This window comes from Mycolicibacterium novocastrense (genome assembly GCF_001499835.1).
GTDB lineage: Bacteria > Actinomycetota > Actinomycetes > Mycobacteriales > Mycobacteriaceae > Mycobacterium > Mycobacterium novocastrense.
This window is the reverse complement of record NZ_LQIH01000021.1, coordinates 1-57671: the sequence shown is the minus strand read 5'-3', so window position 1 is coordinate 57671 and position 57671 is coordinate 1. Positions and strand designations below refer to the sequence as shown.

Sequence of the window (57671 nt, the reverse complement as noted above, 5' to 3'; positions counted from 1 at the left end):
GCCGGTCGGACAGCACCCGCATCGCGGCGCCGAGCAGCTTCGCGGTGGTCTCCTGGCCGGCGGCGAACAGGAAGGTCGCTGTACGCACCACATCGACGACCTCGGGCGTGGAGCCGTCCGGATACTTCGCGATGGCGATCGAGGTGAGCACATCGTCGCGTGGGTTCTCACGACGTTCCTCGATGTAGCGCGCGAACTTCTCATCCGCCCACTCGAGCGGATTGGTCGCGATCACCTCGTGGTCGAGTCCGCCGATGTTCGTACCCGGGCGCTCGGCGCCGAATGCCTCGCGGAAGTCGTCGTGGTCCTCCTCGGGAACGCCGAGCAGGTCGGCAACCACCAACAGCGAGAACGGCTTTGCGTACGCGGCGAGGAACTCACACTTGCCGTCGGCGATGAATTCGTCGATGTGGCGGTCGGCCAGCCGCCACATGAAGTCCTCGTTCTCCTTGAGGCGCTTGGGGGTCAGCAGCCGGGCCAGGATCGAGCGCGCATCGGTGTGCTGCGGCGGGTCCATCGTGACCATGTGCTCGAACAACGGAATCTCGGTGCGGTGCTTCTCGAGTTGTTCGCAGATGTCGTCGCCCTCGGGCGTGAACGGTATCGGCGTGAACGGACCCATGACCGCGACGCAGGACGAATAGTTCTCGCTGTCCTTGTAGACGCTGTTCGCGGCCTCCCAACCGGTGACGGCGAGCACGCCGTTGTTGATCGGACAACAGACGGGATCCTTCGAGCGGATGTGGTCGTAGTACGGGTGCGGGTCAGGGATGAGGGAGGGATCGGTGAAGTAGTCAACCGAATCGAAATCTGTGGTCATGGTGTGTGAGCCCTCCAGGGGTCGACGCTGTCCCGCGTGATGGAGAGCGGACGCTGCCGCTCGTGAATCTGGCTGAATATGCTGAGCACTTGCTTAGCATGGGGTTAAGGTCGTGGTCAAGATCGGACGGCGGGGCGCCACTACGATCGGCGTGTCGGAAGGGCGGGAAGAGAAGTGATCGAATGACTGGCGTTTCTGGGCCCACGCGGCGTATCGGGGCCCCAGACGCGAAAAACCGGGGCGTGCTGCTGGATGCCGCCGAGCAATTGCTGCTCGAGGAGGGCTACGCCGCGGTGACATCGCGACGCGTCGCCGACAAGGCGGGGCTCAAGCCGCAGCTCGTGCACTACTACTTCCGGACAATGGAGGACCTCTTCCTCGCCGTCTTCCGGCGCATGGCCGAGGCGGGTCTGAAGGCGCTCACCGAGGCACTCGCGTCGCCCCAGCCGCTGTGGGCGCTGTGGCGGTTCAGCACGCAACCGGAGGCCACCCGGCTCACGATGGAGTTCATGGGCCTGGCCAATCACCGCAAGGCGCTACGGGCCGAGATCATCTACTACGCCGAACGTTTCCGCGAGGAGCAGAACAAGGCCATCGCGTCGGTCCTCGAACGCTACGGCGCCGACGCCGAGGAGGTTCCGCCGGTGGTGTGGACGGTGTTCGCGACGAGCGTGTCCCAAGCGCTGGTGGTCGAGCGGGCACTCGGCATGACCACCGGGCACGCGGAGACATTCGCCTTCTGCGAGAAGTGGATTCGCCGCCTGGAGGGCGAACCGCTCACGGCGGGGTGAGAACGAGGCTCACCAGTTCCGGATCGAGCAGAGCGCACCCTTGGGTCCTTGATGGGTGGCGACCACCACGCCGTCCACCGCGAGCACGCAGTGGACGTTCGGCCTCGCCTCGCCGGCACCGCTGGTCGCTGCGACCATCGCCCACCGGTCGGGATCGGCGAGCTGGACGTCGAGGTTCCACTGCTGGTCCGGGCCGACCTGCGCCTCGACCTTCGGGCTGAACTGGTACGGGTTGTGGCTGTAGGCGGCCCAGTTCGGCGGATCGACGTCGCGGTAGTAGATGTCGACGTAGAACGGCTGCTCGGAGAACACCGAGTACTTGACGTTGTGCAGCACCGGCGGTGGGGGATCCTGCGCCACCGCGGGCGCGCTGACCGACAGCACGCCACCGGCGGTCACCACGGTTGCCGCCACGAGGGCCGGCAAAGCGATACGGGCCGAGCGACCGAAGATCATTTCCGGATCTTAGAACGATGAGCGCGACCCAGGTCGCGAATCGCCAACCGCATCAGACCGACAGGATCGTCGCCGATGCGGTGCCCGGTGCGCCATACACCTGCGCCAGGCCCACTTTCGGCTCGCCGGGGACCTGACGGTCGCCGGCCTCGCCGCGCAACTGCCGGACCAGTTCATGCACCTGCCGCAACCCGGAGGCCCCGATCGGCTCACCGTTGGCGATGAGCCCGCCGTCGGTGTTGATCGGTATCGAACCGTGGATCTCGGTGGCGCCGTCGGCGAGCAGCTTCTCCTGCTCGCCGTCGGCGCACAGGCCGGTCTCGGCCATGTGGATGACCTCGGCACCCGCGTCGGTGTCCTGAAGCTGTGCGACGTCGACGTCCTCCGGTCCCAGGCCCGCCGCCTCATACGCCGCCTTGGCGGCATAAACGGTCGGGGAGGCATCCTCGTCGAGCGGCGCCGACGTCGCGTGAACCTCGTAGGCGCCGAAGCGTCGGGTGCGAATCTCGGTGGCGCGCACGTAGACCGGCTTCTTGGTGAAGCGGTGCGCGATGTCGCCGCGGCACATGATCACCGCCGCGGCGCCCTCGTCGGGCGCACAGAACATGTATTGCGTCAGCGGATAGTTCAGCACCGTCGAGCTGAGGATCTCCTCTTCGGGGATCGGCTTGCGTCGGAACGCGTTCGGGTTCAACGCGCCGTTGCGGAAGTTCTTGGCCGCGACCTTGGCCAGGGTGGCCTGCGAGATGCCGTGCTTGTGAAGGTAGTGGTTGGCCTTCATCCCGAAGAACTTGGTGGTGACGAACTGGCCGTTCTCGGCATACCACTGCGGCAGCGCGAGTTTCGCGGGATCGTCGGTGAACGCACCGCGCGGGTGCTTGTCCAGGCCGATCGCGATCCCGATGTCGTACTTGCCGAGGCGAATGGTGTCCGCGGTCTGCTGGATCGCACTGGCGGCGGTGGCGCACGCGTTGAAGACGTTGGTGAAGGTGATGCCCGTCAGCCCGACGAGCCGGGTCACCGCGTCGGGGTTGGACACCTCGTAACTGCCGCCGAAGCCGAACTGGATGTCCTTCCATTCCACGCCGGCGTCGGTGAGTGCGGACTGGATCGCCTCAGCGCCCATCTCCATCGCGGTCTTCGGGAATCGGCCGAACGGGTGCAGTCCCACGCCGATGATCGCCACGTCGTTTGTCATTCCGGTGCTCCTGTGTCTAGACGGGCTTGAAGGCGAAGGTGACGACCTCGTTGCCGTCGTCGTCGGTGGTGAACGGCACCATCGTCAGCTCGACCTCCATGCCGAACTCGAGCTTGGCGGGGTCGTTCTCGGTGAGACGGCCCTCGACGCGGATGACGTCCTCGAGCTGGACCAACCCGACGCCGAACGGCACGAAGTCGTTGCCCGTGGGGCCCTTGTACGGCGCGCCGGGCGGGAACCCCTGCGTCGTCCACGCGACGAGCGTGCCGCGCCGGGGCAGCTTGAGCTCGGACATGTCGCCGGCACTGCACCTGGGGCAGCGCTGCTGAACCGGGAAGGCGGTGGCGCCGCACGCGCCGCACCGGCTTCCGATCAGCTGCGGGTTGTCATCGGGCCAGGTCGAGATTTCGGGCGCGAGCGCCACTTGCTGTGTCGGCACGCGCCGACGATAACTGGAAATGACGTTCTCGTCTAGAGAGAACCGGGGTCGTCAAGCGGTCAACTCGCTGCTAGCCTCCCCGATGTGGACGCCGACAAAGCGCAGATCGCCGAGATCCTGATTCGTTACGCCACCGGAATCGACTTCAAAGACTGGAAGCTGTTCCGCACGTGCTGGGCCGATGAGGTCAACATCGACTACGGCGATCTGGGGACTTTCACCGACGCCGACGCCTTCACCACGCTGATGGAGCAGATCCACGGCGGCATGGGGCAGACGTATCACCGCATCTCCAACATCGTCGTCGACATCAAGGCCGACCGGGCCACGGCGCGGTCCTATGTGCACGCCGTGCTCAAGGCCGTGCCCGACGACGACGGGAGTTGGATAGACGCGCTCGGTCACTACGACGACGAGCTCGTTCAGACTCCGGACGGTTGGCGGATCGTGAAGCGGACCACCAACATCGCGCGAGTGATGAGCGCGGCCGGCGTGGCGCAGTGAGCACCGGGTTCGCCGCGCGGTATGGGCCGTGGGCGGTGATCGCGGGGGCGTCGGAGGGCATCGGCGCCGAGATGGCGGACCAATTGGCTTCGCGCGGGCTCGATCTCGTCGTGATCGCGCGCAACGGGGCTCTGCTCGACCAGGTCGCCGCGGCGACGCGTGATCGGCACGGCGTCCAGGTGCATGTTCTCGTGCAGGATCTGACCGCCCCCGACATGGTGGCCAAGGTCGCCACCGCAACCGCTGGCCTCGAGGTGGGGCTGGTCGTCTACAACGCCGGCGCCTCGGACCGCACGACGACGTTCCTGGAGAACGACCTCGAGTACTCGCTCAAACAGGTCGCGCTGGACTGCGTCGGGCCGATGGCGCTGGCCCGCCACTTCGGACCCGCCATGACCGAGCGCGGCCGCGGCGGCATCGTGATCGTCGCGTCACTGGCCTGCCTGGCCGGATCGGCGACGCTGGCCGTGTATTCGGCGGTGAAGGCGTTCCAACACACCTTCGCCGAGGGGCTGTGGGCGGAGCTGCGGCCGCACGGCGTGGACGTCTGCTGCACGCCGCTCGGCATGACCTACACCCCGGCGCTGGCCCGGATGGGTGTCGAGTACGACCCGCAGACGCAGATGCGCTCGCAGGACGTCGCCGCCGAGATCATCGCGAACATCGGCAACGGGCCCACCTACGTCGTCGGCGAGAACAACCGCGCCATGGCATCTCAGGTCTGGACGGTCGACCGGCGCACTCTGGTCGAGATGATCAGTGCGGCCTCAACCGATTTCGCCGCCAAGAGAAAGGACTGAGATGCGAGCGGTGGTGTTGCGCGACGGAAAGCTCGACGTCCGCGAGACGGCCGATCCCGAACCCGGGCCTGGGGAGCTGCTGATCAAACCGCTGGCGGCGGCGATCTGCGCTTCGGATGTGCACTACATGGACCATCCGAATTCGTCGCCCCGGTTCCTATGGGATGCGGACCGCGACACCGTGATGGGCCACGAATTCGTCGGTGAAGTGGTGGGTCACGGACCCGACTGCTCGGGCGACTTCCCGGTCGGAACACGGGTCACCAGCATGCCGATCCTGATCCGCGCGGGCCAGGAGCCACTGGTGATCGGTCACCATCCCGACGCCCACGGCGCGTTCGGAGAGCTGATGGTGGTGTCGGAGATGATGTCGCGACGGGTGCCCGACGGCGCGCCGAACGACGCGGTCGCGCTGGTGGACGCGTTCGCGGTGGGGGAGTACTACGTACGGTGCTCGGGTGTGGGGCCGGGTGATCTTCCCCTGGTTATCGGCGCGGGCGCCATCGGCCTGTCCACGGTTGCCGCGCTCAAGGCGCGCGGCGTGGCCCCGATCGTGGTGTCGGACTACAGCGACGACCGTCTGCGCTACGCCGCCGAATTCGGCGCCGACGTGCTCGTCAACCCGGCGCAGCGCGACCCCTACGAGGTGTGGCGGGAGACGTTTCGCGCCAACAGTTTTCAGACCACGCAGGTGATCTTCGAGTGTGTGGGCGCCCACGGGTTGATGCAGACCATTGTCGACAACTGCGAATTCCTGGCGCGAGTGCACGCCGCGGGCGGATGGTACGACGCGGGCACCATCGACTGCACCGCTGCCACGCACAAGGGCGTGACGATCCAGTTCGGCGGGGGACCTCACCCGCAGGACTGGTACGGCACGCTCGACGCGGTCGTCGACGGCCGCCTCGACCCATCGCCGAGCATCGGGGCGACGATCGGTCTCGACGAGGTGCCCGAGGCCATCGATCAGGTGCGCAAAGGGCTTGGGCCGCCGCGCATTGTGGTTCATCCGGAGGTGTGATGAGGATTCTTCCCGGTTCGATCCGTCAGATCGGTTATGTCGTCACCGATATCGACCGAGCGATCGCGAGTTGGCTCGAGCTCGGTGTCGGGCCCTGGTTCGTCATGCGGGATCTCACGCTCTCCGCGCAGTATCGTGGCGAGCCGTGTGAGATCACCCAGTCGCTGGCGCTGAGCAACAGTGGCGACATGCAGGTGGAATTGATCCAGCAGCACAGCGCGGCGCCGAGCGTCTTCACCGAGTTTCTCGACGCCCACGGCGAGGGCTTCCACCAGTTCGCTTACTGGGCAAGCGATTTCGATGCCACCATGCGCAGTGTGGCTGACGCGGGATGGCCGGTCGTGTGGTCGGGCGGCGAGGACGTCGGGACCCGCTTCGCCTACGTCGAACCACCAGCCGGCCCCGCCCATGTCGCACAGATCATCGAGATCATGGAACTGACCGAGATCACCAGCGGTATGGCGGACTTCGTCCGCGACGCCGCCGCGAACTGGGACGGCAGCGACCCGATCCGCGTGCTGGGCGGGTAGTCGCGACGGGCGCCGGACTACTTGGCGCGGTTCATCGCCTTGTCGGCGGCTGCCCAGTGCTCGTCGGACACCCACAGCCGCGCGAATGCGTCGACGGCCTCGTCGGTCGAGGCGCCCTTCATCACCCGCTTGATCTCGCCGGCCGCCCGGTGGGCGAGCTTGCGGGCGATCGCGCGCCAGTCGTCGTCGAACGACTCCCGCGCCAGCACCTGATCGACCAGACCGACGCGCTGGGCCTCCTCGGCAGTGAGGATGGTGCCGGTGCCGGCCAGCAGCAGTGCCTTGCTGTATCCGACGATTTCGACCAACCGCTCAGCGCCGCCCCAGGCGGGCATGATCTCGAGCGCCACCTGATTGAAGCCGATCTTGATGTCCGAGGCGGCCAGCCGGATGTCGGCCGCGGTCGCGAACTCCGCGCCGCCGCCGAGCGCGTGACCGTTGAGCACCGCGATGGTGACGCCGGGAAACGTGACGATGCGATCGCACACGGCGCGCATCTGCCTGGCCATCGCGGCCGCGTCAGCCTCGGTGCGCAATGCGGCGAGCTGTTTGAGGTCCCCGCCCGATACGAACGCCCGGTCGCCGGCACCCCTGATCACCAGCGCGGTCGCACCCTGCGCTCCGTCGAGCGCGGCGTCGAGTTGCTCCATGGTCTCGGGCGCGATCGCGTTGCGGGCCTCCGGCCGGTCGATGGTGATGACCGCCAAGCCGTCGTCGAACTCGAGGTCCACCATCAGACGTTCTCCATTTGCGATATTGGCATTCTCGGTTTCAGAGAATAGCATCGCCTCGAGTCGGAGCAGCCGCCTGAGTGTGGGGAGTCCATGCGCAACATCCCGGTCGAGCTGACCAAACGCTACGAGGAGAAAGGCTGGTGGACCCGGGACACGCTCGGTGAACTGTTGGCCCGCCACCTGGCGGCCAATCCGGATACCGGTTTCTGGGTGCACTCAGATGTGCGTCCGTTCGCGGGCACATTCGCCGAAGTGGAACTGCAGGCCCGTCGCCTCGCGGCCGGCCTGCACAAGCGCGGGGTCGGTCCCGGGGACGTCGTCGCGCTGCAGCTGCCGAATTGGATGGAGGCCGCGGTCGCGTTCTGGGCCTCCACCTTCCTGGGTGCGGTCGTGGTGCCGATCGTGCACTTCTATGGTCGCAAGGAACTCGCCCACATCCTGCCCACCGCGCGGCCGAAGGTCTTCATCACCACGCGCGAATTCGGCCGGATGAAATTCCAGCCCGACCTGGCCGCCGACGTCCCGATCGTGGCGCTGGTGGGGGCCGACGAGCGCTTGCGCGAGGAGCATGTCCACAGCTTCGAGGAACTTCTCGACGACGACCCGATGACGGGCACGTTGGCCACCGATCCGGCGGGTCCGGCGTTGATCGCGTTCACCTCGGGTACCACGAGCAAGCCGAAAGGCGTTGTGCACAGCCATCAGACGCTGGGCTTCGAAACCCGCCAGCTGTTGGAGAACTATCCCAAGGACCGCGGGAGACAACTCACGGCGACGCCGATCGGTCACTTCATCGGAATGCTGGGTGCGTTCCTCATCCCGGTGCTCGAGGGCGCCCCGATCGATCTGTGCGACGTATGGGATCCCGGCAAGGTGCTCAAACTCATGGAGACGCAGGGTTTGTCGATCGGCGGCGGGCCACCGTACTTCGTCACCAGCCTGCTCGACCATCCGGACTGCACCGACGCGCACCGTTCCCGGTTCACCACCGTCGGCCTCGGGGGGTCCACGGTCCCCGCTGCGGTGACGCGCCGACTGGCCGACCTGGGGTTCTTCGTGTTCCGTTCGTACGGCAGCACCGAGCATCCGTCCATCACCGGCTCGCGGCCGACCGCGCCCGAGAACAAACGGCTCTACACCGACGGCGACCCGCGTCCCGGTGTGGAGATCAAACTCACCGAGGACGGCGAAATCCTCTCGCGCGGACCGGATCTGTGTCTGGGCTACACCGACGACGAGATGACTGAGCGGGCGTTCGACGACGAGGGTTGGTACCACACCGGCGACGTCGGAGTGCTCGACGAGGACGGCTATCTGACCATCACGGACCGCAAGGCCGACGTGATCATCCGTGGGGGAGAGAACATCTCCGCACTCGAGGTCGAGGAGGTGCTGCTCGGTATGCCCGGTGTGGCCGAAGCCGTCGTGGTCGCCGCGCCCGACAACCGGCTCGGTGAGCGGACCGCAGCGGTGCTTCGCATCCGCTCGGGCGGCAGCATGCCGACGCTCGAGGAGGTGCGCGCCCACTTCAAGCGTGCGGGTGTCGCGGTCCAGAAGTGGCCCGAGGAACTGCACGAGGTGCCCGAGGGCGAGGACTATCCGCGCACGGCCAGCGGAAAGGTCCAGAAGTTCGTCTTACGGGAGCAGGTGCGAGCCAGCAGCGCCGCGACCCTCGCGAGGCGTACAACAGGGTCGTGATCCGGGCCGATCAACCGCCCTGGTGTAGCTCTCGCGAGGCGTACAACGGGGTCGTGATCGGGGCCGATCTACCGCCCTGGTGTAGCTCTCGCGAGGCGTACAACGGGGTCGTGATCGGGGCCGATCCACAGCCCTGGTGTAACTCTCGCGAACGAATTCGGGGACTCTCGCGAACGAATTCGGACCGCGATCAGACCGTCAGCACGTTGCGTACCCGACACCAATGAGAATAGGATTCTCCAGAGAAGAAAAGGAGTGTTCCATGGGACAACTTTCACACCGGGTCGACATCCCGTTTCCGCTGTTCGATGCGGACAACCATCTCTACGAGCCGCCCGAGGCGATGACGAAGTACCTCCCCAAGGAGTACAAGGACATCGTCCAGTACGTCGAGGTCAACGGGCGAACCAAGATCGCCATCAAGGGCCAGATCAGCAACTACATCCCCAACCCGACCTTCTCGCATGTCGCCAAGCCCGGCGCGTGGGAGGAGTACTTCAAGTTCGGCAATCCCGACGGCAAGAGCAAGCGCGAACTGTTCGGTGAGCCGATGCGGTCCATCCCGGCGTTCTTCGAACCGGCGCCGCGGCTGGAGCTGATGAATGAACTCGGCGTCGACCGCTCGCTGATGTTCCCGACGCTGGCCAGCCTCATCGAGGAGCGGCTACGCGACGATCCGGTCGCCATCCACGTCATCATCCACTCGCTGAACCAGTGGCTCGACGAGGTCTGGGGCTTCAACTACCAGAACCGCATCTTCGTCACCCCGGTCATCACGCTGCCGATCGTCGAGAAGGCGATCGAGGAGCTGGACTGGGCGGTCAAGCGCGGCGCCCGAGCGATCCTGGTCCGTCCCGCGCCGGTGCCCGGATTCCGCGGTCCGCGCTCGTTCGCCCTGCCGGAATTCGATCCGTTCTGGGAGAAGTGCGTCGAGTACGACATCTTTGTCGGCATGCACTCCTCGGACAGCGGCTACTCCCGCTACACCTCCGAATGGGACGGTGTCGCGCAGGAGATGCTGCCGTTCCAGACCAATGCGATGTCCATCCTCAACGAGTGGCGCCCGATCCAGGACGCGGTGGCCTCGTGGGTGATCCACGGTGCGCTGTTCCGGCACCCGAAGCTGAAGGTCGGCATCGTCGAGGCCGGTTCGAAGTGGATGTTCCCGCTGCTGGACTCGATGGCCGAGGTCTACAAGAAGGCGCCCGAGGCGTTCTTGGGCAACCCGATCGAGGAGATCAAGAACCGCATCTTCGTCAGCCCGTTCTACGAGGAGGGCATCGACGACCTGATCAACCTGATCGGCGTGGACCAGGTGCTCTACGGTTCGGACTGGCCGCATCCGGAGGGTCTGGCCGAACCGACGCACTACGTCACCGCGCTCGAACACCTCTCGGTCGAGGATCAGGCGAAGATCATGGGCGGCAACCTGGGTCGCCTCGTCACCGTGTGACGTCAAGCCCCTGGGAGACCATCCCCGAGATGGTCTTGAGCGCAGCGGACCGCTTCGGCGACGCGGAAGCGGTCGTCGACGGTCCGTTGCGCTTGTCCTTCTCCGAGCTGACCGAGCGGATACGTTGCGCGGCAGGCGCTTTCGCTGATCTCGGGATCGCCAAAGGCGATCGGCTGGCGATCTGGGCGCCGAACTCCGCCGACTGGATCGTCGCGGCGTTCGGTCTGCTGGTCGCCGGTGGGGTGCTCGTCCCGGTCAACACCCGGTTCAAACCGGAGGAGGCGGCCGATGTCATCGGCCGCAGCGGCGCCAAGGCCGTGCTGGTGCAGAAGGACTTCCTCGGCCTGGACTATTCGGTGAGCACGGATGTGCCGGTGATCGACCTCGGTTCGGGGTTCCTGTCGACCGGCGCACCGTTCGACGACCGCGTCGCCGACCTGACGGGTACCGACATCGCAGACGTCATCTTCACCTCGGGCACCACGGGCCGGCCCAAGGGCGCGATGATGAATCACCTCCAGACGCTGCGCGCGTACGAGGAGTGGGCGACGCTGGCTGATCTGCGCCAGGGCGATCGCTACCTGATGATCAACCCGTACTTCCACACGTTCGGGCTCAAGGCCGGACTCGTCGCCTCGTTCTTACGAGGCGCCACGATGCTGCCGGTGCCCGCGTTCGACGTCGACCGGGTGGTTGATCTGATCGAGCGCGAGCGCATCACGATGCTCCCCGGCCCGCCGACGCTGTATCACTCCTTGCTGACCGTGGCCGACAAGGGACGGCTCGTATCCCTGCGGGCGGGCGTGACCGGCGCGGCCGACATCCCGGTGGAGCTGATCCGCCGGATTCGTGACGAGTTGCCGTTCGAAAGCCTGATGACCGGCTACGGGCTCACTGAAGCCGGCAATGTGACGCTGTCCCGCCCGGGCGACACCCCCGAGGACGTCGCGACGACCGCGGGCCTACCGTGCGAGGACGTCGAGGTCCGCATCGCCGACGACGGCGAGGTGTTGGTGCGCGGCTACAACGTGATGCAGGGCTATCTGGACGACCCCGCTGCGACGGCCGAGGCGATCGACTCCGATGGCTTCCTGCACACCGGCGATCTCGGCGAGTTCACCGAGTCGGGTCGGCTGCGAATCGTCGGGCGCAAGAAGGACATGTTCATCGTCGGTGGATTCAACGCCTATCCCGCCGAGATCGAAGGCTTTCTCCTCGAGCACCCCGCGGTGGCTCAGGCCGCGGTCATCGGGGTCCCGGATGACAGGTTGGGGCAGGTCGGGAAGGCGTTCGTCGTGCTCAGCACGGGTCACGGCCACGTTACGGGTGAGGACCTCATTTCGTGGAGCCGGGAACGAATGGCCGGTTTCAAGGTGCCACGCTCTGTAGAGTTCCTCGACAGCCTGCCGTTGAACGCCACCGGCAAGGTGATGAAGGACCGCCTTCTGGACAAACGCCGCTGAGCGTATGCATAGCACGTAAATAGCATTTCCGCAGGAAGACGGTTGTTTGCCGGGCGGTGCCTACGCAGGTATCGTCGCGGCGATACTCAAAAATTGATAATGGCATTCTCGCAAGTGGTGAAGCAGACAAGGAGGGCGCTTGTGCCGTCATTCAGGCGCCGCGAGTCGGTGATCGACGCGGATCGCGTCGAAAAGCCGCCGCAGGAGGACCCTGCGCAGCGGTCGGCAGACTCGGACGAGGCACTTCGCCTCGCCGAGGAGGCGGAGGCCGAAGCGGCCGAGGCGGAGGCGATGGCCGCCGCCGCGCGTGCTCGCGCCAAGGCGATCCGGTTGCGCAGGCAGGCTGCTGAGGGCAAGGGCTCGACGGTTGGGGACGAGTCGGGCTCGGAGCCGGCCGAAGAGCCGCTGCCTGAGACGACCACCGCCGAGGTCGCGGAAGAGGACATCGAAGTAGGCCGTGAAGAAGGCCGTGAAGACGGCGAGGTCCAGCCGAAGGCCCCTGAGGCGGCGGCAACCGAGGCCGACGAACCGGTCGACGCCGACGTCGACACCGGTGCCGACGACTCGGCCGAGCCCGACAACGCCGAGTCACCGAAACGATCCCGTCGTCTGCGGATGCCGCGGATCAGGTGGAAGATCGTTGCCGCGGTGGTGGCCGTCGTCCTCATCGTGGCCTTCGGCGCAGCGAGCGCATTCATGGTGTGGCAGCACCGGCAGGCGCAGGAGGAGCAGCAGCGAACCGCCGAATTCACCGCGGCGGCGCGGCAGAGCGTCGTGACCCTGATGTCGTTGGACTTCAACAGGGCCCAGGAAGACGTGCAGCGCATCATCGACAACTCGACGGGTCAGTTCAGGGATGACTTCGAGGCCCAGGCCGAGGACTTCACCCGGGTCGCCAAGGAATCCAAGGTGGTCACTGAGGTCACCGTCAACACCGCCGCGGTGACGTCGATGACCGACACCAACGCCACCGCGCTGGTGTCGGCCACCTCGAGGGTCACCAACACCGCAGGTGCCAATCAGGAGCCTCGCTCATGGCGCCTGAAGGTGGATCTCGTTCGCGAGGGCGACCAGATCAAGATGTCGAAAGTCGAGTTCGTACCGTGAGCGCCGAAACCAAACCCGACGAGGCCGACGTGAAGACCGCGGCCTCCGACGAACCGGAATCGACTGCCGTCGAAGCGGAGTCGACGGCGGCCGAGGAGACGGGAGCGGCCGAGACGAGCCGCCCGAAACCCCTGACAGGGGTGCGGAGGCATCTCGGTGCGATCCTGCTGACGCTGCTGTTGGTGGTTTCGGCAGGTGTGGCCGCATGGCTCTACTTCTTCCAATTCCGAGCCGATCAGCAGACCGATCCCGACGCTCAGAGAGTGGCCCTGGAGGCGGCGAAGGCGGGCACGGTGGCGCTGTTGTCGTATGCCCCGGACTCGATGGAGCAGGACTTCACGAACGCGAAGTCGCACCTGACGGGGGACTTCCTCAACTACTACACGCAGTTCACCGAGCAGATCGTGACCCCGGCGGTCAAGGAGAAGCAGGTCAAAACCAGCGCTGCTGTCGTGGAAGCCGGCGTGGCCGAGATGCATCCCGACACCGCGGTGGTGTTGGTCTTCGTCAATCAGACGACGGTCAGCAAGGAGAACCCGGATGGCGCCTTCGCCGCGAGCGCGGTCAAGGTCGGACTGACCAAGTCCGACGGCCGCTGGCTGATCAACAAGTTCGACCCCGTGTAGCGTCACCGCCGTGACGGCGCTTCCCGGCCAATCCCTCGCGGCGGTGGCGACGGTGCCGGCCGCCGACAACGCTGCCGCATCGCTCGAACCGGTGTCGGGCCGATCGCCCCTGTCGCGCGTCGTGCACGACTGTCGGGCAGCGGTCGCCGGTCCCGCCGCGGTCGTGGTTGCGGTCGCCGAGCAGCTCGCCGACGAGGTGCGCGCACAACTCGCCGGCGACGGATCCGATGACATCGGCCTCGTGGTGGTCACCGGCGCCGCCACCCGCGCGCGGTGCCTGGCCGCCGCGCTCGAAAGGGCTGTGGCCGAGCCGGTTTCGGCGTCGCACGTGCTCGTCTACGACGTCCGGCAACCCCTGACCCCAACGGAGCTGCGGGATCGGGTCGTCGAGCATATACGGCTGGGGGCTTCCGCCGTGCTGCCGGTGCTGCCGGTCACCGACAGTGTGAAGGCGATCGACGAGCACGGTGTCGTCACCGGCTCATTGGATCGCTCGACGCTTCAGACCGTCCAATTTCCCCGGGGTTTCGCCGCCGAGCACCTCGGCCGGCTGATCGCCGGATCGGTCGGGGAGTTCGACGAGGCCGTCGAGGCGATCCGATCTGCCGTGCCGGTTGTCACGGTCGACGGTGACGCTGAGGCCGTCACGGTCGACCTCCCGCACGAGGGTCCCCTCCTCGAGGCCGTCATCGCCGGCCGCGGCGCACGTTGAGTGTCGTCAAAAGATGTTCGGCGGTCGCGATGTCGCGGGCGTAGGTCACCTTGATGTTGTGCGGCTCGCCCGGAAACGTCTGCACCGCAACGTCGGTGAACGCCTCGACGCATGACGACGTATCGGTGCCCTCGAACCGGTGACGTTCTGAGCTGCGGTACGCGGCGAGCAGCGGTGCGGCCCGAAAGGCCTGCGGTGTCTGCACCCGAACAAGCGTGGACCCGTCGGCCGGCTGCCGCAGCGCGGTGGTCACGACGTCCCGGAGTGGCAACGCCGGTATCGCACCACCGGATCGGCGCGCGACCGCGAGCGCGCGGGTGAACATCTCGACGCCGGCCATCGGCCGCGCGGCGTCGTGGATGAGCACGACGCCGATGCGACCGGACTCGATGTCGGTTTGCAGATGACGTAGGACGTTGAGTTCCGAACCATGCCGGGTGTCGCCGCCCTCGACGAATTCCACATCGGCGGTGGGCAGTTCGCGTGCGACCATGTCCCGTGCGAGCGTGAGCTCGCCCTTCCGGTGCACCAGCACGATGCGATCGACATCCGGAACTTTCGTCAGCGTTTCGAGCGACCACGCGGCCATCGGTCGACCCGCGACAGGGAGATAGGCCTTGTTGCCGTCGGCGCCGACCCTGGTTCCCAGGCCGGCCGCGAGCACGACTGCCACGGCGGACGGCGTCGCTTCGGGCTCCCGCACAGTCACCTGTGTATCTTGGCACCGATCGTTTCGGCACGTCACAGCCCGGGTAGCCCTTTCGCATGCCCAAGACGACCAAGAGTGGCAGCGCCCGCAAGAACGAGCTGCCCAGCACCCTGCAGAAGTCTGAGGCCAAGGCCCAGCGGACCTTCGCCAAGGCCCATGACGCCGCTGCCGAAGAGTACGGCGAGGGCGAACGCGCGCACCGCGTCGCCTACAGCGCGCTCAAACACAGCTACGAGAAGGTGGGCGACCACTGGGAGGCCAAGTCCGAGAAGGGCCCGTCCGATCAGCGCGCGCGCAGCGGCGGCCCGAACGCCAAGGGCGACACCGCCGAGGGCGTCAACGCCAACGCCTCCAAGAAGCACCTCATGGAAATCGCACGGCGCCTTGATGTTTCGGGCCGCTCATCGATGAACAAGGACGAGCTGGTCTCAGCGATCAAGAAGGCCAACCGGCGCGAGACCGCTCGCGGCCGCTGACGGACCGTTCGACTCAGTCGCCTCCGCCGCTGCGGGTGTCCAGCCCCTCCAGCAGCATCCGCTCCTGCTCGATCCTCATCACCCGGCGTGCTTTGCCCCGGGTGATGAGGATTCCGACGACGGCGAACGTCCAGATCGCGTACTGCACGGTCCAGGCCAGCCGGAACGCGTCAGAGGAGAAACCGCCCGTCGCGTCGAGGATGGCGCCCATCGCCTGCATCACCAGCAGCGAGGCGATGAAGCCGCCCATGTTGACCAGGCCGGAAGCGGTGCCCAGCGTGGCACTGGGGTTGAAGGTGCGCGCGAAGTCGAAGCCGACCATCGAGCCGGGTCCGCCCACCGAGATCACGACGATCAGCAACACGAGCAGCCACAGCGGCGCCCTGCCGGGCAACGCCAGCACGACTGTCCAGATCAGCGCGTTGCTGGCGATGATCGCCAGAACCAGACGGGAGCGCCGGTGTGGTCGGCGCCCGGTGAAGATGCCGATCAGCACCCCCGCCGAAATGGCGGCCACGACCGAGACCGTCAACATCAGCCCGGCCACGCCGGCCGACAGGCCCTGCGCATTGGTCAGGTACGGAACGCCCCACATCAGCGCGAACACGGTCACCGAGAACTGGGTGCCCATATGGGTGAAGAACCCCAGACGGGTGCCCGGCCGCAACCAGACGGTCTTGACGCTGGCCAGCGTCTCCCGCACGGAGACGGCGTGGATCGCCACCGCGTTGCCGTGCGGGGTGTTCTTCACCAGCGCCGCGGTCAGGGCCATCGACAGGACACCGACCGCGGCCACCGACACGTAGGCCGTCGTCCAGCCCCAGGCGTCCAGGACGGCGAAGAACGGCACCGCCGACAACACCTGGCCGAGCTGACCGCAGATCCCGGTCAGCTGCGTGACCAGCGGAACCCGGCGGGGAGTGAACCAGTGCGGCACGAGTCGCAGGACCGAGATGAACGTGAAGGCATCGCCGAGACCCACCACCGCGCGTGCCCCGATGGCGGTGGGCAGCGATTCGGTGAACGCGAGAGTGAGTTGACCGCCCGACATCAGCGCGGCGCCCACCAGGATGAGCGTCTTGGAACCGAAGCGGTCCAGCAGTATTCCGGCAGGCACTTGCGCCGCGGCGTAGACGATGACCTGCAGCACGACGAACGTCGAAAGCACGCTCGGGCTGGCATGAAACCGCTCTGCGGCATCGAGGCCGGACACGCCCAGCGTCGTGCGGTCGAGAACCGCGACGATGTAGGCCAGCAGGCCGGTCGCCCAGACGATCCAGGGACGCACACCGAACCTTTCTCGCCGGCGATTGATAAGTCTGACTTTTCCATGGTTCCGCACGGTCGTGCGACAACGCCAATCCCGCCGCGGTGAATTCGCTCACCGGTGCGCCCGCCGTGCCGAAGGTAGTTGGCTGGGAACACGGCTCATTCGCATGTTTTTTCCCCTGCGACAATAATCAGACCTGATAGAGGCGGTGTGCGTGGCCCGTTGACCGACTGCGGTCAACGGGACAGTAGTTCGCTGGCAAACCCCGGAGCCGTTACAGTGATCGCATGAAGCGTGGCGTGGTTCAGCCGGCTCGAGCTGCCGCCGGGGTTCGCGACGTTGGCTGAGTATCGCCTCAACGAGCTGGCGCAGATCTCCGGCGTCAGCGCCCGCAACATTCGTGCGTACCGTGAGCGTGGATTGCTGGACCCGCCTCGGCGGGTCGGCCGGTCGGCGTTCTACGACGACTACCACCTGTCGCAGTTGCGCACGATCAATCAGCTGCATCGTCGCGGCTTCAACACCGCTCATATCGCCGAGTTCTTCGCCAGCCTGCGTGAGGGCGCAGATCTCGCCGACATCCTCGGAATCCAGCGGACCGTGCTGGGTCCGACATCCGGAGCCGACACCCGCGACACACCCGCGGGCGCAGAGGCGATCGGCGCCGACAGCGAGGAGGCGCGCCGACTGGTCGAGTACGGCTTGGCGGAGGTGGTCGACGGCGTCGTCGCTCTGACCGATACCGCGGTGCGAACGGCGGTGGCGCAGACGGCGGATCCACTCGGGTCGGTCCGCGCGCTGCTGCACATCGTCGAGGCCACTGGCGGTGCGGTCGACGCCTTGGCGGCTCAGTTCGTCGCAGCCCTCGACGACTTCGTCGCGGCACGGCTCGGCGCGGACTACGCGCCGACGCCGAATAGCGGCGATGATTTCGCGCGGACGGTGCGCGAGTACCGCGACCTGTGGACCAGCGTCGTGTCCAGACGGCTGGACGAGGCGCTACACCGCCAGATGTCGGCCACCGACACGAAACACGGTGTGGCCGGCCTGCTTGGACCGCATCAGCGCGGCCCGCTCACCCGGTGATCTGCCGCCATCTCTGGACCCATTCGTCGTAGTCGGTGCAGTCGTCACCGCGGCCGTCGACGCACTTGCGCTGCGGTGTGGTCCAGTAGTGGATCTTGGCGGCGAATCTCGCATCGGTGGCGTGGTAGATGTCGCAGAAGTCGGGCTCGGTCGTGTACTCGCACGCCCGCGCGTTGGCGGGCGCCTCCCCGAAGAACTCGGCGGCCTCGGCGTTGACCTGCGGTGAGGAGATCCAGTCCAGCCACTTGTACATGCAGTTCGGGTGTGCCGCCTTCGACGAGATCATCCAGGTGTCCGACCAGCCGGTGGAACCCTCGACGGGTAACACCGTGTTGACCGGAACCCGGTTGCGCGCACCGATCGTGTTGGCGATCACCTGCCAGGCGGTGCCGATGACGGAGGCGCCGGACTCGAACGCCTCCACCTCCTTGAGATAGTCCGACCAGTACAAGCCGATGTTCTCGCGTTGCTCGACGAGCAGCTGCACCGCGGCGTCGAGCTGCCGGTCATCGAGCGAATACGGGTCTTCGATACCCAGTTCGGGTCTCGTCTTCGACAGATACAGCGCCGCGTCGGCGATGTAGATGGGCGAGTCGTATGCGGTGACCTTGCCGCGGTACTTGTCGGCATCGTCGAAGACGGCCGCCCAGGAGTTCGGCGCGTCCTGCACGACCGCGATGTTGTACATCAGAAGGTTTGCGCCCCACCCGTGCGGAATGCCGTACATCTGACCGTCGACCGAATTCCACGGTTGGTCCTTGAGAAACGGAGAGATCGATTCGTAGTGGGGGACCAGTGCGGTGTTCACCGGAGCCACGTCGCCCGCGTAGATGAGGCGAAGGGTCGCGTCTCCGGAGGCCGACACCCCGTCGTATCGCCCACTGCGCATCAACTGGACCATCTCGTCGGAGGTATGGCCGAGCGTCACCTCGGTCTGACATCCGGTCTGCCGTTCGAACGGCGTGACCCAGTCGGCTTGCCCGTCGTTCGAGCCGTCTTCGGCGTATCCGGCCCAGGCGATCAGGTTCAGCCGGCCCTCACCCTCGCCGACCGAGCTGAGCGGTTCCATGTTCGGCGGCTCCTGGCCGCCGGGCGTGCGTTGCGCGCGCGAACATCCGGACGTCAGCGCGAAGACCAGAACGGCACAGGTGATGACGGCCAGACCCGTTCGCACGGCGGTGGCCGGCCTGCGCGCCATGGGTGTCACTCCTCCATCGATCGGCGAATCGTCGAACCGTGCCACCCGATGATTTCCTGTTTCGGCGTAGCTCGGCAACGCCGCGCCGCGACGCCGCAGTGATACCTCTGTTGCCGGTGATATTGGAGTGCTTGTTGTGACAGCTGTCGTATCCTGTGGCACGTGTCAGTACCACGGCGGATACCGCGGCGAACCGTCCTCAAGGGCGCCGTGGTTGCACCGGCGGCGCTCGTCGCCGGCGCCGGTGTGCAGGCCGTCGCCGCCGCTCCCGTGTCAGCGGCACCGCTCGGGATTCTTCTCGACTACGCCGCGGGTGTGCTCAAGGCCAGCGACATTCGGGCCGCGGGTGCCTTAGGGGCGATTCGCTATGTCTCCGACCGGCGACCCGGCGGGGCCTGGATGCTGGGGAAGCCGATCCAACTGGCAGAGGCGCGCGACCTTTATCAAGCCGGTCTCAAGATCGTGTCCTGCTATCAGTACGGCAAGAAGGACACCGCCGACTGGCTCGGCGGGCAGAACGCCGGTGTGGTCCACGCGAAACGCGGATGGGAGCTGCACGTCGCCGCCGGCGGCCCCCAGGGCGCGCCGATCTATGCATCGATCGATGACAATCCGACCTACGAGCAGTACAAACAGCAGGTAGCGCCGTACCTGCGGGGCTGGGAAGCCGTGTTGGGCAAGCAGCGCGTGGGCGTCTACGCCAACTCGAAGACGATCGAGTGGGCGCTGCAGGACGGCATCGGCACCTACTTCTGGCAGCACAACTGGGGGTCGCCGGGAAAGGTCGCGCATGCGGCCGCCCACCTGCATCAGGTCGAGATCGACAGCCGGTCGATCGCAGGCGTCGGCGTGGACATCAACCACATCCTTAAGCCCCATTTTGGGCAGTGGGACTAAACCTTACCGATCAGTAAGTACCTTCAGCAAACTTTCTTCGGTGGCCGACGGCGCCGAGAAGACAGATCACACCCGGGTGTCTCGTCTGAGCGCGGCGATGCCGCTGGTGAGACGCGTCGCAAAATTCTTTATAACGATTTGATAACAAAACTGCCTTGATCAGGGCACTTCTGCCTACTCGACCGTAACCACCTTCATGCAGGACGTTTGTCCCGAATGCCTTCGGCAGGTGTCGAACCGCACGTTATCCAACGGCTGGTTACCCGAGCGTAGACCCGTCAGTAACCATTTCGGGCGCGAAATCAAGCGCCCTTCTTATGACACTCTTAGTACGGCTGGAGTGCACGGAAGGCGGTTCGGCGGGGTCACGAAAAACCTCGGAAGACCTCAGGGCCGCCCGACCGGACCAGTCGGATTCGACGCCGAATCGCGTGGCGCCGCGGCAGGAAGCCGGGAGCCATCGGAGCTTCTGAGACGACAGCCGACGACGAGCATGACGCGGACAGAGGGAGATAACAAGACGTGACGATCAACGAGCAGCACCGGGTGACCACCGACCGCACCGCGGGAGCGACCCATGCCGGTAATGAGGCCCTCGTCGATCGACTGAACTCCGGTGAGCCCTACGCCGTGGCCTTCGGTGGCCAGGGCGGCTCGTGGCTGGAGAACCTCGAGGAGTTGGTCAGCTCGGCCGGCATCGAGTCAGAGCTCAGCGAGGTGGTCGGGGAGGCCGCGCTTCTCCTCGAGCCCGTGGCACGCGAACTGGTCGTGGTGCGCCCGATCGGTTTCGAGCCGCTGCAGTGGGTGCGTGCGCTGGCCGCCGACGAGCCGCTGCCCGCGACCAAGCAACTCATCACCGCGGCCATCTCCGGACCGGGCATCCTGCTGGCGCAGATGGCCGCGATCCGCGCCGCCGTCCGCCAGGGCCTCGATCTGCACGGCGCCCCGCCGGTCGCGATGGCCGGGCATTCGCAGGGGATCATGGCCTGCGAATCCTTGCGGTCGCGAGGCGCCAACGACGCCGAACTTCTGGCGCTGCTGCAGCTGATCGGCGCGGCCGGGTCGCTGGTGTCCCGTCGGCGCGGCATGGTGGGGCGCGGCGACAAGTCGCCGATGGTGTCGGTGACCAACGTCGATCCGGACCGCATCGCCGAGCTGCTCGAAGAGTTCTCCCAAGATGTGCGCACAGTGCTGCCGCCGGTTCTGTCGATCCGCAACGGCAGGCGTTCGGTCGTCATCACCGGCACCCCCGAGCAGCTCGGGCGGTTCGAGCTCTACTGCTCCAAGATCACCGAGAAGGAAGAAGCCGAGCGCAAGAACAAGGTTCGCGGTGGCGCGATCTTCAGCCCGGTCTTCCACGGCGTGCAGGTCGAGGTCGGCTTCCATACGCCGCGGCTGGCAGACGGCGTCGAGGTGGTCGACGGCTGGGCCGCCCAGTGCGGCATCGACCCCGATCTCGCCCACGAGATGACCGAGGCGATCTTCGTGCGCCCGATCGACTGGGTCGCCGAGGTGGAGCGGCTGCACGAGGCGGGCGCGAAGTGGATCGTCGACCTCGGCCCCAGCGACACCGTGACGCGGTTGACCGCCCCGATCATCCGGGGACTGGGCGTGGGCATCGTGCCTGCGGCCACCCGGGTGGGACAGCGCAACCTGTTCACGATCGGGGCCGAACCCGAGGTCCCGCCGGCGTGGTCGAGCTACGCGCCGACGACCGTGGCGCTGCCCGACGGTTCGGTGAAGCTGTCGACGAAGTTCACCCGCCTCACCGGGCGTTCGCCGATTCTGCTTGCGGGCATGACCCCCACGACCGTCGACGCCAAGATCGTCGCGGCCGCAGCCAATGCCGGGCACTGGGCCGAACTCGCCGGCGGCGGGCAGGTCACCGAGGAGATCTTCGAAGACCGCATCGCCGAGCTCACCACGTTGCTCGAGCCGGGCCGCGCCGTCCAGTTCAACTCGCTGTTCCTCGACCCCTACCTGTGGAAGCTGCAGCTGGGCGGCAAGCGCCTGGTACAGCGGGCCCGCCAGTCGGGTGCGCCCATCGACGGTGTCGTTGTCTCGGCGGGCATTCCCGAGCTGGAGGAAGCCGTCGAGCTCATCGACGAGCTGAACACCGTCGGCATCAAGCACGTGGTGTTCAAGCCCGGCACGGTCGACCAGATCAAGTCGGTCATCAAGATCGCCGCCGAGGTGCCGAGCAAGGACGTCATCGTGCACATCGAGGGAGGTCGCGCCGGTGGCCACCACTCGTGGGAAGACCTCGACGACCTGCTCCTGAGTACTTACGGCGAGCTGCGCAAGCTGTCGAACATCACCGTCTGCGTCGGGGGCGGGATCGGCACCCCGGAGCGCGCGGCCGAGTACCTGTCCGGACGCTGGGCCACCGAATACGGTTTCCCGGCCATGCCGGTCGACGGCATCCTCGTCGGCACCGCGGCGATGGCGACCCTGGAGGCCACCACGTCTGCGGCCGTCAAGCAGATGCTGGTCGAGACCACCGGGACCGACCACTGGATCAGCGCCGGAAAAGCCCAGGGCGGCATGGCTTCCAGCCGCAGCCAGCTCGGTGCGGACATCCACGAGATCGACAACGCCGCCTCGCGGTGCGGCCGGCTACTCGACGAGGTCGCCGGTGACGCCGAAGCGGTGGCCGAGCGGCGCGACGAGATCATCGCGGCGATGGCCACCACCTGCAAGCCGTACTTCGGCGACATCGGGGAGATGACCTACCTGCAGTGGCTGCAGCGCTACGTCGAGTTGGCCATCGGCGACGACGACAGCACCGCCGACACCAAACTGCCCGGAAGTCCCTGGCTGGCCGACACCTGGCGCGAGCGGTTCTCCGATATGTTGCACCGTGCCGAAGCCCGCCTGCACCCGCAGGACTCGGGCCCGATCCCGACGCTGTTCAATGACGATGCGCTGCTGGATGATCCGGCCCGCGCGATCGAGATCCTGGTGGCGCGTTACCCGGAGGCCGAAGCCCTGCGCCTGCATCCGGCCGACGTGCCGTGGTTCGTCACGCTGTGCAAGAAGCCGGGTAAGCCGGTCAACTTCGTCCCGGTGATCGACAAGGACGTGCGGCGGTGGTGGCGCAGCGACTCGTTGTGGCAGGCCCACGACGCCCGTTACACCGCCGACCAGGTGTGCATCATCCCCGGTACCCAGGCCGTCGCAGGAATCACCCGCGTCGACGAGCCGGTCGGTGAACTGCTCGACCGCTTCGAGCAGGCCGCCATCGACGAGGCGGTGGCCGTCAACGGGCAACCCGTGCCGGTGGTGTCGCGCCGGCAGGCACGCGCCGACGTCACCGGTCCGCTTGCGGTGGTGCTGGATTCGCCCGACGTGTTGTGGGCCGGCCGCGTCGCGATCAACCCGGTGCATCGGATCGGCGCTCCCGACGAGTGGCAGGCCAACGAGAATCGCAACGCAACGCATCCGTCCACTGGTGCCCGCCTCGAGCTCAGCGGTGAGCGCGTGACGCTGAGCGTCCCGCTCTCCGACATCTGGATCGACATCCCGTTCACGCTGCCCTCATGCACCGTAAACGGCGGCATGCCGGTCGTCACCGTCGAAGATGCCTCGGCGGCAATGCGTTCCGTGCTCGCCATCGCCGCCGGTGTGGACGGACCCGACGCCCTGCCCCCGGTGCACGACAACACCGCGACGGTGACCGCGGACTGGGATCCCGAACGGGTCGCCGACCACACCGGGGTCACCGCCACATTCGGCGCACCGCTGGCGCCCGGCCTGACCCTGGTGCCCGACGCGCTCGTCGGCTACTGCTGGCCCGCGGTGTTCGCGGCGATCGGCTCGGCGATCACCGACGACGGTTTCCCCGTCGTCGAGGGCCTGCTGAGCCTGGTCCACCTCGACCACGCGGCGCATCTCCTAACGCAGATGCCTAAGGACCGGACCGAATTGACCATCACCGCAACGGCTTCGGCGGCCAGCGACACCGAATACGGCCGCGTCGTACCCGTGTCGGTGCAGATCCGTGATGCAGAGGGCACGCTGCTGGCCGAGCTCGAGGAACGGTTCGCGATCCGCGGACGCACCGGCGCCGCCGAACTGGGCGACCCGCCGCGCGCCGGCGGTGTGATCACCGACAATGCGACCGACACCCAGCGTCGTCGCCGTCGTGACGTCACGGTCACCGCACCGTCGGACATGAGCGCGTTCGCCGTCGTGTCGGGGGATCACAACCCCATTCACACCGACCGCGCCGCCGCCCTGCTCGCGGGGCTCAAATCGCCCATCGTGCACGGCATGTGGCTGTCGGCCGCCGCCCAGCACGTCGTGGCCGCGACCGACGGCAGGCCCGCCCCGCCGGCGAGGGTGGTCGGCTGGACGTCGCGGTTCCTCGGCATGGTGCTGCCGGGTGACGACATCGAATTCCGCGTCGACCGCGTCGGAATCGACCGCGGTGCCGAGATTCTCGAGATCAGCGCCAAGGTCGCCGGTGAGCTCGTGATGTCGGCGACCGCGCAGCTGGCCGCGCCGAAGACCGTCTACGCCTTCCCCGGCCAGGGTATCCAGCACAAGGGCATGGGCATGGAGGTGCGGGCCCGGTCGAAGGCGGCCCGCAAGGTGTGGGACAGCGCCGACAAGTTCACCCGCGAGACGCTGGGCTTCTCGGTGCTGCACGTGGTGCGTGACAACCCGACCAGCCTGATCGCCAGCGGTGTGCACTACCACCATCCCGACGGTGTGCTGTTCCTGACGCAGTTCACCCAGGTTGCGATGGCGACCGTGGCGGCCGCTCAGGTCGCCGAGATGCGGGAGCAGGGCGCGTTCGTCGAGGGCGCGATCGCCTGCGGTCACTCCGTCGGCGAGTACACCGCGCTCGCGTGTGTCAGCGGCGTCTACGAGCTCGAGGCGCTGCTCGAGGTGGTGTTCCACCGCGGCAGCAAGATGCACGACATCGTGCCGCGCGACCACCTCGGCCGGTCGAACTACCGGCTGGCCGCGATCCGGCCGTCGCAGATCGACCTGGACGACGCCGACGTCAAGGCGTTCGTCGCCGAGATCTCCGAGCGCACCGGCGAGTTCTTGGAGATCGTGAACTTCAACCTGCGCGGTTCGCAGTACGCGATCGCCGGCACGGTGCGCGGCCTCGAGGCGCTGGAGGAGGAGGTCGAGCGGCGTCGCGAGATCAGCGGCGGCAAGCGTTCGTTCATCCTGGTGCCCGGTATCGACGTGCCGTTCCACTCCTCGGTGCTGCGGGTCGGCGTCGCCGACTTCCGCCGCTCCCTGGAGCGGGTGATGCCGCGCGATCAGGATCCGGATCTGATCGTCGGCAAGTACATCCCGAACCTGGTGCCGCGGCCCTTCACGCTCGATCGCGACTTCATTCAGGAGATCCGGGATCTGGTGCCGGCCGAGCCGCTCGACGAGATTCTCGCCGACTACGACACGTGGCGAAACGAGAAGCCGCGCGAGCTGTGCCGCAAGATCGTCATCGAACTGCTGGCATGGCAGTTCGCCAGCCCGGTGCGCTGGATCGAGACCCAGGATCTGCTGTTCATCGAGGAGGCCGCGGGCGGTCTGGGGATCGAGCGTTTCGTCGAGATCGGCGTGAAGTCCGCGCCGACGGTCGCGGGACTGGCCGCCAACACATTGAAGCTGCCCGAATATTCGCACAGCACAACCGAAGTGCTGAACTCGGAACGGGATGCGGCGGTGCTGTTCGCCACCGACACCGATCCCGAGCCCGAACTCGAGGACGCACCGGCACCCGCGGCCGAGGCCGCCGCACCCGTCGAGGCGGCCGCACCGGCCGCCCCGGCGCCGGCGCCGGCAGCACCCGCCGGTGGGCCCCGTCCGGACGACCTGACCTTCGATGCCGCCGACGCCACCATGGCGCTGATCGCGCTGTCGGCCAAGATGCGCATCGACCAGATCGAGCCGCTGGACTCCATCGAGTCGATCACCGACGGTGCGTCGTCGCGGCGTAACCAGCTGCTGGTCGACCTCGGCTCCGAGCTCAATCTCGGTGCGATCGACGGGGCGGGCGAAGCCGACCTGGCCGCGTTGAAGGGACAGGTCACCAAGCTGGCCAGGACCTACAAGCCGTTCGGTCCCGTGCTGTCCGACGCGGTCAACGACCAGCTGCGCACGGTCTTCGGGCCGTCCGGTAAGCGTCCGGCCTACATCGGCGAGCGGGTCACCAAGACCTGGGAGCTGGGCCCGGGCTGGATCAAGCACGTGACCGTCGAGGTGGCGCTGGGGACCCGCGAAGGGACCAGCGTGCGCGGTGGCGAGCTGGGCGGCCTGCACGAGGGTGCGCTGGCCGACGCGGGGACCGTCGACAAGGTCATCGACAGCGCGGTCGCCTCGGTGGCGGCCCGCCGCGGTGTGGCGGTGTCGCTGCCGTCGGCCGCGGGAAGCAGTGGGGGCGTGGTGGACTCCGCCGCGCTGACCGAGTTCGCCGAACGGGTCACCGGCCGCGACGGTGTGCTGGCTTCGGCGGCGCGGATGATCCTGGGTCAGCTCGGACTCGACACCCCCGTCCCGGTGCCGGAGGCCACCGACGCCGAGCTCATCGATCTGGTCACCGCCGAACTGGGTTCGGACTGGCCGCGTCTGGTGGCGCCGGTGTTCGACGGCCGCAAGGCGGTGCTCTTCGACGACCGCTGGGCCAGCGCCCGCGAGGATCTGGCCCGGTTGTGGTTGTCCGACGAGGACGAGATCGACAGGGACTGGCAGCGACTCTCGGAACGCTTCGAGGGCGCCGGCCACGTGGTCGGAACGCAGGCCACCTGGTGGCAGGGCAAGGCGCTGGCGGCGGGTCGCAACATCCACGCCTCGCTGTACGGTCGCGCGGCCGCGGGTGCCGAGAATCCGGGCACCGGCCGCTACCACGACGAGGTCGCCGTCGTCACGGGCGCGTCCAAGGGCTCGATCGCCGCGTCGGTGGTCGCACAGTTGCTCGACGGCGGTGCCACCGTCGTCGCGACCACGTCCAAACTGGACGACGACCGGCTGGCGTTCTACCGCACCCTCTACCGCGACCACGCCCGCTGGAACGCCAAGTTGTGGGTGGTGCCAGCCAACATGGCCTCCTACACCGACATCGACGCGCTGGTTCAGTGGGTCGGCACCGAGCAGACCGAAAGCCTTGGGCCGCAGTCGATCCACATCAAGGATGCTCAGACGCCGACGCTGCTGTTCCCGTTCGCCGCGCCGCGGGTGGCGGGCGACCTGTCCGATGCCGGGTCGCGCGCCGAGATGGAGATGAAGGTGCTGTTGTGGGCCGTGCAGCGGCTGATCGCCGGCCTGTCCCACATCGGCGCCGAGCGCGACATCGCCGCACGCTTGCACGTCGTGCTGCCCGGTTCACCGAACCGCGGCATGTTCGGTGGCGACGGCGCCTACGGCGAGGCGAAGTCCTCGCTCGACGCGCTGGTCTCGCGGTGGAAGGCCGAATCGTCGTGGGCGCAGCGGGTCTCGCTTGCGCACGCGCTGATCGGCTGGACCAAGGGCACGGGCCTGATGGGCCACAACGACGCGATCGTCGGTGCGGTCGAAGAGGCCGGTGTGCGCACGTTCACCACCGACGAGATGGCGAGCATGCTGCTCGGGTTGTGCGACATCGAGGCCAAGGTCGCCGCGGCGCGTGAGCCGCTGCAGGCGGACTTCACCGGCGGGCTGGCCGATGTCGACATCGACATGGCCGAGCTGGCCGCCAAGGCCCGCGAAGAGATGGTGACCGAAAGCCACACCGAGGAAACCGATCCCGAGGGCACCGTGCGTGCCCTGCCGTCGCCGCCACGCGGTTACAAGTCCGCGCCGGCGCCCGACTGGGCCGACCTCGACATCGATCCCGCCGACTTGGTGGTGATCGTCGGCGGCGCCGAACTCGGGCCGTACGGTTCCTCGCGCACCCGTTTCGAGATGGAGGTCGAGAACGAGTTGTCGGCCGCCGGCGTTCTCGAGCTGGCGTGGACGACCGGACTGGTCAAGTGGGAGGACGATCCCACACCGGGCTGGTACGACACCGAAACCGGTGAGCTGGTCGACGAGGGCGAGTTGGTGGAGCGTTACCACGACGCCGTGGTCGATCGGGTCGGCATCCGCGAATGGGTCGACGACGGAGCGATCGACCCGGATCACGCGTCGCCGCTTCTGGTTTCGGTCTTCCTCGACAAGGACTTCACCTTCGTCGTGTCGTCGGAGGCCGAGGCCCGCGGATTCCTGACGTTCGATCCGGAGCACACCGTGATCGCCCCGGTGCCCGACAGCGGCGACTGGCAGGTGACCCGAAAGGCGGGCACCGAGGTTCGGGTTCCGCGCAAGGTCAAGCTGTCCCGCACCGTCGGCGCGCAGATCCCGACCGGATTCGACCCGATGGTGTACGGCGTCAGCCAGGAGATGATGAACTCCATTGACCGGCTGGCGATCTGGAACCTCGTCACCACGGTAGACGCGTTCCTGTCGGCGGGCTTCAGCCCGAGCGAGCTGATGCGCTGGGTGCATCCGAGCCTGGTGGCCAGCACGCAGGGCACCGGCATGGGCGGTATGACGTCGATGCAGACCATGTATCACGGCAACCTGTTGGGCCGTAACAAGCCGAACGACATCCTGCAGGAGGTCCTGCCCAACGTCATCGCCGGACACGTCGTGCAGAGCTATGTCGGCAGCTACGGGGCGATGATCCACCCGGTCGGTGCCTGCGCGACGGCGGCCATCTCGGTCGAGGAGGGCGTCGACAAGATCAAGCTGGGCAAGGCCGAGTTCGTGGTCGCGGGCGGATACGACGACACGACCCTCGAGGCGGTCATCGGGTTCGGCGACATGGCCGCGACCGCGGACACCGCGATGATGCGGGCGCGTGGCATCAGCGACTCGAAGTTCTCCCGCGCCAACGATCGTCGCCGGCTCGGCTTCGTCGAGGGGCAGGGCGGTGGGACCATCCTGCTGGCCCGCGGTGATCTCGCGCTCAAGATGGGGTTGCCCGTGCTGGCCGTGGTGGGTTACGTGTCGTCGTTCGCCGACGGTGTGCACACCTCGATCCCGGCGCCCGGCCTCGGTGCACTGGCCGCCGGCCGCGGCGGTCGCAAGTCGCAGCTGGCGAATTCGCTGGCCGAGCTCGGCGTCGGACCCGACGACATCGCGGTGGTGTCCAAACATGACACGTCGACGTTGGCCAACGATCCCAACGAGACCGAGCTGCACGAGCGGCTCGCCGACGCGCTAGGCCGCTCCGAGGGCGCACCGCTGTTCGTGGTGTCGCAGAAGAGCCTGACCGGTCACTCCAAGGGTGGCGCGGCAGCGTTCCAGATGATGGGGCTGTGCCAGATCCTGCGCGACGGCGTCATTCCGCCCAACCGCAGCCTGGACTGTGTCGACGACGAACTCGCCGGCTCCGCGCACATGGTGTGGCTGCGGGAGACCCTGCACTTCGGCGGCTCGTTCCCGCTCAAGGCGGGGCTGATCACCAGCCTGGGCTTCGGCCACGTGTCCGGTCTGATCGCGCTGGTGCACCCGCAGGCCTTCCTGGCCGCGCTGAGCCCCGAGCAGCGGGCGGACTACCAGCAGCGTGCGGATGCCCGGGTGCTGGCCGGCCAACACCGGCTCGCATCGGCGATCGCCGGCGGCAAGTCGCTGTACGAGAGGCCGGCCGATCGCCGGTTCGGCCACGACGCACCCGAGAAGCGGCAGGAAGCCGACATGCTTCTCGATCCGGCATCGCGGCTCGGCGACGACGACGTGTACGTGCCCGGCGGAAGCGGGCGATGAGCGCTTGCCCGACGAGTGAAGGGCATGAGATAGCGTTCGGCCCATGGCGATAGTCGGCGTGGGGATCGATCTGGTCTCCATTCCCGAGTTCGCCGAGCAGGTCGACCAGCCCGGGACGGTCTTCGCAGAGACGTTCACCCCCGGTGAGCGGCGCGACGCCGCCGACAAGAGTTCGTCGGCGGCGCGGCATCTGGCCGCGCGCTGGGCGGCCAAGGAGGCCGTCATCAAGGCGTGGTCGGGGTCGCGGTTCTCCAAGCGGCCGGTGCTGCCCGAGGGTATCCACCGCGACATCGAGGTCATCACCGACATGTGGGGCCGCCCGAAGGTGCGATTGTCCGGCGCGATCGCCGAGCACTTGAAGAACGTGACGATCCACTTGTCGTTGACCCACGAGGCCGACACCGCCGCCGCGGTCGCCATCCTCGAGGAGCGCTGACCCCCACTGCCGCGAGCGGCCGTGTTCCCCTCGCAAGCGGTGGGCCCAGCACGCCGACACGCCGCGCTTTGCTGGCAGTTTGCGGTCGCTCGCGGTGGATGACTGACCAGCTAGTGTCGTCGCCATGAGCGATCTGGTGCAGCGGGTGCATGAGGTGTTGCCGCAGGTTCGGCGCGATCTGGAAGACCTGGTGCGCATCGAGTCGGTGTGGGCGGACCCGGCGCGGCGCGGCGAGGTGCAGCGTAGCGCCGACGCGGTGGCGAAGCTGTTGACCGACGCCGGTTTCGGTGATGTGCAGATCGTCAGCGAGGGCGGCGCGCCGGCCGTCATCGCGCGCCATCCCGCACCGCCCGGTGCGCCGACGGTGCTGCTGTACGCCCATCACGACGTACAACCCGAAGGCGATCCGGCGCAGTGGCTTTCGCCGCCATTCGAACCGACCGAGCGCGACGGGCGCCTCTACGGTCGGGGCACCGCCGACGACAAGGCCGGCATCGCAACGCATCTGGCCGCTTTCCGGGCCCACGGCGGCAATCCGCCCGTCGGAGTCACCGTGTTCGTCGAGGGGGAGGAGGAGTCGGGGTCCCCGTCACTGTCGCGGCTGCTGGCCGCACACCGCGACACCCTGGCTTCGGATGTGATCGTCATCGCCGACTCCGACAACTGGAGCACCGAGGTGCCATCGCTGACGGTGTCGCTGCGCGGGCTCGTCGACTGCGTCGTCGAGGTGGCCACGCTCGACCACGGCCTGCACTCCGGGCTGTGGGGCGGCGTCGTGCCCGACGCCGTCAGCGTGCTGGTGCGGCTGCTGGCCAGCCTGCACGACGACGACGGCAACGTCGCGGTGGCCGGCCTGCACGAAGGTGTGGCCGCCGACGTGGACTTTCCGCCCGAACGTGTCCGCGAGGAGACCGGCCTGCTGCCGGGTGTGTCCGAAATCGGTTCGGGCTCAGTGCCGCAACGGTTGTGGGCGAAACCGGCGATCACCGTCATCGGCATCGACACGACGCCCATCGACAAGTCGTCCAACACCTTGATCCCTCGCGCCCGGGCCAAGGTCAGCATGCGCATCGCGCCCGGGGCCGACGTCGAACAGCACATGACGGCGTTGACGCGCCACCTCGAACAGCACGCCCCGTGGGGTGCGCAGGTGACGGTCACGCCGGGTGACCACGGGCAGCCCTACGCGATCGACGCCAGTGGGCCGGTCTACGACGCTGCCCGCGCGGCCTTCACCGAGGCCTGGGGCGCCGAGCCCGTCCACACCGGTGTCGGCGGTTCGATCCCGTTCATCGCCGAGTTCGCCGCGGCGTTCCCGTCGGCCAAGATCTTGGTGACCGGTGTGGAAGACCCTGAGACACAAGCGCACAGCGTCAACGAGAGCCTGCACCTCGGCGTGCTGGAACGCGCGGCCGTGTCCGAGGCCCTGCTGTTGGCCCGGTTGGGTGAGAACAGCTCAGACGGACAGGTCGCGTCGTAACTTGGCGACGTGTCCGGTGGCGCGGACGTTGTACTGCGCCTCGGCGATCCTGCCCTTCTCGTCGACGACGAACGTCGACCGGATGACACCCTGAACGGTCTTGCCGTACATCGTCTTTTCCCCGAACGCGCCCCATGCGGTGAGCACTTCGCGGTCCGGGTCCGACAGCAGCGGAAAGGTCAGCTTCTCCTTGTCGCGGAACTTGGCCAGCTTCTCGGGCTTGTCCGGTGAGATGCCGATGACGTCGAGGCCGGCGTCGTTGAGTTCATGGAGGTTGTCGCGGAAGTCGCAGGCCTGTTTGGTGCAGCCCGGGGTCGAGGCCGCCGGATAGAAGTACACGATGACCTTGCGGCCCTTGAAGTCGGAGAGCTTCACAATGTTGCCGTCGGCGTCGGGCAGGCTGAACGCAGGGGCTTTGTCGCCGACCTCGAGTCGCGGAGTCTGTGGCACGCGCGGGCATCCCTTCTGTCGACCGGTGCGCTACAGCGAGCGCGGGCTGCTCTAGGGTAGATCGGCAGGCTCTATCGCAGGGCACCGACTTGGACGGCTTGGAGGCGCACGTGGCAGATCGCGATCCCGAGACCATCAAGCGGGACATCGATCAAGCTCGGGACCAACTCGCGGCGACGGTGGACACCCTCGCCGAACGTGCCAACCCCAGCCGGTTGCTCGATGACGCGAAGTCGGCGGCAATCCGATTTGTGACGAAACCCGCAGTGGCGGTGTCGCTTGCCGGCGTCGGAGTCGTGGCGTTCGTGCTCGTCGTGCGCCGGATTCGGCAGGGCTGAGCGAGCGCTCTCAGCGCCGTCGCGTCGAGCGGAACAGGTCGGAGAACGAGAAGCCAGGGGGATTGGCAACCCGGCCGAGCCGGTTGCAGCTGTAGACCGCGACCGGAATTTGGGCAGTGACTTCGGCGGATGCGCCTGCACCCGCTCCGTCTGCCGCAAATGAACCGCTTGGCTGGGCCATCAGCTAAGTCCCTTTATCCTTCCGGCTTTTTGCTGTTCTTGCGCTTCTCGTAGATCAGCTAACGGGACTGTAGCAGACCATCCGCTCTTATCGCAGCTTGAACCGTAGAAATCTCAGCAGAAGAGCGTCACCGCAACGGCGCGTAGGGTGAGATCTTGATCTCCATAAGGTGCCTTATGTAGTCCACAGCACACTTTTCAGGCCGGGCAGCAAATTCGTGGCCGACATCGCGTGACGGAAATCTAGCGGCGTTCGCCGCGGACGAACGACGCCCGCAAGACGCCGCGAAAAGAACGCGACCGTGACGCACTGTCACGGTCGCACTCGAATCGGAACTGGTGCGCCGTCAGGGTTTCGAACCCCGGACCCGCTGATTAAGAGTCAGCTGCTCTACCAACTGAGCTAACGGCGCGCGGGTGCGACAATAACAGGACTTGCTGCGCAGGACGAAATCTCCGCCTCAGCGTTCGCTTCGACGACGTCCGCGTCGCAACCCGGACTCGATTTTGCCCTTAGACTCGTTGCCAAGAATCATCGATCCGTAGTCCCTGGTTGTGAGGTGGAGTAAGCAATGTGGCGAGTCCGTTCAGTGGCCCGTCCGCGTCGACGTGCATGGTTGGTGACCGCTGCGCTGATCCCCGTGCTGGCGCTCGGGTTGTCCGCATGTGGCGGTAACTCCGCGCCACCGCAACCGCAGGTCATCAACGACAAGGGCACCCCGTTCGGCGACCTGCTCGTGCCCAAGCTGACGGCCTCTGTGACCGACGGCGCGGTGGGCGTGAGTGTGGACTCGCCGGTGACCGTCAGCGCGGAGGACGGTGTGCTCGAAGCGGTCACCATGGTGAACGAGTCCGGCAAGTCGGTCGCGGGTGCCCTGAGTCCGGACGGGCTGAAGTGGTCGACCACCGAACCGCTCGGCTACAACAAGCGCTACACGCTCACCGCCGAATCGCTCGGCCTCGGCGGCGTCACCACCAGGCGGATGTCCTTCGAGACCCACTCGCCCGAGAACCTGACCATGCCGTACGTGCTGCCTAACAACGGTGAGGTGGTCGGCGTCGGACAACCGGTCGCCGTCCGGTTCGACGAGAACATCACCAACCGGGTGGCCGCGCAGAAGGCCATCAAGATCAAGACCGATCCGCCGGTCGAGGGCGCCTTCTACTGGCTGAACAACCAGGAGGTGCGGTGGCGGCCCCAGAACTACTGGAAGCCCGGCACGAAGGTCGACGTCGCGGTGAACACCTACGGCGTCGACCTGGGAGACGGCCTCTTCGGCCAGGAGAACGTCAGCACGAGCTTCACCATCGGCGATGAGGTCATCACCACCGTCGACGACAGCACGAAGACGCTGACGGTCAAGCGCAACGGCGAGGTGGTCAAGACCATGCCGGTGTCGATGGGCAAGAACAGCACACCCACCAACAACGGTGTGTACATCGTCGGTGACCGGCGTTCGCACATGGTGATGGACTCGTCGACCTACGGTGTTCCGGTCAACTCCGCCAACGGGTATCGCACCGAGGTGGATTGGGCCACCCAGATCTCCTACAGCGGCATCTACGTCCATGCCGCGCCGTGGTCGGTGGGCAGCCAGGGCTACAGCAACGTCAGCCACGGGTGCATCAACGTGAGCACGAGTAACGGGCGGTGGTTCCACGACAACTCCAAGCGCGGGGACGTCGTCGAGATCGTCAACACGGTGGGCTCGACACTGCCGGGCACCGACGGCCTCGGTGACTGGAACATCCCGTGGGACCAGTGGAAGGCCGGCAACGCCAACCTCTGATGTGACGCGGCTGACGGGCTCACGGCGCTTCAGCGCCGAAAGCCCCTCAGCACCGAATGTGGACCCGGGCGGAATGCGCCCAAATCGCCATGAGTGGCACCGATGGGCTCCATGGCCCTGCCGAACGGGCCGAAAAAAGGGTCAGGGAGCGAAGATTCGCTCCCTGACCCAGTCGGGGTGGCTGACGGGACTCGAACCCGCGACAGCCAGGATCACAACCTGGTGCTCTACCAACTGAACTACAGCCACCATCGCCGCGAACCCTGGTGGGCAGAGCGGCGACGTCGATACTAACCGCTTGAACGCTCGGCGGCCGAATCGATGTCCTTCGCGTTGCCGTTCGGCGGGCCCAATTCCTCGGCGACGGCCGCGATATCGCTGGTCGACGGTCCGGGTGGGGTCACGAACGCGGTGCGGCGGTAGTACTGCAGCTCACGGATCGATTCGTGGATGTCGGCGAGCGCCCGGTGCGCGAGACCCTTCTCGGGTTGGCCGAAGTAGATGCGCGGATACCAGCGCCTGCACAACTCCTTGATCGAGCTCACATCGATCATCCGGTAGTGCAGGTAGTCGTCGAGCTTGGGCATGTCGCGGGCGATGAAGCCGCGGTCGGTGGCGATCGAGTTGCCGGCCAACGGGGCCGTCTTGGCCTGTTTGACGTGGGTGCGGATGTAGTCGAGGACCAGCTCCTCGGCCTCGGCCACGGTGACGGTGGACGCGCGCACCTCGTCGATCAGCCCCGATTTGGTGTGCATGTCGGTGACCACCGGGATCATCGACGCCAACGCTTCGTCGTCGGTGTGGATGACGACGTCGATGCCGTCTCCGAGGACGTTGAGGTCCGCGTCTGTCACCAGTACCGCGATCTCGATGAGTCGGTCCGTCTTGAGATCCAGCCCGGTCATCTCGCAGTCGATCCACACCAGTTCGTCACGCACGACGATCACAGTAAGCCTTGCGGCTGCATGCGGCCCGTTGCACCCGTCCGTCGGGTACGTCGCGGGCGTTAAGGTGCCAGCCATGGCCAGTGAGTCCACGTCCACCCCGGCACAGCAGATCGCAGCGGGTTACGCCGCCGAGGGGGCCGCTCTGGAGCTCGGCGCGGTCGTCGTCGACGGGGTGTGCGACCCCACCGCCCTGGTGCGGATTCCGCTGGCCACCGTTAACCGCCACGGGCTGGTAGCCGGCGCCACCGGCACCGGCAAGACGAAATCTCTTCAGGTGCTGGCCGAACAGCTCTCGGCGGCGGGCGTGCCATGCGTGATGGCCGACGTCAAGGGGGACCTCTCGGGGCTGTCGCGGCCCGCCGAGCCCAACGACAACCTCACCGCCCGTGCCGCCGACACCGGCGACGACTGGGCGCCGACGGCCTATCCGGTCGAGTTCCTGTCGCTGGGCACCGCGGGAATCGGGGTGCCGGTGCGGGCGACGATCTCCAGCTTCGGGCCGATCCTGCTGTCCAAGGTGCTCGGGCTGAACGCCACGCAGGAGTCGACGCTGGGCCTGATCTTCCACTGGGCCGACCAGCAGGGGCTCTCGCTGCTCGATCTCAAGGACCTGCGCGCGGTGATCCAGTACCTCACCAGCGACGAGGGCAAGCCCGAGCTCAAGGCGCTCGGCGCGGTGTCCACCACGACCGCAGGGGTGATCCTGCGGGCGCTGATCAATCTCGAGGCCGACGGCGGCGACACGTTCTTCGGCGAGCCCGAACTCGAGCCCGAGGACCTGCTGCGGGTCGACGAGCAGGGCCGCGGCGTCATCACGCTGTTCGAGATCGGCAGCCAGGCCGCACGTCCGGTGATGTTCTCCACCTTCCTGATGTGGGTGCTCGCCGATCTGTTCGCGACGCTTCCGGAGGTCGGCGACCTGGACAAGCCGAAGCTGGTGTTCTTCTTCGACGAGGCCCATTTGTTGTTCGCCGACGCGTCCAAGGCCTTCCTCGAACAGGTCGAGCAGACCGTGAAGCTGATCCGTTCCAAAGGAGTCGGCGTGTTCTTCTGCACGCAACTGCCGACCGATGTGCCCAACGACGTGCTTTCCCAACTGGGTGCCCGTATTCAGCACGCGCTGCGCGCGTTCACCCCCGACGACGACAAGGCGTTGGCCAAGACGGTGCGAACGTACCCGAAAACCGATGTGTACGACCTGAAGTCGGCCTTGACGTCGCTCGGTACCGGCGAGGCGGTGGTCACCGTGTTGTCGGAGAAGGGCGCTCCGACCCCGGTGGCGTGGACCCGGATGCGAGCCCCGCGCTCGCTGATGGACACCATCGGTCCCGAAGCGATTTCCGCCGCCGCGAAATCCAGTGCGCTGCAGGCGGAATACGGCCAGACCATCGACCGCGAGTCGGCCTACGAGCGGCTCAACGCGAAACTGGCCCCGCCACCCGAGCCCGATGCCGCGCCGCAGTACGACGAGGCACTGCCGCCTCCGCTGCCTCCGACCGGCGACGTGAGCGCACGCGACTCCGTCGAGCCCTCGATGGTGGAGAAGGTGGTGAGCAGCCCGGCGTTCAAGAGCGCGATGCGTTCGGCGGGCACGGTGATCGGCCGCGAGATCACCCGCAGCATCTTCGGCACCGGCCGCAGGCGCAGCCGGCGTCGCCGCTGATTTCGGTTCGCGAAACTGTATTCCAGCAGCTTTCGCTGACGGAATACAGTTTCGCGGAGTAATGCGGGAACGAGCCTTAGCCGCCGCCGAGCTTTTTGTACACGGCGCCGACGATCGGCGTCACGATCGCGCGCGGCGTGTACCCCGCCGCAACCGACATCGCCTTCGACGTCACCCCGGGGACGACGCGCATCTTGTTGCGCTCCAACGCATCCAACGACTGCCTGGCGGTGTACTGCGTCGAAATCCACAGAAAGTCCGGAATCAGCTTCTCCACCAAGGACTGCTCGTCGGGGTTCGGCAGCGCTTCGCGCACGGGGCCGGGCGCCAGCAACGTCACGTGCACCCCGTCCTTCTTGAGCTCACCGCGCAGCGACTCGCTGAACGTGTTGACGAACGCCTTGCTCGCGGCATAGGTCGCGTTGTTGGGGATCGGCGAATTGCCCGCTGCCGAGCCCGAAATGAGGATCCCGCCGGCCTTGCGCTGCACCATCCCCGGCACGACCGCGAGCACGAGATCGTGCACACCCAACACGTTGAGCTGAACCTGCGCCTTCTCGTCCGCAGGATCCAGCGATGACACCGGACCGAACGTCGCGGTGCCCGCGTTCGCGCACAGGATCGAGATGTTGCGTGTCGCCAGCTCGTCGCACAGCTTCGTGCGCTCGCTGGGGTCGGCCAGATCGACGGGACGCACCTCCACCGTCACGCCGTACTGCTGGACGAGGCGGTCGGCCAGCGTCCGCAGCACCTCTTCGCGGCGCGCGGTGATGATCAGGTGATGTCCGCGGGCGGCGAGTTCGGTGGCCAGCGACTCGCCGATGTTCTGAGATGCGCCGGTGACTACCGCGCGGGCGTCGGCGCTGGGTGCGGGTACTGGCATGCGCCGGACTATATCGTGGGCGGACCATGAGCGACCCACCCGATTCCGGCCCGCCCGCTGCGGCGCGTCGCCAGGTCATCTCGTGGGCGCTGTGGGACTTCGGCGCGACCGGTTTGAACGCGGTGGTCGTGACCTTCGTGTTCTCGATCTACCTGACCAACACCGTCGGCGACGATCTGCCCGGCGGTGTCAGCGCCACCAGCTGGCTGGGCTGGGCGCTCGGTGCGGCCGGCGTGGTCGTCGCGCTGTTGGCGCCGGTGACGGGGGTGTGGGTCGACGCCCCGTGGCGGCGGCGCCGCGTGCTGGGCGTGCTCAGCGCGCTGGCGGTTGTCCTGATCGCCTCGATGAGTTCGGTCCGCGACGACTACCGCTACCTGGCGCTGGGTCTGGTGCTCCTGGGTTGCGCGTCGGCGTGCAACGAACTCGCCACCGTGCCCTACAACGCGATGCTGCGCCAACTGTCGACACCGCAGACCTCCGGCCAGATCTCCGGATACGGCCTGGGTTTGGGCTACCTCGGCAGTGTCACGTTGCTGTTGGTGGTGTACTTCGGGTTCATCTCCGGCGACGGCGGATTGCTCGGTCTACCGGTCGAGGACGGCGGAAACGTCAGGGCCGCCATGGTTTTCACGGCCCTCTGGTTCGGGCTCTTCGCGCTGCCGGTGCTGATCGCCGGGCCCAGTGCCAAACCCGACCCCTCAGAGCAACGGCAGACCGTCGGATTCATCGGCGGGTACCGCAAGCTGTGGGAGGACATCCGCAGCGAATGGCGGCGTGATCACAACGTGGTGTACTACCTGCTGGCCAGTGCGGTGTTCCGCGACGGCCTGACGGGGATATTCGCATTCGGGGCGGTGCTGGGCGTTCGGGTCTACGGCGTCTCCGAGGCCGATGTGCTGCTGTTCGGGGTGTGCGCCAGCACCGTCGCCGCCGCCGGCGCGATAGGCGGTGGATTTCTCGACGACCGGTTCGGCGCCAAACCCGTCATCGTCGTCTCGCTGAGCGGGATGATCGCGGTCGGCCTCACCTTGATGTCGCTCAACGGGGTACTGGCGTTCTGGATCTGCGGACTGCTGCTCTGCCTGTTCATCGGGCCCACACTGTCCGCCGCGCGCACGCTGATGCTGCGGATGTCCGCCCAGGGCAAGGAGGGCGTCGCGTTCGGCCTCTACACCACTACGGGCCGCGCTGTGTCATACCTTGCGCCCATGCTGTTCTCGGTCTTCATCGCCGTGTTCGGAACCGACCGTGCCGGGATGGGCGGGCTGGTCGTCGTCCTCGCCGCCGGCCTGATCGCGATGCTTGCCGTGCGCGTTCCGCGGCGTGCGCCGGCCTAACCGCTGGCCGTGCAGATCGTCAGGCCCGCCCCGGTGCGCCTCTGCACCACCGAGCCGTCGACTGAGATCGAACAGTTCACTTCGCGACCGACGTTGATGATGCTGATGCTCGCCGTCGCGGCCGCGGACTCGGACAACTCCACTTCCTTGCTCCAGGGAAGCATCACGTTGAACTCGGTCTGCAGCAGACCGCCGGTGTCCACGTAGGTGATGTTGATGGCGCGCCCGGAACCGCTGACGACGTAGACGACGCTCTGGGTGAGACCGGGGGTGGTCGTGCCGGGCGCGCCGGGCGTGCTGGGGTCGGTGGGGACAGCGGGCACGGTGGGCCGCGTCGTCCGTGGAACGGTCGGGCGCGGCCCTGTCGTCGGGATCGGGGTGGTGAAGTCGGGTTCCGGCATCGGGGGCGGCGCGACGACCGTCTGCTGTTGCGAACTGTTGACGACGACGAGCGCGATCACCAGGCCGAGCACGGTCAGTACCGCGACACCCGCGGCGACCCACAACCAGCGGGGTGACTTCGGTTCCTCGGGCTCCGGTGGCGGATCACCCGACGGGTAGGGCGCCCCGTACTGGCCCGAGCCGTAGGCCTCGTACCCGTATGCGCCGTACGTCGGCAGATGCTGCGTCGGAGCAGGTTGGGGCGGTGCCTGATAGGTGGGCCCGTACGCCTGGCTCGCGTATGCCGGGTCGCTGTATCCGGAGTAGCCGTGACCCTGCGGTTGGTCCCCGCGGCCGAAACCCGACTGCTCGTCGCGACCGGGCTGTGGTGTACCGGTCATACCCACCTCATGGGTGCGAGGGTACCTGTGCGACCGCCCAACAGGCGTGGGTCGTCAGTGGACTTGCCTGGGTAGGCACAATTGGTCCGGTGGGAGAGCAGGTTCGCAGAGTCTACGGCGCATCCATGTCGCCGGACGCCACCGCGTTCGCACATCTGGTCGACGACGGTGGCTTTCCGCGCGCAGTGCAGCGTTTTCTGCGTGGCTGGCGGGCAAGCTCATCGCGAGACGTCGATCTGCCGGTCGAAGGCCCGGTGACGCGGGTCCTGCATTCGGCCGACGGCCACTGGCTGGCATGCGAAGTCGCTCCCGAGGGCAGCACCCGCACCCAGATCTGGGTCGTGACAACCGATCCCGACGACCGCGACGCCCGCCGCATCGACTCGTGGGCGCCCGGGGCGCCCGAGGGCACCGCCGAGCTGATCAACTGGGACGGCACCCTGGTGGCCGCGATCCTCACCGGCGAGGACGGCGTCGGTAGCTCGTGCCTGATCGACCCGGCCACCGGCCACACCACCGTGCTCGATCGCCGCTCGGGCGGCCGTCTGGTCGACGCCTGGGCCGGTGCGGCGCTCGTGCGGGTCGGACCGCGCGGCTACCGGGACCTGATCATGCTGCGCGGACGCACCGAAACCGCATTGCTGCCATACGATCCAGGGTCGACCACCGACACCGGCGTCATCCTCGACGACCACTACGCGCGCCGGCTGCGCGCCGGGCTGGAAGGCGAGCTCACCAGGCTGTACCAGCCGGCGAGCACCTACGACGCAGACAGCACCGAAGGTTATGTGCGAGCCCTGGTCCGCAGCGAGAACGGCACCGAACATGCCCGGCTTCTCGAGGTGACGGTCACCGCCGACGGGGTGGCCTACCAGGTCATCGCCGAAAACCCCGGTTATGAACTCGACGAGTTCACCGTGAGCGATGATCTGTCGACCGTGGCGATCCTCTGGAACATCCACGGCGCCAGTGAATTACAGATCATCGAACGCACCGACTACACCCTCCAACCGCCGGTCCCGCTGCCGGGGATGGTGGCCAGCCAGCTGAGCATCAGCGCCGGCGGCTCGATGCTGGCCCTGACCGTCGAAGGCCCGTCCACCCCGCCGACCGTCGAACTGGTCGACCCGCGCACCCGGGAGTGGGAGATCGTCGACCGCGAACCCAGCTCCGGGCCGGTGGCGCCGGACCCGACGCTGGAGACGGTCACGGCGCGCGACGGCCTGGAGTTCACCGGGTGGCTCTTCCGGCCGCGTGACGGCGTCCCGGTGATCGGCGCGATGCTGTTTTTGCACGGCGGCCCGGAGGGACAGGGGAGGCCCGGCTACAACGAGTTCTTCCCGGCCCTGCTCGAGGAGGGCATCAGCGTGTTCCTGCCCAACGTCCGGGGCTCCGGCGGGTTCGGCAGGACGTTCATGCACGCCGACGACAAGGAGCGACGGTTCGCCGCGATCGACGACGTGGCCGACGCGGTCGCCTACCTGGTCGAGCGTGACGTCGCGCCGGCCGACCGGATCGCCTGTTGCGGATGGTCCTACGGTGGCTACCTGACGCAGGCGGCGCTCACCTTCCACCCCGACCGGTTCGCGGCGGGAATCAGCATCTGCGGGATGAGCGATCTGAACACCTGGTACCGCAACACCGAACCGTGGATCGCCGCGGCGGCATATCCGAAGTACGGCCACCCGATCGGCGACCGCGAACTGCTGGAGCAGCTATCGCCGTTGCAACGTGTCGACGCGATGACCGCACCGTTGCTGTTGGTGCACGGCGCCAACGACACGAACGTGCCCCCCAGCGAATCTCAGCAAATGTTCGAAGCGCTGCAGACACTTAACCGGAAAGTCGAACTGCTCATGTTCGACGACGACGGACACGAGATCGATCGCCGCGAGAATCGCGCGGTACTGGTCAAAGCCATGCGCGAGTGGCTGATTGCCGCTTTTCGCCCGCATCCGGATTCGTGACCGAATCGTTCTCCGTAGCCACGTTTACCGAAATTGTCTGCAGGGTAAACGCTGCGCACGCGCCGTAACGGCGCGACAAAGGAGGCGCAGCAATGCGAGGAGGCGGAGTTCTCGGCGTTTTGGTGCTCATCTGGTTGCTGATCGGTGCATTCGCCGCATACCAGCGCGGCTACTTCGAAACCAGTGAAACCAATTGCGCGACAGCGGGAAGCATCGCTTTGACAGTGGTGGCCGGCCCGCTGAACTATGCGGGCGTCAACCCCAAGGTTGAGGCCTGCAACATACCGGAACCCAGCCAGTAACAACTGGCACTTGCCAATTCGAAAGGAATACTAATGATCATCCTCGGAGCAATTCTTCTCATCCTCGGACTGATCTTCGGAATCAACATCCTGTGGACCATCGGCATCGTGCTCATGGTCATCGGAGCGGTGTTCTGGATTCTGGGGTCCATGGGCCGTCCCGTCGGGGGCAGGCGCGCCTGGTATTAACGGGGGCTAGAGGCGCCTAAGCGTCCCGCGCGGCCGAGGTCAGCGCCGCGACCGTCATCGCTTTCAAGACGGATCGCGGCCTGGCCTCGGCCGTTTTCGTGGCACCGGACGGCAGCGCGTGCGGCGTCGAGTTCAACAACCCGAACGTCGCGTGGGCCATCAACCGGGCATCGGCCTCCGCCAACGAGCCGTCCAACCGCCGGAGCACATCGACCCAGATTTCGACGTACTGCCGTTGCGCCCGGCGCACCTGACGTTTGGCGGTAGGCGGCAGGTTCGCGAGATCACGATCCTGAATGCGGATGAGATCGGACTCCCCGAGGGCGAAGTCCAGATGGAAGTCGATCAGGCCGTTCAGCGCGGAGGCGGGATCGTCGGCGTGCGCGACGACCTCGGTGGCGCCGGCCAGCAGGCGGGTGCTGATGCCGACCAGTAACTCGACGAGCAACGCCTCCTTGTTCGGGAAGTGCCGATAGATCGCCGGTCCGCTGACGCCGGCCGCCGCACCGATATCCTCCAGCCGCACCGCGAGGTAGCCCCGTTCGGCAACCAGTCGTTCCGCCGCGGCGATCAACTGGGATCGCCGGTCCGACTTGGCCTTGCTGCGTTTGGTGCTCGTAGGCATCTCAGGGACTGGAGTTGAAGACACCGCGCCTCCCGCCCGCCTGTAGACATCTGGAGTTAATCGTGACTAACATACCACCAGTTATTCGTCATTAACTCAACGAAATGGGTTTTCCGATGGCATCGCGGCCTTCACATCGCGAGGAACATCTCGCGCTGGTCGACGAATTGCGTTCCAAGCTCGCCGCGGCCGCCCTCGGCGGGCCCGAGCGGGCCCGCGAGCGTCACGTCAGCCGCGGCAAGCTCTTGCCGCGCGACCGCGTCGACGGCCTGCTGGACCCGGGCAGCCCCTTCCTCGAGCTGTCGCCCCTTGCCGCCGACGGTATGTACGACGACGAGTGTCCGGGAGCGGGCATGATCACCGGGATCGGTCGGGTATCGGGACGCGAATGTGTGATCGTCGCCAACGACGCAACCGTCAAGGGCGGCACCTACTATCCGATCACGGTCAAAAAGCATCTACGGGCTCAGGAAGTCGCGGGCCAGAACCGGTTGCCGTGTATCTACCTGGTCGACTCGGGTGGGGCGTTCCTGCCGCGCCAGGACGAGGTGTTCCCCGATCGCGAACATTTCGGCCGAATCTTCTACAACCAGGCCACTCTGTCAGCCCAGGGAATTGCGCAGATCGCCGCGGTGCTCGGATCCTGCACTGCCGGTGGCGCATACGTGCCCGCGATGAGCGACGAAGCCGTGATCGTGCGCAATCAGGGCACGATCTTCCTCGGGGGGCCACCGCTGGTGAAGGCGGCGACGGGTGAGGTGGTCACCGCCGAGGAACTGGGTGGTGGTGACCTGCATTCGAAGACCTCCGGGGTGACAGACCATTTGGCGCATGACGACCGCGACGCACTGCGCATCGTGCGCCGCATCGTGGCCACCCTCGGCCCGCGCGAACCGCTGCCCTGGGACGTTCGGCCGACCGTGGACCCGGTGGCCGATCAGCACGAGCTCTACGACGTGGTGCCGGTGGACTCACGCGTTCCCTACGACGTGCACGAGGTCGTCACCCGCATCGTCGACGGCGGCGAGTTCGCCGAATTCAAGGCCGAGTACGGCAGCACCCTGGTCACCGGATTCGCCCGCATCCACGGGCATCCGGTCGGCATCATCGCCAACAACGGCGTGCTGTTCGGTGAATCTGCTCTCAAGGGAGCCCATTTCATCGAGCTCTGCGACAAACGCAACACTCCGCTGGTCTTCCTGCAGAACATCTCCGGGTTCATGGTGGGCCGTGATTACGAAGCGGGCGGCATCGCCAAGCACGGCGCGAAGATGGTCACCGCGGTCGCGTGCGCGCGGGTGCCGAAGTTGACGGTGGTGATCGGCGGCTCGTACGGGGCGGGCAACTACTCCATGTGCGGGCGCGCGTATTCGCCGCGGTTCCTGTGGATGTGGCCCAACGCCCGCATTTCGGTGATGGGCGGCGAGCAGGCCGCATCGGTGCTGGCGACCGTGCGCGGCGAGATGACCGCCGAGGAGGAGGAGAACTTCAAGGCGCCGATTCGCGCGCAGTACGAGCACCAGGGCAATCCGTACTATTCGACGGCCCGGCTGTGGGATGACGGGGTGATCGACCCCGCCGACACCAGAACGGTTCTCGGACTGGCACTCTCGGCGGTCGGCCAGGCGCCGCTCGAGTCCATCTCCTACGGCGTGTTCCGGATGTGAGGACATGAACTTCGATACCGTCCTTGTCGCCAACCGAGGCGAGATCGCCGTGCGCGTCATCCGCACACTCCGGGCCATGGGCATCCGGTCGGTCGCGGTGTTCAGCGACGCCGACGCGGGTGCCCGTCATGTCGCGGAGGCCGACGTCGCGGTGCACATCGGACCGTCGGCGGCCAGGGAGAGCTACCTCGACATCGAGGCCGTGGTCTCAGCGGCCCGGCGCACCGGCGCCCAGGCCGTGCATCCGGGTTATGGATTCCTCTCGGAGAACGCGCAATTCGCCGCGGCACTACAGGACGCGGGAATCGCGTTCATCGGTCCGCCGGTCGGCGCCATCCAGACCATGGGCGACAAGATCGCGGCCAAGGCGGCGGTGTCGGCGTTCGGGGTTCCGGTGGTGCCCGGCGTTTCGCGCCCCGGCCTGTCTGACGACGATCTCGTCGCCGGCGCCGACGAGGTCGGTTACCCCGTGCTGGTGAAACCCTCGGCCGGTGGCGGCGGCAAGGGCATGCGCGTCGTGCACGAGTCGGGCGAGTTGCCGGCCGCGCTGGCCAGCGCGCGCCGGGAGGCGGCCGCGGCATTCGGTGACGACACGCTGTTCCTGGAACGGTTCGTGTTGAATCCGCGCCACATCGAGGTGCAGGTGCTCGCCGACAGCTACGGAAACGTGGTGCATCTCGGCGAACGCGAATGCTCCCTGCAACGCCGCCACCAGAAGGTCATCGAGGAGGCCCCGTCACCGCTGCTGGACGAGGCGACACGGGCGAGAATCGGTGCGGCGGCGTGCGATACCGCGCGCAGCGTCGACTACACCGGGGCGGGCACCGTCGAGTTCATCGTGTCGGCCGACCGGCCCGACGAGTTCTTCTTCATGGAGATGAACACCCGACTTCAGGTCGAGCACCCCGTCACCGAGATGGTCACCGGGATCGATCTCGTCGAACAACAGGTGAGGATCGCCGCGGGAGAGAAGCTGTCGATCGCGCAGGACGACATCTCGATGACCGGACACGCGATCGAGGCCCGGGTCTACGCCGAAGACCCCGGACGCGGATTCCTGCCCACCGGTGGCCGCGTTCTGGGTCTCGCCGAGCCGGAGGGCCCCGGCGTCCGTGTTGATTCGGGGTTGGCGCCGGGTTCGGTGATCGGCAGCGACTACGACCCCATGCTGTCGAAGATCATCGCGCACGCCGCCGACCGGGCGGCGGCCCTCCGGGCGCTCGATCGGGCGCTGGCGCACACCGCGGTACTGGGTGTCACCACCAACATCGAATTCCTGCGGTTCCTGCTCGCCGATCCCGACGTCGCGGCGGGCCGCCTCGACACCGGTCTCCTGGATCGTCGCAGCCCGGACTTTCGCCCCGCGTCCGCCGAGGACGTCGACCTGGTCGCCGCCGCGGCGTACATATGGCTGCGCTCGTGGCCCCAACCGGTCGGCGACCTGTGGGCGGTCCCCTCGGGTTGGCGGGTCGGTCGCCATGCGCCGACGACGTACCGGCTGCAGTCCGGTGAGCGCGTCGAGCACGTCCGCCTCACCGGCACACCGTCGGCGGGCAGTGCGGCGATCGAGGACGGCCCACCGCGTCCGCTGTCGGTATCGCCGGCCGACGAGCGACTGGCGGTCACCTTCGACGGGATCGTCACCGACTACGTCGTGGTCGCCGACGACCACCGGATCTGGCTGGCGGGCGCAGGCCGCACCGTCGCGGTCGACGAGGTCCGCGAAGCGCCGGTGCGACCCGACGACGCGCACAGCGGTGACGCGGAACTGACCAGCCCGATGCCGGGTTCGGTGGTGGCCGTGGGGGTGCGCGACGGCGATCGGGTGACGACGGGCACCGTCGTGGTGACCGTTGAGGCCATGAAGATGGAACACGCGCTGAGCGCGCCGGTTGACGGCGTGGTGGAACTCCTTGTCGCCGAAGGCGATCAGGTCAAGGTTGGGCAGCCGCTGGCGAAGGTCATCGCGGACCCGACCGTCGAGAAGGAAGAATCATGACCCCAGCGAGAAGCGGAGCGGATCGCGCATGAATAACGTTCTAGCCACCGGGACACTTCCCGACCACTACGAGCAGCTGGCCAAGACGGTCCGCGACTTCGCCCAGAGCGTGGTCGCGCCCGTCGCCGCCAAACACGACGAGGAACACTCGTTCCCGTACGAGGTCGTCGCGGGAATGGCCGACATGGGACTGTTCGGCCTGCCTTTCCCCGAGGAGTACGGCGGTATGGGCGGCGACTACTTCGCGCTGTGCCTCGCGTTGGAGGAACTGGGCAAGGTCGACCAGAGCGTGGCGATCACCCTGGAGGCGGGGGTGTCGCTGGGTGCGATGCCGGTGTACCGGTTCGGCAGCGAGAAACAGAGGCAGGAGTGGCTGCCGCTGTTGGCGAGCGGTAAGGCGCTCGGCGCGTTCGGCCTCACCGAGGCCGGCGGTGGTAGCGATGCGGGCGCCACCAAGACCACCGCCCGTCTCGACGACGGCCACTGGGTCATCAACGGCTCCAAGCAGTTCATCACCAATTCGGGCACCGACATCACCAAGCTGGTGACGGTGACGGCGGTGACCGGCGAGAAACCCGATGGCAAAAAGGAGATCTCGTCGATCCTGGTCCCGGTGCCGATCGACGGCTTCACCGCCGAACCGGCGTACAGCAAGGTCGGCTGGAACGCCTCCGACACCCACCCGTTGAGCTTCGACGACGTGCGCGTGCCGGAGGAGAACCTGCTCGGTGAGCGAGGCCGGGGATATGCGAACTTCCTTCGGATCCTCGACGAGGGCCGCATCGCGATCGCCGCGCTGTCGGTGGGCGCCGCGCAGGGGTGTGTCGACGAATCGGTCAAGTACGCCAGGGAACGCGAAGCGTTCGGCGCCGCCATCGGCAGCTATCAGGCGATCGCCTTCAAGATCGCGCGCATGGAGGCCCGAGCGCACGTCGCCCGCACGGCCTACTACGACGCCGCCGCGCTGATGCTGGCCGGAAAGCCGTTCAAGAAGGCGGCGTCCATCGCCAAGATGGTGGCCAGCGAGGCCGCGATGGACAACGCCCGCGACGCCACTCAGATCTTCGGCGGCTACGGCTTCATGAACGAGTACTCCGTCGCGCGGCACTACCGCGACAGCAAGATCCTCGAAATCGGCGAGGGCACAACGGAAGTGCAGTTGATGCTGATCGGGCGGGAGCTGGGCCTGTAATGAGTGAGAAGAAGATCGTCGTCCAGCGCGGGTTGTGGTACGAGGAGTTCGAGCCCGGCGTGCTCTACCAGCACCGCCCGGGGCGCACCATCACCGAGGCCGACAACGTCTTGTTCACGACGTTGACGATGAACACCCAGGCACTGCATCTGGACGCCGCGTTCTCCGATGCCTTGCCGCCGTTCAACCAGCGGCTCGTCAACTCGATGTTCACGCTGTCCACCCTGGTGGGGCTATCGGTGGCGCAACTGACGCAGGGCACCATCGTCGGCAACCTCGGTTTTGGCGAAATCGCCTTTCCGAAGCCGCTTTTCCACGGTGACACGCTGTACGCGGAGTCCGAGGTGCTCGAGAAGCGTGAGTCGAAGAGCCGGCCGGGTGAGGGCATCGTGACGTTCTCCCACGTGGGCCGCAACCAGCACGGTGACGTCGTCGCGACCGCGTCGCGCAAGACCATGGTGCGCAAGCGCCCGGAGGGAGAGGCGTAGTGGCGCTCGCGACGGGACCCGCGTGGCTGTTCTGCCCGGCCGACCGCCCGGAACGGTTCGAGAAGGCCGCCGCGGCAGCCGATGTCGTGATCCTCGACCTCGAGGACGGCGTCGCCGCCAAGGATCGGGAAGCCGCGCGCGCGGCACTGATCGAGACGCGGCTGGACCCGGACCGCACGGTGGTGCGTGTCAATCCCACCGCCACCGCCGATCATCCGCTCGACCTCGAGGCGCTCGAAAAGACCGACTACACCACGGTCATGCTCGCCAAGACCGAGGATCCCCAGCAGGTCCGCGACCTGGCGCCGCGCAACGTCGTGGTGTTGATCGAAACCCCGCTCGGGGCGCTCGCCGTGACGGATCTGGCGCGCATCGACAACACGGTCGCGCTGATGTGGGGGGCCGAGGATCTGTTCGCGGTCACCGGCGGCACCTCCAACCGGTACCCCGACGGCAGCTACCGCGAGGTGGCGCGGCACGTGCGATCGCAGACGCTGCTAGCGGCCAAGGCCTACGGTCGGCTCGCGCTGGACTCGGTGTACCTCGACATCAAGGACCTCGACGGTCTGCGGGGCGAGGTCGACGATGCGGTGGCGGTGGGCTTCGACGTAAAAGTCGCGATCCACCCGTCCCAGGTCGCGGTGATCCGCGAGGGCTACTCGCCGACGCCCGATCAGGTGCAGTGGGCGAAAGCCGTTCTGGCCAGGGCGGCAGACGAGCGCGGTGTGTTCGCCCACGACGGGGTGATGGTCGACATGCCGGTGCTTCGGCGCGCCGAACGCATCGTCGGCCTGGCCCCGCGCGACTGACACGTCGCCGCCGCGACACGTCTGCTCGGAGAATCGGCGATGGCCGGGGCGCAGGCATAATGGTGGAAGCCCCAGCACTGCGGCGAGCAGAGCGCATCGTCCAGCCAGCGCCCCACCCCGGCGGTGGCTGACAGCCTCTACACCAGAGGTCTTGCTCGACCCGCCCCCGTGCTGAGCACCTCAGTCGCCTGACGGCGCGATCCGCCGTCAGTGACCCTAGGAGGCGGTATGGCAGGGACCGTTGCGGCACCCCTCGAGTCGCGCAACGTCGACCTGGAGCCGGTTCAACTGATCGCCCCGGACGGGACGCCGACCTCCTCGAGCGCGGCCTCCCGCTACCGTCGAGACCTTCCACCCGAGACGCTCGCCTGGCTCTACGAGACCATGGTGGTCACCCGCGACCTCGACGGCGAATTCGTCAACCTGCAGCGCCAAGGTGAACTGGCGCTGTTCGCGTCCTGTCAGGGCCAGGAGGCCGCACAGATCGGCGCCGCGGCCTGCCTGCGCAAGACCGACTGGCTGTTTCCCCAGTACCGCGAGATCGGCGCCTTTCTGGTCCGCGGCATCACGCCGGCGCAGATCGCCGCCGTGTGGCGGGGTAAGTGGCACGGCGGACTGGGCTTCACCGACAAATGCGTCGCCCCGATCGCGATCCCGATCGGCACCCACGGGTTACATGCGGTCGGCGCGGCGATGGCGGCCCAGCGACTGGGCGAGGACTCGGTGACGCTGGCGTTCGTCGGCGACGGGGCCACCAGCGAGGGTGACGTCCACGAGGCGCTGAACTTCGCCGCGGTGTACCGGGCGCCGTGTGTGTTCCTCGTCCAGAACAACCAGTGGGCGATCTCGGTGCCGGTTTCTGCGCAGATGGCCGGGCCGTCGATCGCGCATCGCGCCATCGGCTACGGAATGCCGGGGGTCCGCGTCGACGGCAACGACGTGCTCGCATGCTTCGCCGTCACCGCTGAGGCCGCGCACCGGGCCCGCGACGGCGGCGGTCCGACGCTCATCGAGGCCGTCACCTATCGGATGGGCCCGCACACGACCTCCGACGACCCGAACCGGTACCGCAGCCGCGAAGAGGTGCAGCAGTGGGCGGCCCGCGACCCGATCGCGCGCTACCGGACGTATCTGCAGTCGGCCGGAGTGTGGACCGAACGGCTCGAGGAGCGGGTCAGGGCCAGATCGAAACGACTGCGCGCCGACCTGCGGGACGCGGTCGTCGGCGCCGAGGACTTCGACGTCGCCGAGGTGTTCGACGCGGTTTACCACGACATCACGCCCGACCTCGCCACCCAACGCGAGCAACTCGCCGCCGAACTCGCGAAGGAGGCGTGACATGACGCAGATCATCGAGCGGCCACCGATGTTCGGCGGGGACGAACCGCGCGATCCGATATTGACGCCCGTCCCGACGGTCACCGAAACGCCCACCCTGACCATGGCGCAGGCCATCAACCGCGCATTGCACGACGCGATGGCCTCCGACGAGCGGGTGCTGGTGTTCGGTGAGGACGTGGCGACCCTCGGCGGCGTCTTCCGGGTCACCGAGGGCCTTGCCGAAACCTTCGGCGCCCAGCGGTGTTTCGACACGCCACTGGCCGAGTCGGCCATTGTCGGGATCGCGATCGGAATGGCCGTCCGCGGCCTGATCCCCGTGCCCGAGATCCAGTTCGACGGGTTCGCCGCACCGGCTTTCGACCAGATCGTCAGCCACTTGGCGAAATACCGGACCCGCACGCGCGGGGACGTCGGCATGCCTGTGACGATCCGCATCCCCTCCTTCGGGGGGATCGGCGCGGTCGAGCACCATTCGGAATCGACCGAAACCTACTGGTTGCACACCGCGGGTCTGAAGGTTGTGGTGCCCTCGACGCCGTCGGATGCGTACTGGCTGCTGCGGCACTCGATCACCAGCCGCGACCCCGTCGTCTATCTCGAGCCCAAGCGCCGGTACTGGGCCCGCGGACCGGTCGACACCTCGACACCGGGCCTGCCGCTGGGTCGGGCGGCGGTACGGCGCAATGGCACCGACGTCACCGTGGTGACCTACGGCCCGCTGGTGGCCACCGCGCTGAGCGCGGCCGACGTCGCCGCCGATCAGCACGGCGCCAGCCTCGAGGTGATCGACCTGCGAACGCTCAATCCGCTGGATTTCGAGGCGATTTCGGAATCGGTGCGGCGCACGGGCCGGGTCGTCGTGATGCACGAGGGCCCGCGCACGCTCGGGTTCGGCGCCGAGCTGGCGGCACGCATCTCAGAGGAGTTGTTCTACGAGCTGGAGGCCCCGGTGCTGAGGGCGACCGGATTCGACACGCCGTATCCGCCTGCGCGGCTCGAGAAGCTCTGGCTGCCAGGGGTCGATCGACTGCTCGACTGTGTCGAGCGAACGTTGGAGCAGCCATGACGGTGATGGACTTCCTGGTGCCTGACCTCGGCGAGGGCCTCGAGGACGCGACGATCACCGCGTGGAGCGTGGCGGTCGGCGACGACGTCGAACTCAACCAGACGCTGTGCACGGTCGAGACCAACAAAGCCGAGGTCGAGATTCCCAGCCCGTATGCGGGCACAGTGGTCGAACTGGGCGGGCGGGAAGGCCAGACGCTCGCGGTGGGCGCGACTCTGGTGCGCATCGCGACGGAGGTCGAACCGCCCGCCCAGAAGCGCAAGCCCGTGCTGGTCGGCTACGGCACCGACGCGGCGATGGACCACAGCAGGCGAGCGGCGGCACCGCCGCACCGCGTGCGCGCCAAGCCGCCGGTGCGCAAGCTGGCCGCGGAGCTGAACGTGGACCTGGCGGCGCTGACGGGCTCCGGGCCCGACGGTGTGATCACCCGCGAGGATGTGCTCGCTGCGGCGGGTAGGTCCGCGCCGAGTCCCGACATGATGACGGTGGGCGGCGTGCAGGCCGAGATGGCGCGTCGAATGACGATGTCGCGCAAACAGATCCCCGATGCACACACCGCCGTGCAGGTGGATGGGACCAATCTGCTGAGGCTACGCGATCACCTGCGCGACCGAGCCGGTCAGGACGCGCCGATCACGCCGTTCGTGCTCACGCTGCGACTGCTGACCATCGCCCTTCGGCATCACCCCACCTTGAACGCCACGTGGGTGGACACCACCGACGGTGCTCAGATTCATCTGCATTCGGCGGTGCACCTCGGGTTCGGCGTCGCGGCACCACGTGGCTTGTTGGTGCCCGTCGTCAGTGACGCCCACCTCAAGACCACTCGTCAACTCGCGGACGAGGTGGCACGGCTGATTCGGGGTGCGCGCGCCGGCACGCTGAAACCGACCGAACTGCAGGGCTCGACGTTCACCGTGTCGAACTTCGGTGCGCTCGGCCTCGACGACGGCGTGCCCGTCATCAACTATCCCGAAGCCGCCATCCTGGGCGTCGGCTCGCTCAAACCTCGCGCGGTCGTGGTCGACGACGCGGTCGTCGCGCGGCCGACGATGAACCTCACCTGCGCGTTCGACCACCGGATCGCCGACGGTGCGCAGGTGGCGGCGTTCCTGTGCGAACTGCGCGATCTCATCGAAGCGCCGGAGACGGCATTGCTCGATCTGTAGCGGGCATGATTCGGCCATGGCGCAAAGTGACAGCTGTCCGTGCGGCAGCGGTGAGCTGTATTCCGCATGCTGCGAACCGCTCCACGACGGTGCACGCGTCGCGGCGACAGCCGAGGAATTGATGCGTTCGCGTTACGCCGCGTTCGCCAAAGGTGTTGAGGATTACCTCTTTACAACGTGGCATCCACGGACGCGGCCACCCGATGTCACGGTCGATCGCGAGATGGCCTGGACCGGGCTCGAGATCAGCGATGTGGTCGCGGGCAGCCAAGGCGACCAGCACGGCCAGGTCGAGTTCACGGCCCGTTACATCCACGCGGGCCGGCCAGGGGCGATGCACGAACGCAGCCGGTTCGAGCGCCGCGCGGGCCGCTGGTTCTACGTCGACCGCATCTAGCTCACTTGCGTTGTGCGGCCGCCAGACGTTGCTGGAATTCGGGGGAGCGGATCGAGGTGGCCTGCGGGCCGAGTTCGGTGTCGACCGCGACGCGGTGCTGGTCGATGTCGACGACGCCGGGGTTGGCCGTCGCCCTCATCGACGCCTTGGTCGCGAGCACCACCTCGCGCGGTGCGCCCGCCGGTCCCCGGGCCAGCTCCTTCGCCGACGCCACGGCGTCGTCGGCGACCTGCAAAGCCAGGCCGTACTGGACCGCGGTTTCGGCGTCGAACCGCATGCCGAACAGCAGTGACGCGCGGGCGGCCTGCGGACCGATCGCTCGCTGCAGCATCCAGGTCGCCCCTCCGCCGGGATGGATGCCCAACTTCTGGAAGCGCGGGTCGAACAGGGCGGCCGGCCCGGCGATACGCACGTCGGCCGCCAGAGCCAGGTTCAATCCGGCTCCGACGGCAGCGCCGTTCACCGCCGCGATGGTGGGCAGTGCGCAGTTGGCGACGGCGAGGAAGCCGTCGTAGATCTTGCGCAGCCCGTCCTCGGTCGCCGAACCGAGCGCGCTCAGATCCGCGCCGGCGCAGAACGCCTTGCCCGCCCCGGTGACGATGACGGCGTGCACGTCCGGGTTGGCCTCGGCCGCGTCCACGGCTTCGCGAAGCGCAGCGGACATCTCGAACGTGACCGCGTTGCGGCGCTCCGGGTCGTTGACGGTGAGGACGGCGACGCGGTCCTCGATATGGATCAGTACCGGATCAGTCACCGGCTCAGCCTAGTGACCCGTCAGTTGGCGACGGTGAGCGTGACGTTGTGCAGCGCCACCGCGACATCGCTGGGCAGGATGTCGACGAAGGTCGGCACGTCGCGGATGGCGCCACCCGAGGCGATCAGATTGCCGGGATAACTGGGGCTGCACGGAAAGTTGTGGCAGCGATACCAGAAGCCCGGTGCGCTCTGGTACGGAAACATGCTGGGCGCCTGGTCCACCCGGTAGCGGCCCGGTTCGATGGACGCCGTGGTCCAGCCCGGCCGCGGGTTCGTGGCGACGTTGAACACGCCGTTGCTGCCGTAGCTCGGCGGGCCGGCGTGCGCGGGGACGGCGAGCGCGAGGGCCATAGCGCCGGCCGACACGGCTGCAGCGATCCCGCGGCTCGAGTTCACGCCGCCGAGTCTATCGACCCGTCGCCCCGGCCAGGGAGATATCGCCTGACGGGTGACGGTCAAGCGGCGGCGTCGGCCCCCGTACCCCCGCCCCCGCCGGGCGCACCCGTGTCGCCGCCGGTGGGGTCGTTTTCGGCATCGCTTGCCGAACCGGGTTGCGTCGTGTCGACCGTGACGACGGAATCGTTTTGGCGCTGATCGCTTTTCGGGCCGAAGCTGTCGCGAAGCCTGCCCGGCAGGGCTCTCACGCTGTCGCGTAGCACGTTGAGCTGCGGGCGGCGCTTCTGCGCGGTCTCCGGATCGCCTGCGCCGGGCCGTCGAGGCGGCTCTGCCGTGGCCAGCCGTGTGGTTTCGGTCTGCCGCTGCGTCATCTCCGGTTCGACCGCCGGCCCCGCGTCCACCGTTGCGTCCAGCTCCGCCGTCATCTCCGGTTGCACCGTCGGCCGTGGTGACGTGGCCGCCGACAGGCCCTGCAGGATCGCGCCCGGAACCTTCGCCGCCGTGGCCAACAGCTCGTCGGGCGGTGGAGCGAGCCGGGCCGGGCGGTAAGCGCTCGGATCCCGGGGGATCGGATTGCCGCCGTAGTAGGCCGAGTCGACGGCCAGCTTCAGCACCGGCCCGGTGAGCTCGGCCAATTGATCGCCGAAGACGTCGCGGATCAGCCGGGTCAGCGGAAGCTCTTCGGCGGTGTACGTGACGTAGGTGGTGTTGTCCCGTGTGGTGACGTAGGCCGTGATCCTGTCTTCGGGGGGAGCACTGCACTGCGCGTCGGGGCAGTCGAGGACGGCGCCGCTCACGAGGATCGCGCAGGTGTTGGCGTCGCACTCGACGGTCGGGTTGCCCTCGGCGTCGACGGGGAGCACGCGCTCGGATTGGTTCAGCCGCGTGTAGAGGTAGCCGACCAGCGAGTTGACCGCGGCCACCGGGTTCAGCACGTCGGCGGGGGCGTTGGAGTTGTAGTCGTACTCGTAGCCGGTGTTGACGACGCGCAGGGCTGGGACGTCGCTCGGGGTGGGGATCGGGTTCACCCCGATCAGCGCGAACCACGGATACCTGGTGCCGAAGCCGCCGTCCGGGCGTGCGACGTCGTTGTCGAGGATGAAGACGGTGTCCTTCAGATCCGACCGGTTGCGCAGTAGCAGCAAACTGGCGTTCGCCGCGCCCCAGCCGGAAGCCAGCACCGCGTTCTGTTCGCCGGCGTTGTCGCGCAGAGCCTGTTCGATACCGGCGGGACCGGTGCGGAAGTCGACGTAGACGATGTCTTTCCCGTCGACCCCTGTGTAGACCGGGTCACGGAACTTCCCCTCGAAGAAATCGGCGACGCCGGCGCCGGTCGGGTTGGTCGAGCTGCCGACCACGATGAGCGCTGTCAGATCCACGAGAGACGCCGAAATGGACGCCGGCTGGGTGGCTGCCAGCCCGACGACACTGGTCGCGACACCGACGGCCGCCACCCCCGTCGCTAGTCGTGTCCATCTTTTGCCCGACTTGACCATCCGCGGTCCTCCCACCCGATGCGCAGCAAACACGAGCGCTGTGTGGGCCGATAGTACGCGAAGGGCTACAGCTTGGCGATCAGAGCGGCCGCGCGAACGTCGTCGTCGACGGTCAGCGCGATCTGGACGGCGTCGCCCCGACGCGCCCAGCGGATGGTCACGTCCTCGCCGTAGCGGATCGGCCTGCGATATTCGACCACCGCGCGGTACGGGGCGCGGCAGACGTCGGGGACGTGCGCCATCACCTCGTGGATGGCGTGCCAGTAGGCGGTGTTGGTGACGTGCTCGAAGATGTCGATGTCGGTGCGGCGTAGCGGGAACGCAAGGTCTTCGTCCGCGTCCTCGAGATTGGTCAACCAGGGCCGCCATTTGAGCCGGAGTTCGTTGGTGGTGGTTGCGAACCGGGCGATCAGGGAGTCCGAGGCGCGCTGCGGCGTAAGGGTCTTGCTGTTGATGGCGATCCAGAAACCCTCGGTCTCGATGCGGCCGCCGTCGCTGCCGACCAGGTCGACGCGCATCGTGCACCACCGGGTCGACAACGCGGAGCACCAGCGGCTGAACGAGATCTCGTTCGGGAACTCGATCGGCTCGATGACGTCGATGACGGTGCGCTGCACGAGCCAATGGGGGTGGTCGTCGGCCTCGCCGGCGTCGACGAGGTTCTCGGCCCCGACCTCCTGGATGTAGCGCGCAACGCCGTCGAGGCGCAGGTTCAGGTCGCCGTCGATGTCGCCGGTGGCGACTCGCCACGCCGTGCGGTAGACGTATCCGGTCTCCGGCAACGGGCTGAGCCGGTGCGCGACGTCGTTGGTGGGCATCGGGTCAAGTATCGGCCGAGACAAAAATCCGCGATCAGCGCCCCCGGCAGTGTGGTGTTTCAGGACATCGGAATAGGGTGTCTCAAGACATCGGTATAGGTGGGTCGGCCAGTTTCAGCTGGTGTCGAAGGCTCGCCTGGTCATCACCGCAGTTCTTGTCGAAGGCCGCTCGCAGTCGCAGGTCGCCCGCGATTACGGGGTCTCCCAGTCCTGGATCTCCCGACTGGTCCGCCGCTACACCCTCGAGGGCGAGGCCGCGTTCCAACCCCGCTCCAAGCGCCCCAAAACCAGTCCCACCCGGCTCCCGCAAGCCACCATCGACCTCATCATCGAGCTACGCAAACAGCTAGCGGGCAAAGGACTCGACGCTGGACCCCACACCATCGCCTGGCACCTGCACCACCACCACCAACTGCGCGTGTCCACCGCCTCGATCAGCCGCCACCTGCACGCCGCCGGCCTGATCGACCCCGCCCCCGCCAAACGACCCAAATCGTCCTACATCCGCTTCGCCGCCGAACTGCCAAACCAATGCTGGCAAGCCGACTTCACCCACTGGCGCCTCGCCAACGGCACCGACACCGAAATCTTGTCCTGGCTCGACGACTGCTCCCGCTACGCGCTCTCAGTCACCGCCCACCCACGCGTCACTGGCGCCGTCGTCGTCACCGCATTCACCAAAGCCGTGCACCACCACGGCATTCCGTACTCCACCCTGACCGATAACGGCATGGTCTTCACCACCCGCCTAGCCGGCGGCAAAGGCGGACGCAACGCCTTCGAAGCCGAACTACACCGCCTCGGAGTCCACCAAATCAACTCCACCCCCAACCACCCCACCACCTGCGGGAAAGTCGAACGTTTCCAACAAACCCTCAAAAAATGGCTCACTAGCGCACCCCGCGCCACCACCCTCACCGAACTACAAACCCAACTCGACACCTTCGTCGACGAATACAACCACCGCCGCCCCCAC

Annotated in this window: 51 protein-coding genes and 2 tRNA genes (1 of these 53 running past the window's edge); 34 read left to right on the top strand and 19 right to left on the bottom strand. The window is 67.3% G+C overall.

The features are described from left to right. Positions 1-820, bottom strand: the 5' portion of a protein-coding gene (locus tag AU072_RS16065) for a cytochrome P450 (protein ID WP_064414698.1). 461 nt of this gene lie to the left of the window's left edge; only the first 820 of its 1281 coding nucleotides appear in the window; it begins with the start codon at positions 818-820; its stop codon lies beyond the left edge, outside the window. Positions 821-1002: 182 nt separating this feature from the next. Here AU072_RS16065 and AU072_RS16060 point away from each other — a divergent pair, with 182 nt between their 5' ends. Further along, the gene (locus tag AU072_RS16060; RefSeq protein WP_064414697.1) at positions 1003-1611 is read left to right on the top strand and encodes a TetR/AcrR family transcriptional regulator; all 609 of its coding nucleotides are present in this window, start codon (positions 1003-1005) and stop codon (positions 1609-1611) included. Positions 1612-1620: 9 nt separating this feature from the next. Here AU072_RS16060 and AU072_RS16055 read toward each other — a convergent pair whose 3' ends face one another. Genes AU072_RS16055 through AU072_RS16045 form a run of 3 tightly spaced genes read right to left on the bottom strand, consistent with a single transcriptional unit; the run spans position 1621 to position 3704 of the window. Further along, on the bottom strand, positions 1621-2067 hold the full coding sequence (locus AU072_RS16055) for an Rv2576c family protein (RefSeq protein ID WP_064414696.1): 447 nt from the start codon (positions 2065-2067) through the stop codon (positions 1621-1623). A 52-nt stretch (positions 2068-2119) separates the two neighbouring features. Continuing rightward, complete coding sequence (locus AU072_RS16050; RefSeq protein WP_064414695.1) at positions 2120-3265, bottom strand: thiolase family protein; 1146 nt, start codon at positions 3263-3265, stop codon at positions 2120-2122. Between the two features lie 16 nt (positions 3266-3281). After that, entirely contained in the window at positions 3282-3704 is a 423-nt protein-coding gene (locus tag AU072_RS16045; protein ID WP_064414694.1) for a Zn-ribbon domain-containing OB-fold protein, read from the bottom strand. A gap of 84 nt (positions 3705-3788) precedes the next feature. Between AU072_RS16045 and AU072_RS16040 the strand changes: the two genes are divergently transcribed. The 4 genes from AU072_RS16040 to AU072_RS16025 are packed head-to-tail and all read left to right on the top strand — an operon-like array spanning position 3789 to position 6559. Continuing rightward, positions 3789-4208, top strand: coding sequence for a nuclear transport factor 2 family protein (locus tag AU072_RS16040; RefSeq protein WP_064414693.1), 420 nt, complete (start codon positions 3789-3791; stop codon positions 4206-4208). Further along, positions 4205-5008, top strand: coding sequence for an SDR family NAD(P)-dependent oxidoreductase (locus AU072_RS16035; RefSeq protein ID WP_064414692.1), 804 nt, complete (start codon positions 4205-4207; stop codon positions 5006-5008). Before AU072_RS16040 ends, AU072_RS16035 begins: the two co-directional genes overlap by 4 nt. 1 nt (position 5009) lies before the next feature. After that, positions 5010-6029, top strand: a complete 1020-nt coding sequence (locus AU072_RS16030) for a zinc-binding dehydrogenase (RefSeq protein ID WP_174523779.1) — start codon at positions 5010-5012, stop codon at positions 6027-6029. Then, positions 6029-6559, top strand: coding sequence for a VOC family protein (locus tag AU072_RS16025; RefSeq protein ID WP_064414691.1), 531 nt, complete (start codon positions 6029-6031; stop codon positions 6557-6559). The genes AU072_RS16030 and AU072_RS16025 overlap by 1 nt, the downstream gene beginning before the upstream one ends. 17 nt (positions 6560-6576) lie before the next feature. Here AU072_RS16025 and AU072_RS16020 read toward each other — a convergent pair whose 3' ends face one another. Further along, positions 6577-7293: an enoyl-CoA hydratase/isomerase family protein gene (locus AU072_RS16020; protein WP_064414690.1), complete on the bottom strand. Its 717-nt coding sequence runs from the start codon at positions 7291-7293 to the stop codon at positions 6577-6579. A 90-nt stretch (positions 7294-7383) separates the two neighbouring features. Here AU072_RS16020 and AU072_RS16015 point away from each other — a divergent pair, with 90 nt between their 5' ends. The 6 genes from AU072_RS16015 (at position 7384) to AU072_RS15990 (ending at position 14352) form a co-directional block, all read left to right on the top strand. Further along, positions 7384-8991, top strand: coding sequence for an AMP-binding protein (locus AU072_RS16015; RefSeq protein WP_064414689.1), 1608 nt, complete (start codon positions 7384-7386; stop codon positions 8989-8991). A 262-nt stretch (positions 8992-9253) separates the two neighbouring features. Continuing rightward, a complete protein-coding gene (locus tag AU072_RS16010) occupies positions 9254-10444 on the top strand; it encodes an amidohydrolase family protein (protein WP_064414688.1) in 1191 nt (396 codons plus the stop codon). After that, positions 10441-11907, top strand: coding sequence for a FadD3 family acyl-CoA ligase (locus AU072_RS16005; RefSeq protein ID WP_082680913.1), 1467 nt, complete (start codon positions 10441-10443; stop codon positions 11905-11907). The genes AU072_RS16010 and AU072_RS16005 overlap by 4 nt, the downstream gene beginning before the upstream one ends. 141 nt (positions 11908-12048) lie before the next feature. Then, positions 12049-13014, top strand: coding sequence for an Rv1363c family protein (locus AU072_RS16000; protein ID WP_064414713.1), 966 nt, complete (start codon positions 12049-12051; stop codon positions 13012-13014). After that, complete coding sequence (locus AU072_RS15995; protein WP_235629908.1) at positions 13011-13640, top strand: Rv1363c family protein; 630 nt, start codon at positions 13011-13013, stop codon at positions 13638-13640. Before AU072_RS16000 ends, AU072_RS15995 begins: the two co-directional genes overlap by 4 nt. 10 nt (positions 13641-13650) lie before the next feature. Next, positions 13651-14352 carry an IspD/TarI family cytidylyltransferase gene (locus AU072_RS15990; protein ID WP_235629907.1) on the top strand — a complete coding sequence of 234 codons (702 nt, stop codon included), beginning with the start codon at positions 13651-13653 and terminating at the stop codon, positions 14350-14352. Here AU072_RS15990 and AU072_RS15985 read toward each other — a convergent pair. After that, entirely contained in the window at positions 14327-15061 is a 735-nt protein-coding gene (locus AU072_RS15985) for an IspD/TarI family cytidylyltransferase (RefSeq protein ID WP_407937608.1), read from the bottom strand. The genes AU072_RS15990 and AU072_RS15985 overlap by 26 nt on opposite strands. 56 nt (positions 15062-15117) lie before the next feature. On the opposite strand from AU072_RS15985, the gene AU072_RS15980 reads away from it, so the two are divergent. Further along, positions 15118-15537, top strand: a complete 420-nt coding sequence (locus AU072_RS15980) for a ChaB family protein (RefSeq protein WP_064414685.1) — start codon at positions 15118-15120, stop codon at positions 15535-15537. Between the two features lie 13 nt (positions 15538-15550). Here the strand turns inward: AU072_RS15980 and AU072_RS15975 are convergent, their stop codons facing one another. Then, on the bottom strand, positions 15551-16825 hold the full coding sequence (locus AU072_RS15975; RefSeq protein WP_064414684.1) for an MFS transporter: 1275 nt from the start codon (positions 16823-16825) through the stop codon (positions 15551-15553). Between the two features lie 276 nt (positions 16826-17101). Here AU072_RS15975 and AU072_RS15970 point away from each other — a divergent pair, with 276 nt between their 5' ends. Then, the gene (locus AU072_RS15970; RefSeq protein WP_235629906.1) at positions 17102-17893 is read left to right on the top strand and encodes a MerR family transcriptional regulator; all 792 of its coding nucleotides are present in this window, start codon (positions 17102-17104) and stop codon (positions 17891-17893) included. On the opposite strand, the gene AU072_RS15965 is transcribed toward AU072_RS15970, so the two are convergent. After that, positions 17883-19091 carry an ABC transporter substrate-binding protein gene (locus AU072_RS15965; protein WP_064414709.1) on the bottom strand — a complete coding sequence of 403 codons (1209 nt, stop codon included), beginning with the start codon at positions 19089-19091 and terminating at the stop codon, positions 17883-17885. The two genes, AU072_RS15970 and AU072_RS15965, sit on opposite strands and share 11 nt — an antisense overlap. Before the next feature lie 162 nt (positions 19092-19253). Between AU072_RS15965 and AU072_RS15960 the strand changes: the two genes are divergently transcribed. The 4 genes from AU072_RS15960 (at position 19254) to AU072_RS15945 (ending at position 31648) form a co-directional block, all read left to right on the top strand. Continuing rightward, positions 19254-19988 (top strand): DUF1906 domain-containing protein, encoded by a 735-nt coding sequence (locus AU072_RS15960; RefSeq protein ID WP_235629905.1) that lies wholly within the window; start codon positions 19254-19256, stop codon positions 19986-19988. A 522-nt stretch (positions 19989-20510) separates the two neighbouring features. Next, on the top strand, positions 20511-29732 hold the full coding sequence (locus tag AU072_RS15955) for a type I polyketide synthase (protein WP_064414682.1): 9222 nt from the start codon (positions 20511-20513) through the stop codon (positions 29730-29732). 43 nt (positions 29733-29775) lie between these two features. Then, positions 29776-30168 (top strand): holo-ACP synthase AcpS, encoded by a 393-nt coding sequence (gene acpS / locus AU072_RS15950; RefSeq protein WP_064405125.1) that lies wholly within the window; start codon positions 29776-29778, stop codon positions 30166-30168. A 124-nt stretch (positions 30169-30292) separates the two neighbouring features. Then, positions 30293-31648 carry a dipeptidase gene (locus AU072_RS15945; protein WP_064414681.1) on the top strand — a complete coding sequence of 452 codons (1356 nt, stop codon included), beginning with the start codon at positions 30293-30295 and terminating at the stop codon, positions 31646-31648. Here AU072_RS15945 and bcp read toward each other — a convergent pair. Further along, a complete protein-coding gene (gene bcp, locus AU072_RS15940; RefSeq protein ID WP_064414680.1) occupies positions 31625-32098 on the bottom strand; it encodes a thioredoxin-dependent thiol peroxidase in 474 nt (157 codons plus the stop codon). The genes AU072_RS15945 and bcp overlap by 24 nt on opposite strands. A gap of 110 nt (positions 32099-32208) precedes the next feature. On the opposite strand from bcp, the gene AU072_RS15935 reads away from it, so the two are divergent. After that, complete coding sequence (locus AU072_RS15935) at positions 32209-32436, top strand: DUF3618 domain-containing protein (RefSeq protein ID WP_064414708.1); 228 nt, start codon at positions 32209-32211, stop codon at positions 32434-32436. 517 nt (positions 32437-32953) lie between these two features. Here AU072_RS15935 and AU072_RS15930 read toward each other — a convergent pair. Next, positions 32954-33029 (bottom strand) — tRNA-Lys (locus AU072_RS15930). A 159-nt stretch (positions 33030-33188) separates the two neighbouring features. On the opposite strand from AU072_RS15930, the gene AU072_RS15925 reads away from it, so the two are divergent. Continuing rightward, positions 33189-34406, top strand: coding sequence for a L,D-transpeptidase (locus tag AU072_RS15925; protein WP_064414679.1), 1218 nt, complete (start codon positions 33189-33191; stop codon positions 34404-34406). A gap of 176 nt (positions 34407-34582) precedes the next feature. On the opposite strand, the gene AU072_RS15920 is transcribed toward AU072_RS15925, so the two are convergent. Together AU072_RS15920 and orn are read right to left on the bottom strand one after the other, a co-directional pair. Continuing rightward, positions 34583-34655, bottom strand: a tRNA-His gene (locus AU072_RS15920). A gap of 41 nt (positions 34656-34696) precedes the next feature. Next, positions 34697-35344 carry an oligoribonuclease gene (orn, locus tag AU072_RS15915; RefSeq protein WP_064414678.1) on the bottom strand — a complete coding sequence of 216 codons (648 nt, stop codon included), beginning with the start codon at positions 35342-35344 and terminating at the stop codon, positions 34697-34699. Between the two features lie 82 nt (positions 35345-35426). Between orn and AU072_RS15910 the strand changes: the two genes are divergently transcribed. Next, complete coding sequence (locus tag AU072_RS15910; RefSeq protein ID WP_064414677.1) at positions 35427-37016, top strand: helicase HerA-like domain-containing protein; 1590 nt, start codon at positions 35427-35429, stop codon at positions 37014-37016. A gap of 76 nt (positions 37017-37092) precedes the next feature. Here the strand turns inward: AU072_RS15910 and cmrA are convergent, their stop codons facing one another. Continuing rightward, positions 37093-37899 (bottom strand): mycolate reductase, encoded by an 807-nt coding sequence (gene cmrA, locus AU072_RS15905; RefSeq protein ID WP_064414676.1) that lies wholly within the window; start codon positions 37897-37899, stop codon positions 37093-37095. A gap of 26 nt (positions 37900-37925) precedes the next feature. Between cmrA and AU072_RS15900 the strand changes: the two genes are divergently transcribed. Continuing rightward, positions 37926-39236 carry an MFS transporter gene (locus AU072_RS15900; protein WP_064414675.1) on the top strand — a complete coding sequence of 437 codons (1311 nt, stop codon included), beginning with the start codon at positions 37926-37928 and terminating at the stop codon, positions 39234-39236. On the opposite strand, the gene AU072_RS15895 is transcribed toward AU072_RS15900, so the two are convergent. Further along, positions 39233-40018 (bottom strand): MmpS family transport accessory protein, encoded by a 786-nt coding sequence (locus AU072_RS15895; RefSeq protein WP_082680912.1) that lies wholly within the window; start codon positions 40016-40018, stop codon positions 39233-39235. The genes AU072_RS15900 and AU072_RS15895 overlap by 4 nt on opposite strands. Positions 40019-40143: 125 nt before the next feature. On the opposite strand from AU072_RS15895, the gene AU072_RS15890 reads away from it, so the two are divergent. The 3 genes from AU072_RS15890 to AU072_RS28330 all read left to right on the top strand — a co-directional run bounded on the left by AU072_RS15890 (position 40144) and on the right by AU072_RS28330 (position 42476). Continuing rightward, positions 40144-41985, top strand: a complete 1842-nt coding sequence (locus tag AU072_RS15890) for an alpha/beta hydrolase family protein (RefSeq protein ID WP_064414673.1) — start codon at positions 40144-40146, stop codon at positions 41983-41985. Positions 41986-42077: 92 nt separating this feature from the next. Beyond that, positions 42078-42287, top strand: a complete 210-nt coding sequence (locus AU072_RS15885) for a hypothetical protein (protein WP_064414672.1) — start codon at positions 42078-42080, stop codon at positions 42285-42287. Between the two features lie 33 nt (positions 42288-42320). After that, positions 42321-42476: a DUF6131 family protein gene (locus AU072_RS28330; protein ID WP_165595612.1), complete on the top strand. Its 156-nt coding sequence runs from the start codon at positions 42321-42323 to the stop codon at positions 42474-42476. Between the two features lie 16 nt (positions 42477-42492). Here AU072_RS28330 and AU072_RS15880 read toward each other — a convergent pair whose 3' ends face one another. Continuing rightward, complete coding sequence (locus tag AU072_RS15880; RefSeq protein ID WP_064414671.1) at positions 42493-43101, bottom strand: SACE_7040 family transcriptional regulator; 609 nt, start codon at positions 43099-43101, stop codon at positions 42493-42495. 116 nt (positions 43102-43217) lie between these two features. On the opposite strand from AU072_RS15880, the gene AU072_RS15875 reads away from it, so the two are divergent. From AU072_RS15875 to AU072_RS15835, 9 genes are all read left to right on the top strand, one after another. After that, complete coding sequence (locus AU072_RS15875) at positions 43218-44768, top strand: carboxyl transferase domain-containing protein (RefSeq protein WP_064414707.1); 1551 nt, start codon at positions 43218-43220, stop codon at positions 44766-44768. A 4-nt stretch (positions 44769-44772) separates the two neighbouring features. Beyond that, complete coding sequence (locus tag AU072_RS15870; RefSeq protein WP_064414670.1) at positions 44773-46767, top strand: acetyl/propionyl/methylcrotonyl-CoA carboxylase subunit alpha; 1995 nt, start codon at positions 44773-44775, stop codon at positions 46765-46767. 28 nt (positions 46768-46795) lie between these two features. Continuing rightward, positions 46796-47959 carry an acyl-CoA dehydrogenase family protein gene (locus AU072_RS15865; protein WP_064405635.1) on the top strand — a complete coding sequence of 388 codons (1164 nt, stop codon included), beginning with the start codon at positions 46796-46798 and terminating at the stop codon, positions 47957-47959. Then, positions 47959-48447 (top strand): MaoC family dehydratase, encoded by a 489-nt coding sequence (locus AU072_RS15860; RefSeq protein WP_064350350.1) that lies wholly within the window; start codon positions 47959-47961, stop codon positions 48445-48447. Before AU072_RS15865 ends, AU072_RS15860 begins: the two co-directional genes overlap by 1 nt. Then, complete coding sequence (locus AU072_RS15855) at positions 48447-49256, top strand: HpcH/HpaI aldolase/citrate lyase family protein (RefSeq protein ID WP_064414669.1); 810 nt, start codon at positions 48447-48449, stop codon at positions 49254-49256. Before AU072_RS15860 ends, AU072_RS15855 begins: the two co-directional genes overlap by 1 nt. Positions 49257-49484: 228 nt before the next feature. Then, positions 49485-50594, top strand: coding sequence for a pyruvate dehydrogenase (acetyl-transferring) E1 component subunit alpha (gene pdhA, locus AU072_RS15850; protein WP_064414668.1), 1110 nt, complete (start codon positions 49485-49487; stop codon positions 50592-50594). A gap of 1 nt (position 50595) precedes the next feature. Next, complete coding sequence (locus tag AU072_RS15845; RefSeq protein WP_064414667.1) at positions 50596-51663, top strand: alpha-ketoacid dehydrogenase subunit beta; 1068 nt, start codon at positions 50596-50598, stop codon at positions 51661-51663. Further along, positions 51660-52832, top strand: coding sequence for a dihydrolipoamide acetyltransferase family protein (locus tag AU072_RS15840; RefSeq protein WP_064414666.1), 1173 nt, complete (start codon positions 51660-51662; stop codon positions 52830-52832). The genes AU072_RS15845 and AU072_RS15840 overlap by 4 nt, the downstream gene beginning before the upstream one ends. Before the next feature lie 16 nt (positions 52833-52848). Then, entirely contained in the window at positions 52849-53229 is a 381-nt protein-coding gene (locus AU072_RS15835; protein WP_064414665.1) for a YchJ family protein, read from the top strand. A 1-nt stretch (position 53230) separates the two neighbouring features. Here the strand turns inward: AU072_RS15835 and AU072_RS15830 are convergent, their stop codons facing one another. From AU072_RS15830 to AU072_RS15815, 4 genes are all read right to left on the bottom strand, one after another. Further along, positions 53231-53983: an enoyl-CoA hydratase gene (locus AU072_RS15830; RefSeq protein ID WP_064414664.1), complete on the bottom strand. Its 753-nt coding sequence runs from the start codon at positions 53981-53983 to the stop codon at positions 53231-53233. Positions 53984-54003: 20 nt separating this feature from the next. Then, positions 54004-54336, bottom strand: a complete 333-nt coding sequence (locus AU072_RS15825; protein ID WP_120271042.1) for a hypothetical protein — start codon at positions 54334-54336, stop codon at positions 54004-54006. A gap of 104 nt (positions 54337-54440) precedes the next feature. Next, the gene (locus tag AU072_RS15820; RefSeq protein WP_082680911.1) at positions 54441-55877 is read right to left on the bottom strand and encodes a PE-PPE domain-containing protein; all 1437 of its coding nucleotides are present in this window, start codon (positions 55875-55877) and stop codon (positions 54441-54443) included. A 65-nt stretch (positions 55878-55942) separates the two neighbouring features. Continuing rightward, complete coding sequence (locus AU072_RS15815) at positions 55943-56695, bottom strand: acyl-[acyl-carrier-protein] thioesterase (protein ID WP_064414662.1); 753 nt, start codon at positions 56693-56695, stop codon at positions 55943-55945. 121 nt (positions 56696-56816) lie between these two features. On the opposite strand from AU072_RS15815, the gene AU072_RS15810 reads away from it, so the two are divergent. Next, a partial coding sequence (locus tag AU072_RS15810; RefSeq protein WP_064414661.1) for an IS481 family transposase occupies positions 56817-57671 on the top strand: 855 nt, incomplete at its 3' end.

Bases quoted from the DNA above. Each gene is read 5' to 3' on its own strand.
- AU072_RS16060 (WP_064414697.1), top strand. From the start codon at position 1,003: ATGACTGGCGTTTCTGGGCCCACGCGGCGTATCGGGGCCCCAGACGCG.
- AU072_RS16055 (WP_064414696.1), bottom strand. From the start codon at position 2,067: ATGATCTTCGGTCGCTCGGCCCGTATCGCTTTGCCGGCCCTCGTGGCG.
- AU072_RS16050 (WP_064414695.1), bottom strand. From the start codon at position 3,265: ATGACAAACGACGTGGCGATCATCGGCGTGGGACTGCACCCGTTCGGC.
- AU072_RS16030 (WP_174523779.1), top strand. From the start codon at position 5,010: ATGCGAGCGGTGGTGTTGCGCGACGGAAAGCTCGACGTCCGCGAGACG.
- AU072_RS16025 (WP_064414691.1), top strand. From the start codon at position 6,029: ATGAGGATTCTTCCCGGTTCGATCCGTCAGATCGGTTATGTCGTCACC.
- AU072_RS16020 (WP_064414690.1), bottom strand. From the start codon at position 7,293: ATGGTGGACCTCGAGTTCGACGACGGCTTGGCGGTCATCACCATCGAC.
- AU072_RS16015 (WP_064414689.1), top strand. From the start codon at position 7,384: ATGCGCAACATCCCGGTCGAGCTGACCAAACGCTACGAGGAGAAAGGC.
- AU072_RS16010 (WP_064414688.1), top strand. From the start codon at position 9,254: ATGGGACAACTTTCACACCGGGTCGACATCCCGTTTCCGCTGTTCGAT.
- AU072_RS15980 (WP_064414685.1), top strand. From the start codon at position 15,118: ATGCCCAAGACGACCAAGAGTGGCAGCGCCCGCAAGAACGAGCTGCCC.
- AU072_RS15965 (WP_064414709.1), bottom strand. From the start codon at position 19,091: ATGGCGCGCAGGCCGGCCACCGCCGTGCGAACGGGTCTGGCCGTCATC.
- acpS (WP_064405125.1), top strand. From the start codon at position 29,776: ATGGCGATAGTCGGCGTGGGGATCGATCTGGTCTCCATTCCCGAGTTC.
- AU072_RS15945 (WP_064414681.1), top strand. From the start codon at position 30,293: ATGAGCGATCTGGTGCAGCGGGTGCATGAGGTGTTGCCGCAGGTTCGG.
- AU072_RS15925 (WP_064414679.1), top strand. From the start codon at position 33,189: ATGTGGCGAGTCCGTTCAGTGGCCCGTCCGCGTCGACGTGCATGGTTG.
- AU072_RS15910 (WP_064414677.1), top strand. From the start codon at position 35,427: ATGGCCAGTGAGTCCACGTCCACCCCGGCACAGCAGATCGCAGCGGGT.
- cmrA (WP_064414676.1), bottom strand. From the start codon at position 37,899: ATGCCAGTACCCGCACCCAGCGCCGACGCCCGCGCGGTAGTCACCGGC.
- AU072_RS15900 (WP_064414675.1), top strand. From the start codon at position 37,926: ATGAGCGACCCACCCGATTCCGGCCCGCCCGCTGCGGCGCGTCGCCAG.
- AU072_RS15895 (WP_082680912.1), bottom strand. From the start codon at position 40,018: ATGACCGGTACACCACAGCCCGGTCGCGACGAGCAGTCGGGTTTCGGC.
- AU072_RS15890 (WP_064414673.1), top strand. From the start codon at position 40,144: ATGTCGCCGGACGCCACCGCGTTCGCACATCTGGTCGACGACGGTGGC.
- AU072_RS15885 (WP_064414672.1), top strand. From the start codon at position 42,078: ATGCGAGGAGGCGGAGTTCTCGGCGTTTTGGTGCTCATCTGGTTGCTG.
- AU072_RS28330 (WP_165595612.1), top strand. From the start codon at position 42,321: ATGATCATCCTCGGAGCAATTCTTCTCATCCTCGGACTGATCTTCGGA.
- AU072_RS15880 (WP_064414671.1), bottom strand. From the start codon at position 43,101: ATGCCTACGAGCACCAAACGCAGCAAGGCCAAGTCGGACCGGCGATCC.
- AU072_RS15875 (WP_064414707.1), top strand. From the start codon at position 43,218: ATGGCATCGCGGCCTTCACATCGCGAGGAACATCTCGCGCTGGTCGAC.
- AU072_RS15870 (WP_064414670.1), top strand. From the start codon at position 44,773: ATGAACTTCGATACCGTCCTTGTCGCCAACCGAGGCGAGATCGCCGTG.
- AU072_RS15865 (WP_064405635.1), top strand. From the start codon at position 46,796: ATGAATAACGTTCTAGCCACCGGGACACTTCCCGACCACTACGAGCAG.
- AU072_RS15860 (WP_064350350.1), top strand. From the start codon at position 47,959: ATGAGTGAGAAGAAGATCGTCGTCCAGCGCGGGTTGTGGTACGAGGAG.
- pdhA (WP_064414668.1), top strand. From the start codon at position 49,485: ATGGCAGGGACCGTTGCGGCACCCCTCGAGTCGCGCAACGTCGACCTG.
- AU072_RS15845 (WP_064414667.1), top strand. From the start codon at position 50,596: ATGACGCAGATCATCGAGCGGCCACCGATGTTCGGCGGGGACGAACCG.
- AU072_RS15840 (WP_064414666.1), top strand. From the start codon at position 51,660: ATGACGGTGATGGACTTCCTGGTGCCTGACCTCGGCGAGGGCCTCGAG.
- AU072_RS15835 (WP_064414665.1), top strand. From the start codon at position 52,849: ATGGCGCAAAGTGACAGCTGTCCGTGCGGCAGCGGTGAGCTGTATTCC.
- AU072_RS15825 (WP_120271042.1), bottom strand. From the start codon at position 54,336: ATGGCCCTCGCGCTCGCCGTCCCCGCGCACGCCGGCCCGCCGAGCTAC.
- AU072_RS15820 (WP_082680911.1), bottom strand. From the start codon at position 55,877: ATGGTCAAGTCGGGCAAAAGATGGACACGACTAGCGACGGGGGTGGCG.
- AU072_RS15815 (WP_064414662.1), bottom strand. From the start codon at position 56,695: ATGCCCACCAACGACGTCGCGCACCGGCTCAGCCCGTTGCCGGAGACC.